42 protein-coding genes and 2 pseudogenes (1 of these 44 running past the window's edge) are annotated in these 57,671 nt (G+C 68.7%); 29 read left to right on the top strand and 15 right to left on the bottom strand.

Annotation, left to right across the window (positions count from 1 at the left end; translation table 11 throughout):
* The 4 genes in view from Acor_RS25825 to Acor_RS25810 are tightly spaced (at most 16 nt apart) and all read left to right on the top strand, a layout consistent with a single transcriptional unit that may run on beyond the window.
* Positions 1 to 367: the 3' end of an MFS transporter gene (locus tag Acor_RS25825; RefSeq protein WP_170317079.1), read on the top strand. The gene continues 1,178 nt to the left of window position 1, outside the view; the window shows 367 of its 1,545 coding nt (coding positions 1,179-1,545); the start codon falls outside the window, past its left edge; it ends in the stop codon at positions 365 to 367.
* Positions 364 to 1,812, top strand: a complete 1,449-nt coding sequence (locus Acor_RS25820; RefSeq protein ID WP_155339331.1) for an aldehyde dehydrogenase family protein — start codon at positions 364 to 366, stop codon at positions 1,810 to 1,812. Before Acor_RS25825 ends, Acor_RS25820 begins: the two co-directional genes overlap by 4 nt.
* A gap of 16 nt (positions 1,813 to 1,828) precedes the next feature.
* Positions 1,829 to 2,365 (top strand): nuclear transport factor 2 family protein, encoded by a 537-nt coding sequence (locus Acor_RS25815; RefSeq protein ID WP_155339330.1) that lies wholly within the window; start codon positions 1,829 to 1,831, stop codon positions 2,363 to 2,365.
* Positions 2,366 to 2,368: 3 nt separating this feature from the next.
* Entirely contained in the window at positions 2,369 to 3,196 is an 828-nt protein-coding gene (locus Acor_RS25810; RefSeq protein ID WP_155339329.1) for a fumarylacetoacetate hydrolase family protein, read from the top strand.
* Positions 3,197 to 3,252: 56 nt separating this feature from the next.
* Here Acor_RS25810 and Acor_RS25805 read toward each other — a convergent pair whose 3' ends face one another.
* Positions 3,253 to 6,027, bottom strand: coding sequence for a helix-turn-helix transcriptional regulator (locus Acor_RS25805; RefSeq protein ID WP_155339328.1), 2,775 nt, complete (start codon positions 6,025 to 6,027; stop codon positions 3,253 to 3,255).
* A 101-nt stretch (positions 6,028 to 6,128) separates the two neighbouring features.
* Here Acor_RS25805 and Acor_RS25800 point away from each other — a divergent pair, with 101 nt between their 5' ends.
* The 3 genes from Acor_RS25800 to Acor_RS25790 all read left to right on the top strand — a co-directional run bounded on the left by Acor_RS25800 (position 6,129) and on the right by Acor_RS25790 (position 10,534).
* Complete coding sequence (locus Acor_RS25800) at positions 6,129 to 8,852, top strand: AAA family ATPase (protein WP_155339327.1); 2,724 nt, start codon at positions 6,129 to 6,131, stop codon at positions 8,850 to 8,852.
* Between the two features lie 88 nt (positions 8,853 to 8,940).
* A complete protein-coding gene (locus Acor_RS25795) occupies positions 8,941 to 9,735 on the top strand; it encodes an alpha/beta hydrolase (protein WP_155339326.1) in 795 nt (264 codons plus the stop codon).
* A 10-nt stretch (positions 9,736 to 9,745) separates the two neighbouring features.
* A complete protein-coding gene (locus Acor_RS25790; RefSeq protein WP_155339325.1) occupies positions 9,746 to 10,534 on the top strand; it encodes an oxidoreductase in 789 nt (262 codons plus the stop codon).
* Here Acor_RS25790 and Acor_RS25785 read toward each other — a convergent pair whose 3' ends face one another.
* A complete protein-coding gene (locus tag Acor_RS25785; protein WP_155339324.1) occupies positions 10,535 to 11,248 on the bottom strand; it encodes a hypothetical protein in 714 nt (237 codons plus the stop codon).
* Between the two features lie 703 nt (positions 11,249 to 11,951).
* Between Acor_RS25785 and Acor_RS25780 the strand changes: the two genes are divergently transcribed.
* The 4 genes from Acor_RS25780 to tnpC all read left to right on the top strand — a co-directional run bounded on the left by Acor_RS25780 (position 11,952) and on the right by tnpC (position 24,021).
* On the top strand, positions 11,952 to 21,317 hold the full coding sequence (locus Acor_RS25780) for a LamG-like jellyroll fold domain-containing protein (protein ID WP_155339323.1): 9,366 nt from the start codon (positions 11,952 to 11,954) through the stop codon (positions 21,315 to 21,317).
* A 58-nt stretch (positions 21,318 to 21,375) separates the two neighbouring features.
* Entirely contained in the window at positions 21,376 to 22,011 is a 636-nt protein-coding gene (locus Acor_RS25775) for a hypothetical protein (RefSeq protein ID WP_155339322.1), read from the top strand.
* Complete coding sequence (locus tag Acor_RS25770; RefSeq protein ID WP_155339321.1) at positions 22,008 to 22,427, top strand: hypothetical protein; 420 nt, start codon at positions 22,008 to 22,010, stop codon at positions 22,425 to 22,427. Before Acor_RS25775 ends, Acor_RS25770 begins: the two co-directional genes overlap by 4 nt.
* A gap of 127 nt (positions 22,428 to 22,554) precedes the next feature.
* Positions 22,555 to 24,021, top strand: coding sequence for an IS66 family transposase (gene tnpC, locus Acor_RS25765; RefSeq protein ID WP_218034484.1), 1,467 nt, complete (start codon positions 22,555 to 22,557; stop codon positions 24,019 to 24,021).
* Positions 24,022 to 24,040: 19 nt separating this feature from the next.
* Here the strand turns inward: tnpC and Acor_RS25760 are convergent, their stop codons facing one another.
* Positions 24,041 to 24,712 (bottom strand): hypothetical protein, encoded by a 672-nt coding sequence (locus Acor_RS25760; RefSeq protein WP_155339320.1) that lies wholly within the window; start codon positions 24,710 to 24,712, stop codon positions 24,041 to 24,043.
* Between the two features lie 21 nt (positions 24,713 to 24,733).
* On the opposite strand from Acor_RS25760, the gene Acor_RS25755 reads away from it, so the two are divergent.
* From Acor_RS25755 to Acor_RS25740, 4 genes and pseudogenes are all read left to right on the top strand, one after another.
* Positions 24,734 to 25,072: a hypothetical protein gene (locus Acor_RS25755; RefSeq protein WP_155339319.1), complete on the top strand. Its 339-nt coding sequence runs from the start codon at positions 24,734 to 24,736 to the stop codon at positions 25,070 to 25,072.
* A gap of 265 nt (positions 25,073 to 25,337) precedes the next feature.
* The gene (locus Acor_RS25750; RefSeq protein ID WP_155339318.1) at positions 25,338 to 26,831 is read left to right on the top strand and encodes an aldehyde dehydrogenase family protein; all 1,494 of its coding nucleotides are present in this window, start codon (positions 25,338 to 25,340) and stop codon (positions 26,829 to 26,831) included.
* Positions 26,832 to 26,953: 122 nt separating this feature from the next.
* Positions 26,954 to 27,547, top strand: a pseudogene (locus tag Acor_RS46390) (FAD/NAD(P)-binding protein); the annotation flags it as partial.
* Between the two features lie 760 nt (positions 27,548 to 28,307).
* The gene (locus tag Acor_RS25740) at positions 28,308 to 30,623 is read left to right on the top strand and encodes an ATP-binding protein (RefSeq protein WP_155339317.1); all 2,316 of its coding nucleotides are present in this window, start codon (positions 28,308 to 28,310) and stop codon (positions 30,621 to 30,623) included.
* Here the strand turns inward: Acor_RS25740 and Acor_RS25735 are convergent.
* Positions 30,613 to 31,995 carry an adenylosuccinate synthetase gene (locus Acor_RS25735; protein ID WP_155339316.1) on the bottom strand — a complete coding sequence of 461 codons (1,383 nt, stop codon included), beginning with the start codon at positions 31,993 to 31,995 and terminating at the stop codon, positions 30,613 to 30,615. The genes Acor_RS25740 and Acor_RS25735 overlap by 11 nt on opposite strands.
* Positions 31,996 to 32,313: 318 nt before the next feature.
* On the opposite strand from Acor_RS25735, the gene Acor_RS25730 reads away from it, so the two are divergent.
* From Acor_RS25730 to Acor_RS25710, 5 genes are all read left to right on the top strand, one after another.
* Complete coding sequence (locus tag Acor_RS25730) at positions 32,314 to 32,814, top strand: SigE family RNA polymerase sigma factor (protein ID WP_155339315.1); 501 nt, start codon at positions 32,314 to 32,316, stop codon at positions 32,812 to 32,814.
* Entirely contained in the window at positions 32,801 to 34,219 is a 1,419-nt protein-coding gene (locus Acor_RS25725; protein ID WP_155339314.1) for a hypothetical protein, read from the top strand. Before Acor_RS25730 ends, Acor_RS25725 begins: the two co-directional genes overlap by 14 nt.
* 235 nt (positions 34,220 to 34,454) lie before the next feature.
* Positions 34,455 to 35,126 carry a FadR/GntR family transcriptional regulator gene (locus Acor_RS25720; protein ID WP_155339313.1) on the top strand — a complete coding sequence of 224 codons (672 nt, stop codon included), beginning with the start codon at positions 34,455 to 34,457 and terminating at the stop codon, positions 35,124 to 35,126.
* Positions 35,123 to 35,938 carry an ABC transporter ATP-binding protein gene (locus tag Acor_RS25715; RefSeq protein WP_246239109.1) on the top strand — a complete coding sequence of 272 codons (816 nt, stop codon included), beginning with the start codon at positions 35,123 to 35,125 and terminating at the stop codon, positions 35,936 to 35,938. The genes Acor_RS25720 and Acor_RS25715 overlap by 4 nt, the downstream gene beginning before the upstream one ends.
* 90 nt (positions 35,939 to 36,028) lie before the next feature.
* A complete protein-coding gene (locus Acor_RS25710) occupies positions 36,029 to 36,916 on the top strand; it encodes an aldo/keto reductase (RefSeq protein WP_155339312.1) in 888 nt (295 codons plus the stop codon).
* Between the two features lie 100 nt (positions 36,917 to 37,016).
* Here the strand turns inward: Acor_RS25710 and Acor_RS25705 are convergent, their stop codons facing one another.
* From Acor_RS25705 to Acor_RS25680, 6 genes are all read right to left on the bottom strand, one after another.
* Positions 37,017 to 38,408 carry an ABC transporter substrate-binding protein gene (locus tag Acor_RS25705; protein WP_155339311.1) on the bottom strand — a complete coding sequence of 464 codons (1,392 nt, stop codon included), beginning with the start codon at positions 38,406 to 38,408 and terminating at the stop codon, positions 37,017 to 37,019.
* Positions 38,409 to 38,429: 21 nt separating this feature from the next.
* Positions 38,430 to 39,431, bottom strand: a complete 1,002-nt coding sequence (locus Acor_RS25700) for a Gfo/Idh/MocA family protein (protein ID WP_155339310.1) — start codon at positions 39,429 to 39,431, stop codon at positions 38,430 to 38,432.
* Positions 39,428 to 40,381 carry an NAD(P)-dependent oxidoreductase gene (locus Acor_RS25695; RefSeq protein ID WP_155339309.1) on the bottom strand — a complete coding sequence of 318 codons (954 nt, stop codon included), beginning with the start codon at positions 40,379 to 40,381 and terminating at the stop codon, positions 39,428 to 39,430. The genes Acor_RS25700 and Acor_RS25695 overlap by 4 nt, the downstream gene beginning before the upstream one ends.
* An 8-nt stretch (positions 40,382 to 40,389) precedes the next feature.
* A complete protein-coding gene (locus tag Acor_RS25690; protein ID WP_155339308.1) occupies positions 40,390 to 41,487 on the bottom strand; it encodes a Gfo/Idh/MocA family protein in 1,098 nt (365 codons plus the stop codon).
* A gap of 118 nt (positions 41,488 to 41,605) precedes the next feature.
* Positions 41,606 to 42,445, bottom strand: a complete 840-nt coding sequence (locus tag Acor_RS25685) for a carbohydrate ABC transporter permease (protein WP_155339307.1) — start codon at positions 42,443 to 42,445, stop codon at positions 41,606 to 41,608.
* A complete protein-coding gene (locus Acor_RS25680) occupies positions 42,442 to 43,350 on the bottom strand; it encodes a carbohydrate ABC transporter permease (protein ID WP_218034483.1) in 909 nt (302 codons plus the stop codon). Before Acor_RS25680 ends, Acor_RS25685 begins: the two co-directional genes overlap by 4 nt.
* Before the next feature lie 328 nt (positions 43,351 to 43,678).
* On the opposite strand from Acor_RS25680, the gene Acor_RS25675 reads away from it, so the two are divergent.
* The 5 genes from Acor_RS25675 (at position 43,679) to Acor_RS25655 (ending at position 48,570) form a co-directional block, all read left to right on the top strand.
* Positions 43,679 to 44,038 carry an MmcQ/YjbR family DNA-binding protein gene (locus Acor_RS25675; protein WP_155339306.1) on the top strand — a complete coding sequence of 120 codons (360 nt, stop codon included), beginning with the start codon at positions 43,679 to 43,681 and terminating at the stop codon, positions 44,036 to 44,038.
* 198 nt (positions 44,039 to 44,236) lie between these two features.
* Positions 44,237 to 45,106, top strand: a complete 870-nt coding sequence (locus tag Acor_RS25670) for a decaprenyl-phosphate phosphoribosyltransferase (protein ID WP_218034482.1) — start codon at positions 44,237 to 44,239, stop codon at positions 45,104 to 45,106.
* Positions 45,099 to 46,385, top strand: coding sequence for an FAD-binding oxidoreductase (locus Acor_RS25665; RefSeq protein WP_155339304.1), 1,287 nt, complete (start codon positions 45,099 to 45,101; stop codon positions 46,383 to 46,385). The genes Acor_RS25670 and Acor_RS25665 overlap by 8 nt, the downstream gene beginning before the upstream one ends.
* A complete protein-coding gene (locus Acor_RS25660) occupies positions 46,382 to 47,128 on the top strand; it encodes a decaprenylphospho-beta-D-erythro-pentofuranosid-2-ulose 2-reductase (protein WP_155339303.1) in 747 nt (248 codons plus the stop codon). The genes Acor_RS25665 and Acor_RS25660 overlap by 4 nt, the downstream gene beginning before the upstream one ends.
* The gene (locus tag Acor_RS25655; RefSeq protein ID WP_246239107.1) at positions 47,125 to 48,570 is read left to right on the top strand and encodes a DUF2079 domain-containing protein; all 1,446 of its coding nucleotides are present in this window, start codon (positions 47,125 to 47,127) and stop codon (positions 48,568 to 48,570) included. The genes Acor_RS25660 and Acor_RS25655 overlap by 4 nt, the downstream gene beginning before the upstream one ends.
* A 508-nt stretch (positions 48,571 to 49,078) precedes the next feature.
* Here the strand turns inward: Acor_RS25655 and Acor_RS43430 are convergent.
* Together Acor_RS43430 and Acor_RS25645 are read right to left on the bottom strand one after the other, a co-directional pair.
* Positions 49,079 to 49,552, bottom strand: coding sequence for a peptidoglycan-binding domain-containing protein (locus tag Acor_RS43430; protein ID WP_218034481.1), 474 nt, complete (start codon positions 49,550 to 49,552; stop codon positions 49,079 to 49,081).
* 30 nt (positions 49,553 to 49,582) lie between these two features.
* Positions 49,583 to 50,137 carry a fascin domain-containing protein gene (locus tag Acor_RS25645; protein WP_170317078.1) on the bottom strand — a complete coding sequence of 185 codons (555 nt, stop codon included), beginning with the start codon at positions 50,135 to 50,137 and terminating at the stop codon, positions 49,583 to 49,585.
* Positions 50,138 to 50,373: 236 nt separating this feature from the next.
* Between Acor_RS25645 and Acor_RS25640 the strand changes: the two genes are divergently transcribed.
* The 3 genes from Acor_RS25640 (at position 50,374) to Acor_RS42355 (ending at position 55,758) form a co-directional block, all read left to right on the top strand.
* Entirely contained in the window at positions 50,374 to 54,459 is a 4,086-nt protein-coding gene (locus Acor_RS25640; RefSeq protein WP_170317077.1) for an nSTAND1 domain-containing NTPase, read from the top strand.
* 61 nt (positions 54,460 to 54,520) lie between these two features.
* A complete protein-coding gene (locus Acor_RS25635) occupies positions 54,521 to 55,240 on the top strand; it encodes an RNA polymerase sigma factor (protein WP_155339300.1) in 720 nt (239 codons plus the stop codon).
* 176 nt (positions 55,241 to 55,416) lie between these two features.
* The gene (locus Acor_RS42355) at positions 55,417 to 55,758 is read left to right on the top strand and encodes a hypothetical protein (protein WP_170317076.1); all 342 of its coding nucleotides are present in this window, start codon (positions 55,417 to 55,419) and stop codon (positions 55,756 to 55,758) included.
* On the opposite strand, the gene Acor_RS46385 is transcribed toward Acor_RS42355, so the two are convergent.
* The gene (locus Acor_RS46385; RefSeq protein WP_218034480.1) at positions 55,664 to 56,080 is read right to left on the bottom strand and encodes an SRPBCC family protein; all 417 of its coding nucleotides are present in this window, start codon (positions 56,078 to 56,080) and stop codon (positions 55,664 to 55,666) included. The genes Acor_RS42355 and Acor_RS46385 overlap by 95 nt on opposite strands.
* A complete protein-coding gene (locus Acor_RS46380; protein WP_155339299.1) occupies positions 56,077 to 56,424 on the bottom strand; it encodes an ArsR/SmtB family transcription factor in 348 nt (115 codons plus the stop codon). The genes Acor_RS46385 and Acor_RS46380 overlap by 4 nt, the downstream gene beginning before the upstream one ends.
* A 238-nt stretch (positions 56,425 to 56,662) precedes the next feature.
* On the opposite strand from Acor_RS46380, the gene Acor_RS25620 reads away from it, so the two are divergent.
* Entirely contained in the window at positions 56,663 to 57,310 is a 648-nt protein-coding gene (locus tag Acor_RS25620) for a DNA alkylation repair protein (protein WP_155339298.1), read from the top strand.
* Positions 57,311 to 57,476: 166 nt separating this feature from the next.
* Here the strand turns inward: Acor_RS25620 and Acor_RS25615 are convergent.
* Positions 57,477 to 57,671 (bottom strand): annotated as a pseudogene (locus Acor_RS25615) (hypothetical protein); the annotation flags it as partial.

The following is a 57,671-nucleotide window of genomic DNA, read 5'->3' as shown; positions in this document are numbered from 1 at the left end:
GCACACCGAGGTCTGGCACTACATGCTCGGCTACGCGCTCGGCGGCGCCGGCCTGCTGGTGCTCGCGGCCCGGCCCAACCTGATCCTGCTCGCCGTGCCCGAGGACCAGCGGGCCGTCGCCACCGGAATCGTCGGCACGGGTGACGGCATCCTCGGCGGGATGATGCAGCAGATCTCCTACGTGGTGCTGGCGGGCGCGGTCGCCATGGAGATCGCCCCGGGCGTCAACCTCTACCAGGAGAGCGGTTTCGTGACCGCGCTGCTGATCGGCGCCGTGGTGTCGGCCGTGGGCGGTCTGCTCGCCCTGGCGATCCCACAGGGGCGGCGCGTCGTGACCGCTCGACCGGTTGTCTCCGCGCGGCCATGACGAGTGGGCGCACCCTGATGCTGATCGACGGCCTCGACACCGAGGCCGTCGACGGCGACTGGCTCCCCGTGTACGCGCCGGCGACGGGGGAGCTCCTCGCGGAGGTCCCTCGCGGCGGTCGCGCCGACATCGCGGCGGCGACCGGGGCCGCGCTGGCCGCCTTCGACGGCTGGCGGCGCACCTCCCCGGCGGCGCGGGGCCGGCTGCTGACCCAGATCGGCGACGGTCTCCGCGCGGTCAAGGAGGAGATCGCGGTCGAACTCGCGCGGGAGACCGGCAACGCCATCCGGTTGCAGTCCCGCCCGGAGGTCCAGAGCGCGATCGACCTCCTGCACTACTTCGGCGGCACCGCGACGGAGTTGAAGGGGGAGACCGTCCCGCTCGGGGCGGGCCTCCTCAACTTCACCACGCGCGAGCCGTTCGGGGTCGTGGGGGCGATGACCCCGTGGAACGCCCCGGTCCAGCTCTCCGTGGTCAAGGTGGCCGCGGCGCTCGCGACCGGCAACACCGTGGTCATCAAGGTATCGGAAGAAGCCCCGCTGGCGGTCCTCGCCGTCGCCCGCATCTTCAACCGGCATCTTCCGCCGGGCGTACTCAACGTCGTCACCGGCCTGGGCGACGAGGCGGGCGCGGCACTTCTGGCCGAACCCCGGATCGCCAAGCTGTCGTTCACCGGCTCCACCGCGATCGGCAGGATGGTGATGGCCTCAGCCGCCGACCGCGTCGTGCCGGTCTCGCTGGAACTCGGCGGCAAGAGCCCCTCGATCGTCTTCCCCGACGCCGACACCGACGCGACCGCCGACGGCGTCATCGCGAGCATGCGCTTCCCCCGCCAGGGCCAGTCCTGTACGGCGGGTTCGCGGCTGTTCGTCCATGAATCGATCTACGACTCCTTCCTCGCCCGCGTCACCGCGAAAGCCGCCCTGCTGGTCGTCGGCGACCCACTCGACGAGAAGACCGACATCGGATCGATCATCAACGCGCGCCAGTTCGCCCGCGTCGACCGTTACGTCCGCGGCGCGATCGAACTCGGCGCGGAAGCGCTGACCGGCGGCAGCCGCTGGCCCGGCTCCGACCAGGGCTTCTTCTACACCCCGACAGTGCTCACCGGCGTCGACCCCGGCTGGGCCGCCGCCCGCGAGGAGATCTTCGGCCCCGTCCAGGTCGCCATCCCCTGGCACACCGAGGACGAGGTCGTCGCCCTGGCCAACGACTCCCCGTACGGGCTGGCCGGCTACGTCTGGAGCCACGACATCGACGCCGCCCTCCGTACGGCGGCCAGGATCGACGCCGGCTGGGTCCAGGTCAACCGCGGCCTGGGCCAGCTCCCCGGCCTCAGCTACGGCGGGATCAAGGCCAGCGGAATCGGCCAGGAGTTCTCCATCGAGGGCGCTCTAGACGCCTTCACCCACAGAAAGACCACCACAGTCGCTTTCCGCGCATGAAGAGAAAGAGAAACCCATGTCGGATGACACCCCCGTCGGCCCCGTCGACACCTCGAACATGACCGACGACGAGGTAGCGGCTCTCAACCTCCGAGTAGTCGAAGCCCACTTTCACAACGAGACCCCCGACTCAGTCGACAAAGCCATCGCCCTGTACGCGGACGACATCGTCTGGGAGGCCCCCAACCGCGGCCTGGTCTACACCGACACCAACGAGGTCAAGCAGGGCTACCTGGGCATCTTCGAAACCCTGCACTACAACCGCACGACGTCGCTCCGCCGCTACGCGACCCGCGACTACGTGTTCGACGACCAGATCGCCGACCTGTCGGTCGTCGGCGACCAGATGCCGAACCTGGGCTTCAAGGTCGGCGACCGCGTCAGCATGCGCCTGATCCACATCTTCGAGATGCGCGACGGCCAGATCACCCGCGAGATCGCCTACGAGATGTCACGCCCGTGGGGCGGCGCGTCCGACCACGACTGGATCGGGCCGGACGCCGCCGTCGTGGACTACCCGGATGGCCCGCACTTCGGACAGTGGGAGAAATAACCGATGAGACTCACCGGACTTGTCCTCGACGGCGTCCGCCACATCGGCCGCATCGAGGGTGACGTCGTCGTCGACCTCGGCACGGCGGACGCGTTCTACGCCGACACGGCCGCCGGCCTGGAAGGGCCGGGCACTGATCGGATCAGCTTGGCGGAGGCGGTGCTCGCGCCGCCCGTGCCGGTCACCGCACGCATCTTCTGCGTCGGCATCAACTACCGCAGCCACGCGGGAGAGGCCAAGGACCTGGCCGGACTCAACGAGCCCGCCTACCCGATGATCTTCGGCCGCTGGCAGCAGTCGCTGATCGTCGAAGGCGAGTCGGCGCCCGTGCCCCCGCACGAGAAGGGCCTGGACTGGGAGGTCGAACTGGCCGTCGTGATCGGCTCGGTGGTGTGGCGGGCGAGCCGCGAAACCGCGCTGGACCAGGTGCTGGGCTACGCCGCGTTCAACGATCTCAGCGCCCGCGCCAAGCAGCTGGCCACCCCGCAGTTCACGCTCGGCAAGAACGCCGACAGATCCGGCCCGATCAGCCCCCTCGTCACCAGAGACGAGGTCGGCGACCCGGCACTCGGACTCCAGGTCCGGACCTTCGTGAACGGCGAGCTGATGCAGGACGGCAACACTCGCGACCTGATCCACGACATCCCCGCGATCATCTCCTACATCACCGACACCGTGACGCTGCTCCCCGGCGACGTGGTCGCCACGGGCACCCCTGGCGGTGTCGGGGCCGGACGCACCCCGCCGATCTTCCTCCAGCCCGGCGACGAGGTGGTCGTCGAGGTGGAGAAGGTTGGCAGCGTCCGTACCCCGATCGTGGGCCGCGACTAACGGACGGCGGTGACGATGAAGGCGGCCGTCGCCCTCGCGTCAGTCATGTGACTACGTCACCGATCGGCCGGGCCTGAGGAAATCAGCGCGTGCCTCAGCTCGGACCGGGATGTTATCCCCAGCTTGGGGAAAATCCGGTACAGGTGGGCGCCGATGGTCCGGTGTGAGAGGTAGAGCCGCTGGCCGATCTCCCGGTTGGTCATGCCTTCGGCCGCCAGCTGGATGATCTGGAACTCCTGCGGGGTGAGCTTGTCGCGCACCTCGCGGGGCCGCCGCCGGCTCCGTTCACCCGACGCGCGGAGTTCCTGACGGGCCCGCTCGTTCCAGGGGGTCACCCCGAGCGCGTCGAAGGCTTCTCTGGCGGCCCGCAGGAGTGGCCGCGCTCTGGCGACGTGCCGCCGGCGTCGCAACCACTCGCCGTAGGCGAACTGGGCGTGGGCGCGGACGAACGGCCAGCGCACGCTGTCGGAGGCGAGCGCCTCCTCGAACAGCGCCGGCGCCTCCTCCTCCCCGGCCAGGAACGCCCTGGCCAGGAGGAGGCCCGAGTGCAGCGCGGAGGACGGCGTTCTGCGCGCCACCGCCTCCATCTCCGCCATGATGCCGCGCGCCCGCGCCACGTTGTCCGCGCCGCTGTGCGCGGCGGCGTCCGCGAGCACGCCCAGGGTGTAGCAGCGCAGCGCGTGGTGGTAGCTCAGGTCCGCGGGGTCGTGCATCCGCGCGAACTGGTCGTACGCCTCCGCGAAGTGCCCTTCCGCCAGCGCCGCCAGCCCACGCGCCGCCTGTACGGTCGCCAGGACCGGACGCACCCCCGCGGTCAGGCTCAGTTTCTCGGCCTCGGTCGCCAGGGCGCGGGCGCGATCGAGTTCGCCGCGCAGGGCGGCCAGCATCGCGTCCGTGGCCAGGGCCGTGCCGTACATGAGGGGCTGGCCGGTCTCCCTGGCCAGCATGGTCGCCTCGTGCACAGCGGGAATGGCCACGTCCAGGTTGACCAGCAGGACCGCGCTCCAGGCCCGCGCGCTCAGCGCCCGCGCCAGCAGCTGCAGCCTGCCCTGGGAGCGCAGACCGCTCAGGGCCGCCGCGGAGAGGCGTTCGGCCAGGTCCAGCTCTCCCACCAGGACCGCCGCGGTGCCCAGCAGCCTGGCGGTCTGCGGGTCGACGACCGGCTGCGCGGTCACCTGGCGCAGCCCGTCGATGACCACGGCGCCACGCTCGATCGGCGCCGTGTAGGCCAGGATCGCCAGCAGTTGCGGGTTGAACCGGTCAACCGGCAGGTTCTCGGCCACCGCGACGACCCGCTGCCGGGTTTCCTGCCCCGGCTCGACCCAGAAGCAGCGCAGCGCCGCGCTCCACAGGATCCGCAGCGCCCGTTCCTGGTCCCCACCGGCGGCCACCGATTCGGCGAGTTCGGCCAGCGCAGACGGCTCGACCGCCCGGTCGCCCGTCCCATCGTCGAAGGCGCCCCTGATCCAGAGCACCCGGGTGTGCTGCTCCGGGGACAGCTCCAACGGCTCGGTCTGGCGCAGCAGGCGGCCCACCACGTCGTTGTTGCCCAGCTCGACGGCGACGTCGGCCCCGCGCAGCAGCCGCTCCGCGCGGAGGTACGGATCGTGGCTGAGCCTGGCGGCCTGCTCCAGCGCGGTCACCGCCATGGCCGCCGCGCCCCGGTGCCTGGCTCGGGCGGCCATCGTGTCGAGCGCGGCGGCGACGCCCTCGTCGGGGCGGGGACTCGACGCGGCCCGATGCCAGATCACCCGATCGGCGAGATCCCCCGGGCTCTCCCCGGACAGCTCGGCCAGGGTGTCGGCGACCGCGGCGTGGGCGGCGTGCCGCTGCGCCAGGCTCGCCGCCTGGTAGACGGCCGAACGCATGAGCGGGTGGCGGAACACGATCGCCTTGGTCACCGTGATCAGCCGCGCGGCGACGGCCGGGGCGAGGTCCTGGTCGCCGAGGCCGGGGCTCAGGCGGGCCGCCGCCGGCAGCGTCTCGGCGAGCGCGCTGCCGTCGTTGACCGCGGCGACGAGCAGCAGCGTACGGGTGGCGGCGGGCAGCCTCGCGGCCTGGGAGCTGAACGCCTTCTCCAGCCGCGTGGTCAGCGGCAGCCACGACGTGCGGAGCATGGCGTCACCCTGGAGCTCCCGCCAGGAGCGCGGCAGCTCCATCAGGGCCAGCGGATTGCCGGTCGCCTCGCGCAGCACCCGCCCCCGGACGTTCGGCGCCAGATCGGGGGCGACGGCGTCCAGCAGCCGCTCGGCGTCCGCGTCCGGCAGACCTTCCAGCGCCAGTTCCGGCAGGCCAGCGTCGCTCAGCGTGGAGGGGAAGCCGTCCCGGACCCCGGCGAGCAGCACCGCCGCCTCCGACCCCAGCCGCCGGGCCAGGAAGGTGAGCACCTGGGCGCTGGCCTGGTCGAGCCAGTGCGCGTCGTCCACCACGAGGAGCGCGGGCGTCCGCGCCGTGACCTCGGCGAGCAGGTTCAGCGTCGCCAGCGCGACCAGGTAGAGGTCGGGCACGGTCGCGTCCGTCATGCCGAAGGCGGCGCGCAGCGAGTCCCGCTGGGGTGGCGGCAGCGTGCCGTCGTGAATGGTGAGCGGGTGCAGCAGCTGGTGCAGTCCCGCGTACGGCAGGGGAGCCTCGGACTGCACGCCCGACGCGGTGAAGACCTGGAATCCCCGAGCGTTCGCGGCGGCGACCGCGGCCCCGAGCAAGGCGGACTTCCCGATGCCCGCCGCACCCCGCACCACCAGGGCTCCGCCCGAGCCGCGCATCCGGTCGATCAGGTCGGTGAGGCGGCTAACCTCGGTTTCCCGGCCGATGAGGGACGTGTCGTACGACATGGCAGAAATGGTCCTCTTATTCGACGGCTCCCACATTCGACCAGAAGCATGGTGGTATCACGTCAGGAGCTCGACAACACCCCCGGCCAAAGGGGCCACGCATGTCCGTCAACAACGAGGTCCCGCCGTTGCTGGGCAGGGACGAGGAGCGCCGGGCGCTGGAGCGATTCTCCAGCAGGCTACGCGATGGCCTGAGCGACCGCCTCGTCCTGGTGGGAGAGGTCGGCGTCGGCAAGACCCGGCTCCTGGACCTCGCCGCCGACCTGGCGGCGGACCTGCGGGTTGTCAGGGTCTCTGGCATGGAATCCGAACAGCTGCTCGGGTTCGCGGCGCTGCACCGGGTGCTCGAACCCTTCCTCGGCCGGCTCGACCAGCTCCCGGAACCCCAGCGTGACGCGCTGCGCACGGCGTTCGGCCTGATCTCGGGCCGTCCCCCGGATCGTTTCCTGGTCGGACTGGCGACGCTCGGCCTGCTGGCCGCTGCTGATCGGCCGCTCCTGTGCCTGATCGACGACGCGCAGTGGCTGGATCGCGAGTCTGCGGAAGCGCTGGCTTTCGTGGCCCGGCGGCTGCGAACCGAGGGCGTCGGAATGATCCTCGCCCTGCGCGAGCCCGACGCGGTCTTCGAGGGCGTCCCGGTGCGGACAGTGCCCGGCCTGGCCGCCGCGGAGTCCTACCGGCTGCTGGCCGCCGTCGTCAGCGGCCCGCTCAACGCCAACGTGGCCAGGCAACTCGCCGCCGCGACGAAGGGCAACCCGCTCGCCCTGATCACGCTGGCCGCCGGGCTGTCACCGGAAGAACTGGCCGGCCACTCGCCCCTGCCATCACCCCTCCCCTTGGGAGCGCAGCTGCAGACCCACCTCCTCCAGCGAATCCGTTCTCTGCCCCTGGACACCCAGGCACTCCTGCTGATCGCCTCGATCAGCCCGCCCCAGGACCAGGCGCTGCTGTGGCGGGCCGCCGCACTGCTCGGCCTGTCACCGGTGGACGCCGACCCGGCCGTCGAGGAGGGCATTCTCCAGCTCAGCGACCTGCTGGGCGGCAGCGTCGCCTTCCACCACCCGCTGACCCGGTCAGCCGTGTACGGCACCGCGCACCCGGCCGACCGCCGCCGGGCCCACCGGGCACTCGCCTCGGCCAGCGACCCCGACCAGGATCCCGACACCCGCGCGTGGCACCTGGCGGCGGCGACCGCGGGCGTCGACGAAAGCGTGGCCGGTGACCTTGAAGCCTCCGCCGGGCGGGCCAGGGCACGCGGCGGATACACCGCGCAGGCTACCTTCCTGGCCCGCGCCGCCGAGCTGAGCCCAGAGCCCGCGACCAGGGACGGCAGGCTGCTCGCCGCAGGTCAGGCGCTCCTGATCGCCGGCGACCGCGAGGCGGCGCAGCGGCTGCTCGGCCGGGCCACGGCTGCGCCTGGCTCGCCGCTGCTGCGGGCTCGGGCACAGCGGCTGCGGGCCGCCATCGCGGCTCATCTCGGACGGCCTTCGCAGGCGCCGGCGCTCCTGCTCGACGCCGCCGCCGGCGTGGCCGGGGAACTGGCCCGGCTGATGCTGCGCGAAGCGCTGGAGGCCGCGGTGGTCGCCCGCCAGCACACGGTCGGCACCACGCTGGAGGCGGTGGCCCGCGCCGTGCTCGCCGCACCGGCGCAGGAGCCCGCTTCGGAGGCAGACCTGCTGGTACGGGCCACCGCGACGCGGGTCGCCGTGGGATATCTGCCCGCCGTACCGGAGATGAGGGCGGCGCTGGGGTTCGCCGAGGAGAGCATGCCATCGGCCGTCCTGGGCGGCTTCGCGGCCGAGGACCTGTGGGACGAGCAGGCCCGGCTGTCTCTTCTGGCGCGGCTGGCGGCCTTCGACCGGGAGAACGGCGCGCTGGGAGCGCTCAAGGTCACGCTCACCAGCCTGGCCGACAACGAACTGTGGGCCGGGCGTCCGCACGCGGCGGAAGCGCACCACGCGGAGATCGCCGACCTTGACGCGATGACCGGAGAGCCGCCCAGGGGGCTGGTCTGGCAGATCGAGCTGCTCGTCTGGCAGGGCAGGGAGGCCGAAGCACGCGAGACGGCGGCCACGATCACCGAAGTGCTCGGCAAACAGCACGGCGTCGCGGCCCTGGCGAACCTGGCCGCCCTGTCCATGACGGTGCTGGAACTGAGCCTGGGCAACTATCGCCAGGCTTTCGACTGGGCCCGCCCGCTGTTCGACGACGATCCGCTCGGCCACGGCAACCGCGCCCTGGGCGACATGATCGAGGCGGCCGTACGGGCGGGCGAGCCCGACGCCGCGCAGGATGCGATCGACCGGCTGGCCGTACGGGCCCCGGCCAGCGGGACACCCTGGGCGATGGGACTGCTGGCCCGATCCAGGGCGCTGCTGTCGGCCGACGACGCGGAACCGTCCTACCGGGAGGCGCTCGACCTGCTGGGACGCACCCAGATGGTCACCGAACTCGCCAGGACGCACCTGCTCTACGGCGAATGGCTGCGCCGACGCCGGCGCCGCGCCGAGGCCCGCGCCCAGCTGCGCACCGCCTACGAGATGTTCACCGCGATGGGCGCCGCGCTCTTCGCCAACCGCGCCCGCATCGAACTGGCCGCCACCGGCGAGCACGTCAGCCCGCGGCTCACGCCGTCCACCAAGGCTCTCACCCCCCAGGAAGCTCAGATCGCGGCGCTGGCCGCGGGTGGCGCGACGAACGCGGAGATCGCCACCAGGCTCTGCGTCACCGCCTCGACGGTCGAATACCACCTCACCAAGATCTTCAGGAAGCTCCAGCTGACCTCCCGCCGGCAGCTGCACGAGCTACTGGCAGAGGACGCCTGACCCGCGACTGGGGGGTTTCCCTGATGCGACCGAGCCGCGCCACGCGGTCCCATCGAACCGAGTCCCCCATCGAGCGAAGGAACCCGCCATGACTACGTCCCCGGTCGTCTTCATCCACGGATTGTGGCTGCACGCGAGTTCGTGGGAGCCCTGGCTCTCGCTGTTCCGGGAGCGGGGCTACGAGGCCCTCGCGCCCGGCTGGCCCGGCGACCCCGGCACCGTCAAGGAATCCCGCGAGCACCCGGAGAGCATCGCCGACCGGGGGATCGACGACGTGGTCGAGCACTACGCCGCCATCATCGCCGAGCTGCCGGGACGGCCGATCCTGATCGGGCACTCCTTCGGCGGCATGATCGCGCAGAAGCTGCTGGGGATGGACCTGGCCGTCGCGGCGGTCGCCATCGACGCCGCCCAGATCAAGGGAGTCCTGCCGGTGCCGCTGTCGGCGCTGCGCGCGGCTCTGCCCGTGTTCAAGAACCCGGCCAACGCGCACCGGGCCGTGTCGCTCACCCCGGAGCAGTTCAGGTACGCCTTCGGCAACGCCATCTCCGAGGAGGAATCCAACGCCCTCCACGAGCGCTGGAGCATCCCGGCGCCGGGCAAGCCGCTCTTCGAGGCGGCCTCGGCCAACTTCAACCCGCACTCGCCCGCCAAGGTCAACACCAGCAACCAGGGCCGTGGGCCGCTGCTGCTCATGACCGGCGGCCAGGACCACACCGTCCCCGAATCGGTCACCCGAGCCACGCTGAAGCAATACCGGCACTCCACGGCCGTCACCGACATCATGGAGTTCCCCGACCGGGCGCACTCGCTGACCATCGACAGTGGGTGGCAGGAGATCGCCGAGGCGGCCCTGGCCTGGTTGAAGAATCAGTCACTCTGAAGGGTTCGCCATGGAACTGCACCTGTCGGGCAAGAGCGCGGTCGTCACCGGCGCCAGTAAGGGCATCGGACTGGCGGTCACGCGGGCGCTGGCCGCCGAAGGCGTCAGCGTGGCCGCCGGTGCCCGCCACATCAGCGCCGAGCTGGCCGAACTCGTGGGGGAGGGCCGGGTTCGCGCCTTCGAGGTTGATCTCGCGGGCCCGGACGGTCCGGGGGAGCTGGTCGAGGCCGCTGTCGCCGCGTTCGGCGGTCTCGACATCCTGGTCAACAACGTCGGCGCGGTCCGCCCGCGCACCGGCGGTTTTCTGTCCGTCACGGACGAGGACTGGGACACCACGCTGACGATCAATTTCCTGGCCGCGGTCCGGGTCACGCGGGCGGCGCTGCCGCACCTGCTCGATCGGGGTGCGGGTGCGATCGTGACCGTCAACTCGGTCAACGCCACTCTGCCCGACCCGCTGGTCATCGACTACAGCGCCGCCAAGGCGGCGCTGGCCAACTTCAGCAAGTCGCTGTCCAAGGAGGTCGGCGCGCGCGGGGTGCGGGTCAACACCGTCAGCCCCGGGCCGGTCGCCACGGCGCTCTGGCTCGGCGAGGACGGCGTGGCCGCGGCGGTGGCCCGCGCCAGCGGCGTCGACCCCGAAGCCGTGGCCGAAGGGGCAGCCGGCCAGTCGGTGACCGGCCGGTTCACCCGGCCGGAGGAGGTCGCCGATCTTGTTCTCCTGCTGGCCAGTGACAGGGCGGGAAACGTGACCGGCGCGGATTTCGTCATCGACGGAGGACTGATCAGCACATTGTGATCAATTGGTCGACTTGACGGGCAGGTGCGGCCCCAAATAGCCGATGTAGATCTTTCCGGTTCCTCGGGCGTCATCGTAGAAGTGCAGCCTGGGGGCGCTCATTCCGGCACCGCCGCCGATCCGGATATGCGCCCCCATGAAAACCGTCCCGGCAGGCGCCACGTCTGCCGGAACGGGAAGTTCGCGGAGACGCCTCATCTTGGCATTCGTCTTGACGCTGTCGGACTCGTCCAGCTTCACTTTCCCGGCGGAGACGGCGGCGGCGCCCGAGGGGGGCGTTGAACACCAGCGATAGAAATCGCCGTGAAACCCGTCGGTGGCCACGGCCTCGGCATAATCCTGGAAGGCCAAGGCGACCTGCCAGGTCGTCTGCGCCCAGGCGGACGACTGAGCCTTTTCCTCTAGTTTCCAGGCGAAGTCGATCTCGCCCGTGAAACGCACCCGGGTCAGCATCCCATCGTCGAGATGGGTGAGGACGTCAGGGAGTTGGGTCGGCAGGATCGTCGGCACATCCGTCGGCTGATATGCCTCGGCGGCGCGCCCGGCCAGTTCCAGCCGACGGCGGAGCACCCGGACCCAGTCGGTGAGTTCGGCGATCTTCTGATTGGCGGTTTCCAGGTCCGCGGCGGCATCGAGGAGTTCGTTCTGCAGATTGGCGGTGTCGTCCCGCAGCTTACGATCCTCAAAGTCCGCGAGTTCGAGTAGCTCGTGCAACTCCTCGACTTCACTGCGCAGGCTATGTGACGGATATAAGCGGAAAAGCGGGCGTTGTCATTACCGGTTTTCTCGTTTACGGTCTGAACAGATGTGAAGATCACGCTCTGAACTACGGGTGGTCCGATCAGACCTCGGGGACAGAGCGGCGCGGAGGCCCGCCCTCCGCGCCGGACGTTCGGAGTGTGACAGTCGCATGGTTCAACGTGGTTTCCGCCTGCCTGGCGTCAAGGTGTCATCCAAGCTCGGGGTCAAGAGCGTAGTGGCCTTGACGGTCGCGATGTTCCCCGGGTTGATTGGATTGCTGGCGGGTCCGTCGCTTGCGGTGTCCTCGTCCCATCCGGCGGCTCTGGGGCTTCCGCCGCAGGCGGTTTCGCCTGCGCAGCTGGAAGAGCTTGAGGTTCCGGTTCAGTTGTCGGGCGACGCCGCCGGGTTGCCGCATTTGGTCGATGCCAGTGCGACCCGGTCGCTGGAGTTGCCGGCGGGGGCGCGTTTGCGGCAGGAGGGCGGGCGGCCTGAAGGGGCGTTGCCGCCGGAGACTCGGCATCGGCGGGCGAATGTCCCGGCGAGCGGGGGTCTGAAGTCTTCCCCGCCGCTACCCAATGAGCCAGGTGCGGCCGATACCTCCGGTGCGGATATTCCCGCTGCCGACCCGGTATGGGAGGCGGCATTGGCCCAAGCACAGCAGAGTGGTACCCGGCAGTTGATTGGCAATGCGACCACGGAGACATCGCTGACCTACGCCAACCCGGACGGAACCCTTACCACCGCGATGAGCGGTCAGGTCGCCCGGATCAACCGGGACGGCGCGTGGGTGCCGGTGGACCTCACCTTGGCCGAGGTGGGCGGGATATTACGGCCGGAGGCAGCCAAGGCGGATGTGTCGTTTTCGTCCGGCGGCGCGGGGCCCGCCGTGCGGCTGACCAAGGACGCCGACGAATGGTTCGCGCTGACCTGGCCGACGGCGCTGCCGGAGCCGCTGGTGGAGGGCAACACAGCCCGATACGTGGACGCGGCGGGTCCGGGTGCGGACCTGGTGTTGACCATGTTGCCGACCGGGTTTTCGCAGGACGTGGTGTTGCGGGAACGCCCGGAGGGACCGGTGGAGATCAGGATGGGAGCGGAGGGGGAAGGTCTGTCATTGTCAAAGACTTCCTCCGGGGGCCTGCAGGTGACCTCGGGATCGGGTGGGGTGGTCGCCTCCGCTCCTGAGCCGGTGATGTACGACTCGTCGGTATCGGCTGCGATAGCCGCCGCGGCCACTCCCTCTCCTTCGGCCACTCCCGATCCCTCGGCTGCGGCTTCGGTTGCTGCGGTCGTTTCCAGGGTGGCGGAGATCGACACGCATGTGGAGACCGAGGGCGGCCGGCAGACGCTGGTGCTGGTGCCGGACGCTGATTTCCTGGCGGATCCGGACACCGCGTATCCGGTGACCGTCGATCCCACCATCACGCTCATTCCCAGTACCGACCTGTACGTCGACAGTTCGGCGCCGAACTCATCCTTCGCCAGCGAGCCCTGGCTGCCGGTGGGCAGTTTCGGCGGTGACAGCTATCGGGCTTTCCTGAGCTTCAATGTCCCCTCCCTGGTGGGCGCCTCCGTCTCGTCGGCGTCGCTGGAGGTGGAGATGGACAATGACGGGAATTGCGTATCGGTGACGGCCAGCCGGGTCACCTCGTCGTGGGGTGCCGGCACGACGTGGAACACCAGGCCGTCGACAAGCTCGACAGGCTCGGCAACGGGGACGACGTCAGGATTCGACCAGGCCCTGATGAACGTGACGGCGATCGCCCAGGCGTGGGCCTCCGGACAGCCCAATTACGGTTTCGCCCTCAATGGAAGTTCTTTCTGCCTGCTGGCTTCCTCCGAGACCACGCATGACCCGATGTTGTCGATCACCTACACGTCGGCTCCGCAGGCGGCAACGCCGACGATCTCGCCGAATATGACCGGCGAGGACGGGGTCAAGATCACCACTCTCACCCCGCAACTGTCCACTGTCGTGACCGGGTCCGGGTCGCTCCGGGGCGAGTTCCAGGTCCAGGTCGGCGGGGTCGAAGTGTGGTCCGGCCTGTCGAATGCGGTGTCTTCCGGCTCGACCGCGACCGTCACCGTCCCCTCCGGTGAACTGTCGGATGGGCAGTCCATCCAGTACCGCGTCCGTGCCACCGCCGGATCGGCCTTCTCGGCGTGGTCGGCGTGGCAGGACGCCCGGGTGTCCTCCTCCCCGCTGACATCGGTGGTCTTCAAGGTGTACGAACCGATCGACAACACTCAGGTCGGCACGCTCACCCCGTCGTTGTCGACGTATGCGGAAACGCCCGGGGAGGCGGCCACCAACTACTGGTACCAGGTGTGTTCCGGAACACCCGGCGCCTGGGCGTGGTGTGAGTCCTCCGCCTGGGTGAAGGGCGCTTGGACGGTCCCGGCCGGCAAGCTGGAGTGGGGCAAGACCTACTACTGGTATGCCCAGGCCGCGACCAGCGCGGCGACCTCGACCTCGCCGTGGCGAGCGTTCATGCCCGCCCCCGAGCAGGCGTCGATCAACGCGCTGCTCGCCGACGGTACTGACGGCCGCGAGTTCGACCATGTGACGGGCAACTACGCCACCTCAGCCACCGACATATCGGTGGCGACGGTCGGGCCGCCGCTGTCGGTGGTCAGGACGTACAACAGTTTGGATCCGCGGACCGACGGCGCGTTCGGGGCTGGCTGGACGACCCGCTGGGACACCCACCTGGTCAACGAGCCGGCCACTAAAACCGTTCTGATTACCTACCCGGACGGCAGACAGTGGCGGTTCGCCCGCCGCGCCGACGGCGGCTTCGCGGCACCTGATGGCACCTATGCCACGCTGGCCAGCCAGCCGGGCGGCGGCTGGCGGCTGATGGACAAGGAGTCCACCTCCTACTGGTTCGACGCAGGCGGTCGGCTGACCCAGGTGACCGACCGGCGGGGACGGAGCCAGACGCTGACGTACAACGGCAGCGGCAAGCTGGCGACCGCGACCGCCACCGGCGGGCGTACGCTCACCTTCTCCTGGACGGGCGCGCATGTGACCAGTGTGTCCACCGACGCCATCAGCGGGTCGCCGCTGACGTGGACCTACCAGTACACCGGGGATCTGCTGACCAAGGCGTGCGCCCCCGCCTCGGCGGGGGCGTGCACTGAGTACGACTACAGCAACGACTCCCGCTACCGCAGCGCCGTTTTGGACAGCAACCCGGCGGGGTACTGGCGGCTGAACGAGGGCTCGGCCGGGCTGAATGCCACCGTCGGTAATCAGACCGGCGCGATCACCCGCGTGCCCGGTGGCAAGATCAAGGGCGGGACGGCGGACGCGACTGCCGGCGTGACGGCTGGATTCGAGGAGTCCACCGACGCGGCGATGCGGTTCAGCGGAACGCTCAACTCGGCGTATGTGTCGCTGCCGTCCGGAGTAGTGAACGGCAAGGGCGATCAGCTGGCGGTGGAGGCGTGGTTCAAGACCACCGGGTCTGGCACGATCATCGGTTACCAGAACTCGGCCACCAACACGCCCACCGTCTACACCCCGGCCGTGTACGTGGGTGCGGACGGGAAACTTCGCGGTCAGTTCTGGACCGGCGCGGTCGCCCCGATCACCACCACGGGAACGGTCAATGACGGCATCTGGCACCATGTGGTGCTCTCTGGGGCGACCAACACGCAGACCATGTATCTGGACGGGCAGCAGGTCGGCACTCTGGCGGGCCAGATCACGCATCTCGGCCAGTGGGATACTCGCATCGGTTACGGGTTCGGTTCGCCGAGTTGGCCTTCCACGGTCAGTCCGAGCAAGGCGTTCCCGTTCGCGGGTGACATCGACGAGGTCTCGGTCTACAGGAAGCCGTTGAGCATCGAACAGGTACGTACCCACCACGGCACCCAGACCAAGCGCCGTCAGATCACCGAGATCACGCTGCCGTCGGGTCGGGTGTGGGCGCACAATACGTACTCGGCCGAAGGTGGCCGCCTGCTCACCCACACCGACCAAAACGGCGGCGTGTGGGAGCTGTCGGCCCCCACCCACACCGAGGTCTCCGACACCGAGACCACCACGACCGTCACCGTGACCGACCCTTACGACGAAACCCTCACCTACGTCAATGACGCCTGGCGGGGGTTCCGGCTGATCTCCAAGACTGACCAGCTGAACAAGGTCACCACCTTCGAGTACGACACGGGCGGTTTCCCCACCAAGGTGACCGACCCCAATGGCAACATCACCCGGTACGCCTACAGCGCCCGCGGCAACATGGTGGGCCGCAACCGGTGCCGCACCCCCACTGTCTGCTTCTGGGAATGGCTGGAGTACGAGGAACACGAGGACCCATTCGACCCCCGCAACGACAATCTGTCGGCGCACCGCGACGCCCGCTCCTCCAGCGCCACCGACAACACCTACATCCGCCGCTGGACCTATAACGAGCACGGCGAAGCGATCAGCGAGAAATGGCCGGCCCCCGGCATCAGCCCAGCTCCTGCCCCTTCACCTTCGCCCTCCCCATCGCCCTCCCCATCGCCGAGCCCATCGGCTCCGGCTGGGCTGGTGGCCGCCTACGGCATGAACGAAGGCTCCGGCACCGCAGTCCAGGACTTGTCCGGCAACGGCAACAACGGCACCGCCAGCGACGCCGCCTGGGTCATCGGCAAGTACGGGCAGGGCCTGTCCTTCGACGGCGACGGGGACGGCACCGACAGTTGGATCACCGTCCCGGACTCGGCCTCCCTGGACCTGACCACCGGCATGACCATCGAAGCCTGGGTCAATTCGACCAACAACGTCGGCTACCGGACCGTCCTGCAGAAGGAGAACGGCAGCGACCTCGTGTATGGCATGTTCTCCAGCACCTTCAGCGACCCGCCCAGCGCCTGGATCGTCAACGGCGGCGCCACCACCGGCTCGGCCGCCACCAGCAACCTGCCCACCGGCCAATGGCGCCACCTGGCCGCCGCCTTCGACGGCGACAGCCTCGACTTCTACGTCGGTGGCGCCCTGGTCCACTCCGAACCGGCCGTCAGCTCCACGATCGGCGCCAGCAACGGCCCGCTGCGCATCGGCGGCAGCGGCATCTGGGGCGAGTTCTTCATCGGCACCCTGGACGAAGTCCGCATCTACAACCGCGCCCTGACCGCCACCGAAATCCAGACTGACATGAACACCGCCGTCACGGCGGGCGGGCCGCCACCATCACCGAGTCCATCCCCCTCACCGTCGCCGACCCCGCCCGGCGAGGATCCCGACCTAGTGGGCTTCACCTGGACGTACACAGACGGGACCGAGGCGGCGGTTGGTGGTGGGACGGTTCCGGCCGGTCTGGTGGAGACCAAGACCGATCCGCGCGAGAACGCGTGGAGCTATGAGTACACCGCCTCCGGTGATCTGGCGGAGGAGACTGGTCCGACCGGCCTGATCACCACCTACGTGCACGACGGCATCGGCCGGGAAATCTCCCGCACCCAGACCACCCCGGCGTACCCGGGCGGCTTGACCACCACGCTCACCTACAACTCACGCGGTCTGCTGGCCTCTAGGACAGGTCCGGCCGTGGAGAACGAGGTCACCGACCTCACCCACACCCGCCGCACCGCTTACACCTATGACGCCGACGGCCGCACATCGACCGAGACCGTCACTGACCTGACCGGCGGCGACCCGCAACGCCAGACCACCTACACGTACAACACCCACGGCCACTTCGAGACGATCACCGACCCCGAGGGCGGGGAACGGGAGTTCACCTGGAATCTGCGCGGTGACACCGCCAGCGCCACTAACGAGGTCGGCACGCGAATCGACTACGCCTACACCGACCGCGGCGAGCTGGCGACTGAAACCTTGCAGGACTGGACGGGCAGTCCCATCGACCCCCAGTCCGCCGACGACGTCGTCCTGACCTCCCACGCCTACGACCCGGCCGGCCGCCTGGCTTCCACCACCGATGCGATGGGCCGCGCCACCCGCTATACCTACGGCAACGACGACACCCTCGCCCAGAAGATCGCTGACGACGCCCGCCTCAACGGCTCGAACACGCCACGCGACGTCGTCTTGGAGGACTACCTCTACGACCCGGCGGGCAACATCGAACGCCTGGTCACCGGTGGTGGCAAGGCGAGGGCCGACTATGTCTACGACGCCGCCGGGCGCCTGCTGTCCCGCACGATCGATCCGGCGAATCTGGCCCGCAAGACCACCTACACCCACGACGCCGGCGACAACGTTCTGACAGCCACCGCCGCCAGCGCGGGCGGCCCGGCCGCCGAGCTCGCCACCTACGAGTACGATCTGCTCAACCGGGTGACCAAGAAGACCGTCGAGAACGGCGCCACCGACCTGGTCAGCACCTGGACCTACGGCGACCGCGACCAGCCCACCGAAGTTACCTCTCCGCGCGGTAACGCCTCCGGAGCCACTCGCCTGGACTACACCACCCTGTTCCGGTACGACCCGGCCGGACGTCCGGTCGAGGTCAAGCAGCCCCCGGTCAGCGTCGAACGCGCGGGCGGCAGCGCCACCACCCAGCGTCCCACCACCTTGCACGGCTACAACACCGCAGGCGAGAAGACCCACACTACCGACGCCGAAGGCCGCACAATCGTCGAGTCCTACGACAAGACGGGTCACGTGACCTCCACGTCCACGCCTTCCTACACCCGGCCGGGCGGCAGCGCCGTCACCCCGACCACCACCATCGCCTACGACGACGCCGGGCGGCCCATCACGGTCTCCGATCCGCGTGGCAACACCAAGACGATGGTCTACGACGCGCTCAGCCGTACCGTGCGGATCATCGACTCGCCCGCCGCCACCGGGGCCACGCCCGGACAATGGAATCTCACCTACACCCTGGTCGGCCAGCCGCTGTCGGCGACTGACCCGACAGGCGTGCGCAAGGAGGCGACCTACGACGACCTCGGCCGGAAGATCACCTCCACCGTGATCGAACGCAAGCCGACGCTGAGCACGCTCACCACCCACGCCACCTACGACGACGCCGGGAACCAGCTCTCCGAACAACGTCCCGCCGGTGACATCATCGAAGCCGTGGTCAACTCCTTCGGCGAGATCACCCAGATGACCGACGCGCTAGAGGCCACCACCACGTTCGGTTACGACCTGGCCGGGCGGGCGACCACGGTCACCGATCCGCTGGGTAACGTCACCGTCACCGGTTACGATCCGGCTGGCCGGGCGACCACGGTCACCGAAAAGGACGACAGCGGAACCACCCTGCGTACCCGATCCGTCGGCTACGACCTGGACGGCAACCCGACCACGGCAGTCGACGGCGAGGGACACACCACGACCTCCACCGTCGACCCCCTCGGCCGGATCACCCAAGTGGTCGAGCCCGTATCGGCATCTGCCTCGATCACCACATCCTTCGGCTATGATGCCGTCGGCGCGCGGACCCGTCACACCGACGGCCGTGGCAACGCCACCATCACCACCTACAACAGTCTCGGTCTGGTCGAATCGGTGATCGAACCGTCCACCGCCCAGCATCCGGCCTTGGCAGACCGGACCTGGACCACCGGCTACGATGCCGCTGGCAATCCCATCGCCGATGCCGAACCCGGTGGCGTCACCATCAGCCGCGTCTTCGACAACCTCGGCAGGCTGACCGAGCAGAGCGGCACTGGCGGCGGCTCGGCCACCACCACGACTAAGACCTTCGGCTACGACCTGGCCGGACGCGCCACCTCGGCCGGGGATCTCACCTTCACCTTGAACGACCGAGGCAACCTGCTGAAGACCGCCAAGGCAGGGGTGGACCAGGCCACCTTCGCCTACGACGCCAACGGCCGCCTCGCCCAGCGCGGCGACGCCGCCGGAGCCACCACCTTCACCTGGGACGGCGACGACCGCCTCACCACGGTCGCCGACCCGCTGACCGGCGTGACCCTCGGCTACGACTATGACGACGCCGACCGCCTGACCACGGCCACCTACGGCAGCGGCGGCCCGCAACGCACCTACACCTACGACGACCTCAACCGCATAGTCACCGACACGCTCAAGACCGGTGCGGGCGCGAATCTGGCCTCCATCGCCTACGGCTACGACCACGAGGACCGCCTGACCTCCAAGGCCACCACTGGTACTGCGGGCGCGGGCGCCAACACCTACACCTACGACCATGCCGGTCGGCTGACCTCCTGGACCGACCCGGCCTCCACCACCAACTACGCCTGGGACGCATCCGGCAACCGCACCCAGGTCGGCGCCAACACCTACACCTACGACCAGCGCAGCCGCCTGACCTCCGGCGCGGGGACCGACTACACGTACACGGCTCGCGGCACCCTGGCGACCGCCACGACCTCCGGCGGCACCATTGCCCTCACCTTCGACGCCTTCAACCGCATGATCACCGACGGTGGCCTCACCTACGCCTACGACGCGCTGGACCGCATGACCACCCGCACCAAGTCCGCCGTCACCACCAAGTACGTCTACGCCGACACCACCAACAACCTCTCCGCCGTCACCGACGGCGCCGGGGTGGCCCAGGAGATCTACAGCCGCGCTCCCGGCGGCACGCTCCTTTCCAGCAAGGCCGGCGCTGGGGCTGCCCGCTTCCAGATGGCCGACCGCCACGGCGACGTGGTCGCCGGCTTCGCCCCGGCTGCCACCACGCTCTCCGGATCCATCGCCTACAACCCGTTCGGTGAGGTCATCACCCAATCCGGCACCGTGGATCAGCTCGGCTACCAGGGCGGCTACACCGACCCGGAGACCGGCAAGGTGAACATGGCCGCCCGCTGGTACCAGCCCGGCACCGGGACGTTCGCCTCCCGCGACAGCTGGACCCTCGTTCCGGCGCCCTCCGGGAGGGCCAATCGCTACGCATATGGGCTGGCGTCACCCTTGAGCATGATCGACCCCACCGGCCATGCGGCCACACCGAGCATCGGCGCGGACGGCGTCTGCCATGGAACTGTCGGTCAGTGCGACGCCTACTTCAATCCTCCGGTGCCGGTGAAAACCTTCGGGCCGGGAGAGTATTACGTCGATGACAGCGGCACGTGCCATGGCGACTTCAACGCATGTGTGAATTACTTTGAGCCGGGGGAGCCTGGGGCGCCGGCACTGCCCGGTTCGCGCATGAACGTGCCGCCTCCGCCGAAGGCCTGCTCGGGGTTGACGGGCAAGGCCAAAGAGGAGTGCGCTACCAAAGCGGAAAGGAAGGCGGCCCACAAGGCATGCGTTTCGGCGTTCGGCAAGGCAGAATGCAAGAGACTTGAGAATTCGGCGAAGGAGTGCGCCGGAGACGGGGCCTTCAAGCCGGGCGATCTGCTTCTCCCAGGGAACTGCCAGCGGACATATGCGCAGATCTGCGGGAAGGCGCCGGGATCCCGCGGCTGTAGCGCCTGGCTGGATGTGCTCGCGGCGCAAAGACCGGACTGGGGCCGCGATCTTTCCCATGACTTCCTGAAGGCTACGCTCTTCATTCTCTACGACATCTCCTACAACATTCAGGGCGCAGATTTCCGACGAGTCAAGAAGCTACTGGACAGCGGAAACAGTGATGACTTCTGGAGGGCCATAGGTGAATTGACGCCACTGTTCAAAACGAATGGCAGATGGGATCACAAACAGTATCTTCGGACGCTGCTCAATATGGGTAGCGCAGCTTCACCGAAGAACGGCGGTTATATTTGCGTCAGCCGGGAGTGCGAGCTACGGGGGTGGGGAGAGCAGGTCTACTACGATGTGTTCTCCAACGTGCACTACGGATACCTCATGGGGGCGTTGGGGTTTGATTCCGATGCCACCAATATGGCTCCCAAGGCGTACGCCTGGCTGAGTAGCACGGGCGATGACGTCGGGGATACGATCTCCGTGTCCGCCGGATGGCTGTTGTTCCAGAGGTTGGGAAATAGTTCCGGGTCCAGCTCCGGTTTCGGCGGCGTAAGCGACATTGAGGCTTCGTCGAGCTCTAGGGTGGCGCCTTTTGAGCTCCTGTTCCAATTGCAGAAAGTCATGATTCCAAATCTGTGGAAGGAACATGCGCAACAAATTCGCAACAGTGGGGTGTAGCGCCCCTCTGTCTAGTGCTCAGAAGGGGGTGGGTTCGGTCTACATCATCATTCGTCGGGTGCGGGCGTTCTTCAAGTTTCTCTCCGTCGCCGCTATTCTGACGTGCATACTCACTGGGTGCGCCCAGCGGCCTGCCGATGTCGCGCGAGCTGAACAGACTGTTGATTCCATCGATGGCCTGGCCTTGACGGAAGCCGATTTCGGACCGGAGTTGGTCGGCCTCTTCCGAGGTTCGCCGCCATCCGACAGGGCCGAACCGCCCATGCCGTCCTATCTCGGGGCGGCCGCCTACAGGTCCCGGGCCTGGGGGGATACGGAGAACGCTCCTCTGCTGTATGAGCAGATTTTCGAATTCCCGGACGCCGGCCATGCACAGGCGGAGTTTAAAGCGGCGCCTCATGGTCGGAACTATCATCTGGTTGATGGCTATCGTGCGCACGAGGTGGATATCCGGGGAGAAATCAATCTCGCCGCTGTCGATTATACGATATTCTGTGCGGCGAGAGGGAGTTTATCTCCCTCCGAACCTTCTTGTCCGGGTTGGGGATTCAGGGGGAGGTATGGGAGGTATATTGTCGACCTTGTCCTGAGGGGGAGCAGATTCGAGCCCATTGATTCAACCACCCGCTTCGGCCGGGACATGTTCTTCAAAGTGGTCGAAGCAGTGGACGCGAAAGGCGTGGGCGTCTCATGACGGAAGAAGTGGATGATTCATCAGAATTGACGGAGGATGACGACCCCGTCCATGGATCGTCCATGGAGGGGTGCGGAACGGCTGCGCTCATATTTCTCCTCTGTGCGCTGGGCGGTCCGATTCTGGATGCACAAATCGTCGGCGGAATCCGGGCCGACTGCCTCGGCGATCTGAGTTCAGGTGAAAATTTTTCCGGATTCGCCTGGCTGTTAGGACGGTTCGCGCTGTTCGGCGTGTTCGCGATTGTCTGGCCCGTAATCGCCGTGATTGCCGAGCGTATGGCTGAGCACATGGGGTGGATACGTTTAACGCCACGCAGGATATTTCTTTCGGTCTTGTTCCTCGCGATGTTGTCCGTTGCCGCGCTGATCGCCTACGACGTCCAAGCGCTTGACTGCCTCCCGGTCGCTGGATAGTCATGTTTCGTGGTAAGTATTCACGTCGTGTGCACGGCGTAAGGATTTGGCCGGATGTGTAACTGTCCGTCACTTTGATCTATCGGCTTGCTGATGATGTGATCTTCGGGCGTCCGGCCTGGAGGAGTTGTCCCGCGAGGAGCTGATCGCTCTGACGCGTGCCCTCATGGCCGAGAACGCCGCGCTGAAGGCGGAGGTCGCTCAGCTGCGGGAACGGGTGGCCAAGCTGGAGCGGCTGGTCTCGCGCAACAGCGGCAACTCCGGGATGCCGCCCTCGGCTGACGACCTTCCCGGCCGGAAGAAGCCGAAGGACCGCACGACCGGCAGCGCCGGGCGGCGGCGGCCGGGTAAGCAGCCCGGCGCCGAGGGCAGGGCGCTGGCCTGGTCGGACGACGTCGATGAGCGCGATGTCATCGATCACTACCCGCAGGGGCCGTGCGGGTGCGGGGCCGATCTCACCTCGGCGGCCGATCTGGGAGTGACCGCCGCTCACCAGCAGATCGAGGTCCCGCTGGTGGTGGCCCGGCGGTTCCAGCACAACCTGCACACGGTGGCCTGCCGGTGCGGCGCCGTGCACACCGCGCCGCGTCCGGCGGGAGTGAGCTCCGCGCCGGTCGGTCTCGGGGTCAATCTGCAGGCCTGGTGCGTGTATCTGCTGGTCGTTCACGCGGTCCCGGTGCATCGGTGCGCCGAGTTGGTGGCCTCGCCGACCGGCGCGCAGCCTTCGCCCGGGTTCGTGCACGGCTTGATCGGCCGGGCTGCCGCCGCGGTCGCGGCGGCCAACGCGCGGATCCGGATGCTGCTCACCCTCGCCTACGTCGTGTCCTGCGACGAAACGCCGCTCCGGGTAGGACCGAAGAAGGCCAAAAGGTATCTGCTGGTGGCCTGCACCGAGCTGCTGGCCTGCACCGAGCTGCTGACCTGGTACATGCTCGGTGGACGCGACCTGGAGACCTTCAAAAGGTTCGTGCTGGCCGACCTGACCGGTGTGGTGGTGCACGACCGCTACCAGAACTACGACGCCGCCGACCTCGGCGAGCGGGACCATCAACTCTGCGTGGCGCACCTGATCCGCGATCTCGAAGACTGCGCCGAGACCTACCCCTGCGCCCACTGGCCCCGGCAGCTCCAGATGGCGCTACGCGGCCTGATCCACGCCGCCAATCTTGCCCGCCGACAGGGCAAGGACGCCATCCCATCAGGCACGCTGGCGATGTTCACCAAGATGTTCCGAGGCGGGGTCGCCGTCGGCTTGTCGGAGGTCAAGCGCATCCCGGGACCGGCCAGGACCGTCACCCAGCCGGTCGGCCGCGTTCTGCTGGAGGTGCTGCGCGACCGCGCCGGCGACGTCCTGCGCTTCGCCCACGACCTGCGGATCCCGCCCACCAGCAACCAGGCCGAGCGCGACCTGCGATCGGCCAAGACCCAGCAGAAGATCTCCGGACGGCTCCGCTCCGAGCGGCACACCCGGCATCGGTACGCCGTCCGCGGCTACCTGTCCACCGCGATCAAGCACGGCCTGGACGTCATGACCGTCCTGCGCGACGCGCTCCTCGGCAAGCTCTGGATCCCACCCGACCCGGCTACCGCCTGACAGTCCGGACCAGCCGTACTCACGCACGCCTCGCGACGATCACACAGCGCGACCAGCGCAATCCGAAATGCGCTGGACGTGAATGCTTACTGCGCAGGTTGCGGTTTTCGCTGTGCAGAGTGGATTCGACGGCCTTCTGGGATGAGGCGCCGAAAGTGACCGTCGTCCGGGTCAGTTTGTTCAGCGGGTCGGGGAGACGACCGTCGGCGGCCAGTCGGCGGGGGAGTGCGGTGAGCAGGTGGGCCGAGCGCGGCAGGTCCGACTGGAGCCGCGCCTCCGACAGGACCCGGTGCCGACCGGCGTCCTCGTCTATCGCCAGGTCAAGGTCAGGAAGGTACGTCCGAACCGAACCGTTTCTGATCTCGTAGGAGGGCCCGACCGCGTCGTTGAACTCTCTCGCGGCCAGCGGATCGAGGATGTAGAGGCTGGCGAGGCCCGGGAGATATCTGGTCGCCTTCGCAATTGTCTGTTTCCACGAATCGAATGGAATCTCGCCGTGCGCCGAGGCGACCACGGCGGGAAGGCGACGCTGTTCGTCGGTCAGGACGCATAAGAGATCTTCGATTCCGTGGGAGCGAATCAATTCAGGGGCCGGCCTGAGGTAAGCCCAATGATCGCGCGCGTCCACCGCCGCCAGCAGTTGCCGGGCGATGCCCGGAAGAGCCGCCCTTGTCGGCCGCCGGTCGTCCACCTCGCCACTCGCGGTCCGGACGTGTTCCACGTCGAGCCAGAACCAGGTTCGTTCCTCGTCGGAGGCGTGCCTGCCGGGAGAATGGACGACCAGGGAACTGAGCCAGTAGCCGCCGTCTTTCTGCTGGCGGAGCTGCCACTTGCTGGTCTGGGTTCCGTCTCCGCTGGATTTCGTGTCACGGAGAAGAACGATCCCCTCGCCGAGGCGGGGCTGTCCGGCGTCGTAGGCGTCAATGTCGATCTTTTCGTGCCGGCTTTTGGCGACGAGCCAGATCCGCAGTTCGCGGGTCGCGGTGACGACGGCATCCGCTGGGTGGAGCGCCGTGTGGAATACGGCTCGATATCGACCAGAAGACAATGACCCTCCGACTCGGGGACCGCGCCTCGTGACCGAGAGCCGTCAGCCAGGGGCGCAGAGTTCTCTTATCTCACAAATCGCGACGAGTCGTCACGTACTCGGCGAGGGTTCGCGTGGCGGGTGAATTCGTATCCGGCGATCCGCTGACTGACCTGGCGCGGGGCCGCATTCCGGCGGCCGGTCGCCGGTTGGGCGCCCTTGCTTTCTCACACCTGCGGTAGTCAGATTGTTACTACTGGAGCTGTCTACCGGAAGGGAACCGACGCTGATGACGGTCACCCTGGAAAAGAGCGTCGAGGACTTCATCGCCACCCCACGCCAGCTGTTCATCGGTGGACGCTGGGTGCACGCCGCCTCGGGCAAGACCTTCGCCACACCCAACCCCGCCACCGGTGAGACCCTGGCGAACATCGCCGAGGCCGACGCCGAGGACGTCGACCGTGCGGTCCGCGCGGCCCGCGCCGCGTTCGACGGGCCCTGGTCGCGGCTGACCGCCTCCGAGCGGGGCCGGATCATCTGGCGGATCGGCGATCTCATCGACGAGCACGCCGACGAACTCGCCCAGCTGGAATCGCTCGACAACGGCAAGCCGCTGGCGGTCGCGCGGGCCGCCGACATCCCGCTGGCCGCCGAACTGTTCCGCTACATGGCGGGCTGGGCCACCAAGCTCGAAGGAAACACGATCGCGCTGTCGGTGCCGTACATGCCGGGAGCGGAATTCCACGCCTACACGCTGCGGGAGCCGATCGGCGTGGTCGCGCAGATCATCCCGTGGAACTTCCCGCTGCTCATGGCGGCCTGGAAGCTCGGGCCCGCGCTGGCCACCGGGAACACCGTGATCCTCAAGCCCGCCGAGCAGACGCCGCTGTCGGCGCTGCGGCTGGCCGAGATCATGGCCGAGGCCGGCCTGCCCGACGGCGTCGTCAATGTCCTGCCCGGATACGGCGAGACGGCCGGCGCCGCGCTGGCCGCCCACGACGGCGTCGACAAGGTCGCCTTCACCGGCTCCACCGAAGTCGGCAAGCTGATCGTGCAGGCGGCGGCGGGCAACCTGAAGAAGGTCAGCCTGGAGCTGGGCGGCAAGAGCCCCAACATCGTCTTCGACGACGTCGACCCCGCGCTGGCCATCCCCGGCGCGGCCAACGCGATCTTCTTCAACCACGGCCAGTGCTGCGTGGCCGGATCCCGGCTGTTCGTGCAGGAGAGCAGGTTCGACGAGGTCGTCGAGGGTGTCGCCACGATCGCGCGCGGCATCAAACTCGGGTCAGGGCTGGACCCCGACACCCAGATGGGGCCGCTGGTCTCCGACGAGCAGCTGCGCCGGGTGACCGGTTTCCTGGACTCCGGCCGCACCGACGGCGCCCGTACGGTCGCGGGCGGTAACCGGCACGGCGAGCGCGGCTACTTCGTCGAGCCCACCGTCATCACCGACACCAGCCCCGACATGGCCGTGGTCCGTGAGGAGATCTTCGGTCCGGTCGTGGTCGCCTCGCCGTTCTCGACCCTGGACGAGATCGCCGACCAGGCCAACGCGACCACCTTCGGCCTGGGCGCCGGCATCTGGACCCGCGACGTCTCCAAGGCGCACGCCCTGGCCAAGCGGATCCGGGCCGGCACGGTCTGGATCAACTGCTACAACGTGTTCGACGCGGCCCTGCCGTTCGGCGGATACAAGCAGTCCGGCTGGGGCCGGGAGATGGGCCACGAGGTGCTGGAGGCGTACACGGAGGTCAAGGCGATCTGCACGCAGCTGCACATCTGATCGGCGGGTTGGAGGGCGCGGCTTCGTGGATGAGGCCGCGCCCTGTGCCGTGACAGGGCGTTTGCCGACGCTTCATCGAATTACCCATACAACCTGTAGGTAAAGTCGCTTAGCCTGGAAGGGTGTCTCGTAGCCAGGTCATCGTGGTCGTGGGCGGCGGTGCCAGCGGCACACTGGCCGCTGTTCACTTGGTGCACCGCGCGCGGGCGCGGGGCGTTCCGCTGCAGGTGGTGCTGATCGACCGGGATGAGCGTCATGGGCTCGGGCAGGCGTACTCCACCACCGACCCGCACCACCTGCTGAACAGTCGCGCCGAGAAGATGAGCGCGCTGGAACATGATCCCCACCACTTCGTGAAGTGGGCGGATGCGGACGGAGCCGACTTCCTGCCCCGGCGCATGTACGGCCGCTACCTGCGCGAGATGCTGGACGACACCGGAACGACCCGCCTGGCGGGAGACGTGGTGGCCCTCACGCGCTCGCCGCTCCGTGTCCACCTGTCGGACGGAACCGTGCTCGACGCCGACGCCGTCGTCCTGGCCACCGGAAACCCCGCTTCGGCGACCCCGATGCCCCCGCCGGAAGACCGCTACATCGCGGATCCGTGGGCGGAAGGAGCACTGGACCGCGTCGGCGTCGGTGACGTTCTGATCATGGGTACGGGCCTGACCATGGTCGACGTGGCCGTGACCCTCACCCGTACCGCGACCAGGACTGTGTACGCCGTCTCCCGGCACGGTCTGCTGCCACAGGCGCACAGTCAGCCCACACCACCCTGCGCACCCGTGCCTATTCCTGATGGTCCGTTAAAGCTTCGGAACCTGCTGAGCGCGGTCCGCGTCGCCATCCGCCACAACGGGGGCGACTGGCGCGCGGTGGTGGACGGCCTGCGGCCCCGGGTTCCGGAGCTGTGGACCCGGCTGCCAGCCGACGAGAAGCGCAGATTCCTCACGGTTCTGGCCCGCTACTGGGAGGTGCACCGCCATCGCATCCCACCCGAGACCGCTTCCCGGGTCGACCGCCTGCTCGCCGCCGGGCGGCTGCGGGTGCTCCGCGGCCGGGTGGACCGGGCGCCGCCCGACCCGGCGGGGCTGACCGTGCGCGTCAGCACAGACGGTGTCACCCGCGATCTCCGGGTCGCCTGGCTGGTCAACGCCACCGGACCGGCCTGCGCGCTTTCCGGCGGGGGAATGCTCGCGCGCCTCCTGGCCGACGGGCTGGCCCGCCCCGGCCCGCTGGGCCTCGGCCTGGACGCCGACGCGTGCGGACGGGTGTTCGACGGCGCCGGGCGTCCGAACGAGCGGATCGTCACGCTGGGGCCGACGCTCCGCGGAAAACTGTACGACCACCGCGATTGCGGAGATCCGCGCCCGGGCGGCGACCTTGGCGGCATACCTGATCGACCACTTTGGAGAGGGGAACCGGACAAGATAGACTTATTTGGTATATTTGCGACATGTAGGGAGGAAGCGGTCCATGGTGGCTGTCGATGGAGAGATCATCGCCGCCCTCGCCGCTGCCCGAGAGCGTTTCTTCGCCGGCGAAGACGTCGAAAGCGGTGTCCGCGAACGAGTGCTGACCTCCTGGCGGCGGTCCAAGGACGTCGGCGTCGCACCCGACCGCATTCCCACGATCTACCACCCGGACATCGACCTGGACAGCAGGCTCGTCCATGCCGCCAAGCCCGTCCTCGATCGCCTCAAGTGCCAGATCTCCAGCATCAACGTCAGTTCGATGCTCTGCGACGGCGAGGTGACGGTCCTGCAGCGCATCGTCGGGGAACCGGCACTCGAAAGCTGGCTGGACAGCCTGCCGGTGATGCCCGGCATGGCGTTCTCCGAGCAGGTCGTCGGCACCAACGCCATCGGCACCGCCCTCGTCGAGCGGCGTCCCGTCGGTATCTGGGGCCGGGAACACTTCGCGGAGGCCATGCGCATGCTCGCCTGCGTGGCCGCCCCGATCCGCGACCCGATCAGCGGCCGCATCCAGGGCCTGCTGAATCTGGTCTGCCTGGACCGGTACGCCGACGCGGCCATGCTCGAACTCGTCACGGACACGGTCAGCTGCATCGAGCAACGCCTGTTCGAACAGACCCGCGAACGCGAGCAGGCACTGTTCCGGACGTTTCTCGACGCCAGAAGCCGCGCTCAGCGCCTGGGCGCGAACGACGACGAGCTGTTCCGCCTGCTGTCCACCCAGGACCGGCTCCGCCTGCTGGAGAAGGCCACCGAACTCATCTCCGCCGATCATGTGGGCGTCACGATCGTCCCCCTGTCGGGAGATCGCATCGCCACGCTGCACAGCCGCCCGGTCGACAATCCCGCCGGCACGCACGGCATCGCGGTGGAAGCCGTACTGACCGGCGGCACGTCCTGGTCCGTGGCCACCTCGATCGTCCCGGGATCACTCCTCGACGTGCCCCTAATAGGCACCAACGCTCCCGCATCGCCGCCCGCCGATCCGCCGCCGCCTCCCGCCGAGGGCTGGCTACTGGCCGTGAGCGAGCCCGGCATCGGGCAGCTGGCGGTGCGGGCCCGCGAACGGCTCAGCCTGCTGTGCGAGGTCGGCGCCCGGCTCGGCACCACCCTCGACGTGACCAGGACCGCCGAAGAGCTGGCCGAGATCTCCGTGCCGAGGTTCGCCGACTACGTGGCCGTGGACGTGCCCGAATGCGTGCTACGCGGTCAGGAGCCGTCCACCATGGACGTCGGGCTCCGCCGCATCGCCCTGTCCGCGATCAAGGAGGGGTCGTGCCTGCACCACGTCGGCCTGCTCATCCAGCTGCTGCCGTCCACGCCGCAGGCGCGCAGCCTGGCCTCCGGGCAGCCGGTGCTCGAACCGCGCCTGGGCTCCACGCTGGGGTGGGCCGCGCAGGACCCGGAAAGAGCGCAGAAGGTCTGGGCGCAGGGCATTCGCTCGCTGGTCACGGTGCCGATGCGGGCCCGGGGCGTGACCCTCGGGGTGGTGTCCTTCTACCGCTCACGCCACCGCAGCGTGTTCGAGGAAGATGACGTGTGCCTGGCCGAGGAACTGGTCGGCCGGGCGGCGGTCTGCATCGACAACGCCCGCCGGTACACCAACGAGCACAACATCTCGGCGGAACTCGAACAGGCCACGGAATCCCTGAAGCAGTCGCTCGACCGGCAGCAGCGTTTCACCACCGACGCCTCCCACGAGCTGCGCACGCCGCTGGCCGGGCTGCGTACCCAGCTGGAGGAGGCTCAGCTGCACCCCGGCGAGACCGACCTGCTGGATCTGCTCGACCACGCGCTGGCGGATGTGGACCGGCTCCAGGCCATCATCACCGACCTGCTCCTGCTGGCCAGGATCGAAGCCTCGCCCGGCGCCACGATGCGGGTCGACCTGGCCGAACTGGCCGAGGCCGAAGCCGCCCGCCGGACTGCGGACCGGCTGCCGATCCAGCTGGACCTCACCGGCGGCGTGTCGGCCGACGTCGTCCCCATGCAGATCTCCCGGGTGCTGCACAACCTGCTCGACAACGCGCAGCGGCACGCCGCCGGCAGCGTCGTGATCGGGGTACGCCGTGACGGGGACTGGGCAGAGCTCAGCGTCACCGACGACGGCCCCGGCGTCCCCGAGGCCGAACGCGACCGCGTATTCCAGCGTTTCGCCCGCCTGGACAGCGCCCGGAGCCGCAACCAGGGCGGCACCGGACTGGGGCTGGCCATCGCCCGCGACATCGCCTGCACCCACCACGGCACCGTTGACGTCGAGGACGTCGCACCGCACGGGGCACGCTTCGTCCTGCGCCTCCCGCTCGCTACGCGGTGACCTTCCGGCGCTCCTGGTCTCCGCCCAGCTGGAAGAACTGGAGGGTCTTGTCCCGCTCCGGCCCGAGACCCACCCCGATGATCGGGACACCGAGTTCCCGCTCGACGAACGTCCTGAGCTCGCGCAGCCCGTCCTGGGTGAGGTCGTCCAGGTCGATCGGGGGCAGGACTTCGATCCGGGTGGCGGCGACCTGGACCGGGATGCCACGGTAGAGGCTGTCCTTGTACAGGCTGAGGCAGTCGACCTTGTTGAGGTAGACCACGTCCACGCCGAACGAGGTGACCATGTCCCGCAGCTGGTTCAGGTCGAGCATCCCGATCCGGCGGGGGCGGCCGGTGCCGGAGCCGTACTCGTGGGTCAGCATGCGCAGGGCGATGCCCAGTTCCATGGGGTCGGCGGAGGACAGCAGGGCCCGCGCGTCGTAGTCGGCCCGCTCTTCGGCCTTGCCCCGGCTGCTCCGGCACGCCTCCGTGAAGTACGCCTCCGACCGTTCGGCCCCCAGCTCCGACGGGAACGGCCCGTTGCCGACCCGGGAGACCACGGCCTTGGCCACGCCGATCGTGTAGCGGTGATACTGGGGCGGCAGGTCGCCGCCCACGTAGGCGTGGCCGGGGACGGTGTGGCTGGCGGTGACGAACGGCTGGTCGCCCTGCACGACGTCCAGCATCAGGGACTGGGCGCCCTCGAAGAGCACCCGGGCGCCGGCGGCCACGCGCTGCCCGAGGTAGCTCCGGTCGGTGGTGACGAACTCGCGGATCCCGTCGAGGCAGTCGGTGAGAGAGTCGAGGTGGTCCAGCTGGGTTCGGCGCAGGCTGGTGGCGCCCGCGCCGTAGCGGTCGAGTTCGGCTTCTGCGGCGGCGAGCATGGCGGCCTTGGCCTGTTCCGGGTCGGCCAGGACGTCACGGAGCTGGAGGTTGGTTCGGGCGCCGTTGCGTACCCGGAAGGCGCGGTCGGCGTACGCGGGGCCGATGCCGTTCTTCGTTGTGCCGATGTCTCCGCCGTTGAGTTCGTCCACGATGAAGTGGGCGGGCTGGACGACGGCGCATCGGTCGCTGATCACCAGGCGGCCGGAGAGGTCTACTCCGGTGGATCGGATCAGCTGGAGTTCGTTTCTGAGTTTCCACAGGTTCAGTGCGCAGCCCGAGCCGATGTACAGCTGGCAGTGCGGGTGGAACACGCCGGAGGGAACCTGCTGGAGGACCACGCGTCCGGCGGGTGAGTCGATGGTGTGGCCGGCGTTGGCGCCGCCGTTGAAGCGGGCGATGACGTCGTAGTCGGCGGCGAGCAGGTCGATGATCTTCGCCTTGCCCTCGTCCCCGTACTGGAGTCCGACCAGGACATCGGCGTAACCGCGGTCGCTGTTGTCGTGCATTTCTTTTGGCACCTCTCTGCTTGTGCGCGGATATATACGCCTTTTATTGAAACCCTGTGACAAATGGACGCTAACAATCTGGGATTGAGCTGTCAACGATCAATGCGGCGATTCCCGTCAAATGGTTTCGGAGAATATGAGCTGCTGGGAACGAGTATGCAGATGCGACATGATGGTGTTTAGTAGTTTGACGGTGTATTTGTCCGTCACATACTTCTTGGGGCGTCGGTTGCCAGGCCGTACAGAAACAGTGGGGATCCGGGGCAACCAACCCCGGCGGCCAGGCGTACATAGGGGCATGAGACTGGATGGGGGCGCGTGAGCGCCCCGGAGGGGTTCGCCGAGTTCGTCGCGGCTCGGGGCACCAGCCTGTTGCGTACGGCGCACCTGACCTGTGGCTCCGCCCAGGAGGCGGAGGACGTGCTGCAGAGCGCGCTGGAGCGGGCCTGCCGGAGTTGGCACCGGCTGCGCCAGGACACGAACCCCGAACCTTACCTACGCCGGATCATCGTGAACCTCGCCATCAGCCGGGCCAGGCGTCGCGCGCTGCTCCGCATCATTCCCACGCACTCTCCGCCCGAGACGCCGGCCAGGAGGGACGACGTCGAGCTGCGGCAGGTGCTGATGAACGGGCTGCGCGCGCTGCCGCCCCGCCAGCGGGCTGTCGTCGTCCTCCGCTACTGGGAGGACATGTCGGAAGCGCAGACCGCGAAGGTGCTCGGCTGTTCGGCCGGCACGGTGAAGAGCCAGGCCGCCAAGGCGCTCGTACGGCTGCGCGCGCTGCTGGGAGAGGAGGTGGCCAGCAATGTCGGAGCTTGAGGTCGAACTGCGCAGGGCGATGGCGGAGGAGACGGCCGAGCTGAGGATCTCCCCCGATCTGGTGGACCGGGTCGTACGAGGCTCGCAATGGCGGCGCAGGGCGCGGGCGAAACTGGTGGCGGCGGCGCTGGCACTGTTCGTTGCTGCGGGCGCCGGGCCGGCGTACCTCGTCGCCACCCGAGGCGACGACGTGGTCGTGGAGGACGTCCACGCTGAGATCAACGGTGTTGAGATCCGCTACCTGCCGGAGGGGCTCGGCAGGCCGGAGCGGGCCGAGAGCACACTGGGCGGCCTGCCCGGTGCGGCGCTGCGCTGGTCGGACGGCGATCGGTGGGCCGAGATCAGCGTGTACCGGACCGGTCGCCGGATGCAGGACGGTTTGGACCTCCTCGCACTGAACGCCATGACCGAATCCAGGACGTCGGCCGATGCCGTCATCTCGACCGACGGCACCGACAGGATGTGGGTCCCGCAGGCCGGGATGCTGCTCCGGGTCACGACCTCCCCGTCGATCAAGGACGAACTCGACCGGATCGCCAGTGGAATGCGCGTCTGGTGGAAGGGGGACATCGGAGACGTACGGGTGACGTACATGCCGGACGGCTGGCGGTCCCCCGACGAGATCGTGCCGGTCAACGACGGCCTCGCCCGGAGGTGGACGTTCGACGGAGCCGGCGAAGTCACAGTGGAGGTGGTGTACGGCCTGCGTGCGAAGGACCTGAAATCGCTGCAAGAGGTCTCCTGGCCGACGAACGAGCAACTCGTCGACCTGCGCCGGGCCTCCGTCAGGGGAGCGGAAGCTGTCGAAGGCCGGGTCGTGGGGGCGGAGCGCGGGCCGGACAAGGGCCGGATGCGGCTGTGGGTCGTGCGGCCCGGTCTGGGCGTACGGATCTGGGCGTCGGGGAGCACGTCCGCCGACTTGCCGCGGATCTCGGAGGGGATCGAGACGATCGCCACCACCTTCTCGGACTCGGTGGACGGGATGCCGCTGCCCGCCCTCCCTCTGGAGCTCCGAATAGGCGAGGAGACGCAGGAGCTGGGTCAGGATTGGCGAGGCAGCACCCGCTACTGGGGAAGTAGGCCGGGGCAAGGCGCCCATGTGGCCATGTCGGTGTATCGAGGGCAGGCGATTCGGTCCGAGCCCTGGTTGAGGGACATTCCGGCTGCGGAGAAAGAGCCGGCTGCCGTCGGGGGAGTCGCTGGCACTCTGCTTACCTGGAGTGAGACCAGGCGCGTGAACGGGGGGCCGAGGCTGCTGATGGGCCGCCGGTTCGTCTGGACCACGGAGACCGGCCTGGCCATCGTGATCACGACCGTGGTCGATTCCTTGAGCTCGACGGCGTACGCGAGTACGGACTTGGACTCGGTTGTCCGCAGCGTCCACGAGCGGATGAGCGTTCCCTGATATTCGGAGTGGACCCGCGCTGACTACATGATCACGAGGCGCGTGCGGTCGCACCCGCTGGCCCGAAGCAGCGCTGGGGCCAGCGGTTGGTTCTTCATATGCGGTACGAGCCCTTTGTTTTCGCGCGGGGGACGTCCTCCTGCCTGCCCGCAAAGGCAGGAGGACCCAAGTCTGCGGTAAACTCCTCAGACAAGTCGACAACTCCTGTCGAATTCTGCCAGGTAGGGAGGGCCGGATGACCGCACCAGTGCAGCGGCATCCACTGGCGGCGCAGACCGCGGATGTCCTGCTGGAGCGCGTCCGTTCCGGTGAGTGGCCGTTGGGGCACCGGCTTCCCGGTGAGACCACGCTGGCGGCGCTGCTGGGCGTCGGGCGGTCGACGCTGCGTGAAGCCATCAGGGAACTCGCCGGAAAGGGCGTGCTCGACTCCCGGCAGGGGGCCGGAGTCTTCGTCACCGCGCTCGACGTCGGCGAAGACTGGAACGCGATCCTCAGGCGTGCCTCGGTGATCTCCGTACTTGAGGCCAGGATCGCCATCGAGGCGGAGGCCGCCGCACTGGCGGCCGAGCGCCGTACCCCCGCCGACCTGCGGGCGATCCGGCGAGCGCTCGCCGGGCGCGCGGAGACCGGGCGGGACGTCGAGGAACACGTCGATGCGGACATGGCCTTCCACCGCGCCGTGATCGTCGCGGCCCACAACGAGGTGCTCACCGAAATGTTCGACGGCTTCGTGCCCAGAGTCCGCCGGGCGATGATCGACATGCTCAAGATACGTCCGCTCGCCTTACCGGAAGCCGACCACTCCGCGCACGAGGATCTGGTGACCGCGATCGCGGACCGCGACCCCCGCGCCGCCGGCGAGTCCAGCCGATCGCACCTCACGGCCCTGAAACGAGCGTTCGCGTGAACACCCCCGTGCTGGCACTGGCGGACGTGACCTACCGCCGCGAGCGCAAAATGATCCTGCACGGCGTCAGCTTCACCGTGCACCAGGGCGAACACTGGGCGCTGCTCGGCCCGAACGGCTCCGGCAAGAGCACCGTGCTCGGGTTCTGCGGCGCGGTGACCCACCCGACGTCCGGGACCGTACACGTGCTCGGAGAACAACTCGGCCGGGTAGAACTCCAAGCGCTGCGCCGCTCGATCGGCCACGTCAACCCGCGCCACCCACTGACCTCACCCCTAACGATCCGCGAGATCGTCCTCACCGGTATCACCGGCACCATCGAAACACCACTGCGCTGGCAACCCCAGCCCGACGAAGCAGACCGAGTCGACGCACTCCTCGACACCCTCGGCCTACTCCGGATAGCCGAAGACCGCTGGCCCACCCTCTCCCAGGGCGAACGCGGCCGAACCCTCATCGCCCGCGCCCTGGCCTGCGCCCCCCGCCTCCTGCTCCTGGACGAGCCGTCCACCGGCCTGGACCTCGCCGCCCGCGAATACCTCCTCGAAACCATCGACCTCCTAGACGAGACCCACTCCGAGATCACCTCAGTCCTGGTAACCCACCACCTGGAGGAACTCCCCCGCACAACCACCCACGCCGTACTCCTCGCCAAAGGCCGCGTAGTCGCAGCCGGCCCCGCCGAAACCGTCATCACCACCGACAACGTCTCCACCGCCTTCGCCCACCCAATCGAGGTCCACCGCCACGACGCCCGCTGGACCGCCCGCACCCGCCGAGCTACGCGGCCCGACCCTGCGGCCACTCACTAGCTGTCGAGAGCACGCGAAGTCCTTTGCCGCATTGTGCGAAAGCGGATGCGGGCGAGCTTGCGGGGATGTGCTGAGTGGCAGAATCCGTCCATGGCGACTACAGCGGAGGCCGCGGGCATCTGGAAGATCGGCGACCTGACGGTCAATCGGCTTGGCTTTGGCGCGATGCGTCTGACCCAGTACGGTGCGGCTTTCGGTGACGGTATTCCGAGTGATCGGGACCGGGCGATAGCCGTCCTCCGTCGTGCGGTGGACCTTGGGGTGAACCACATCGACACGGCCGCGTTCTACTTTTCTGCCCTGCGTTCCGCCAACGAGCTGATCAACCGAGCATTGGCGCCGTACCCGGATGACCTGGTCATCACCACGAAGGTCTGGCCTGGTCGGAATCCCTCGGGGGAATGGTGGTGGGCCACGCCGGAACAGTTGCGTGGCCAGGTGGAGGAGAACCTGCGCCAGCTTGGCCGCGACCACCTTGACGTGGTGAACCTCCGCATCCCGCCAAGCAGGAAAACCGGCTCGATCGCCGAACACTTCGGTGCCCTGTCCGCTCTGCGAGACGCCGGTCTCATTCGCCATCTAGGCATCTCCAACGCCACTCCGGACCACCTCGCCGAAGCTCAGGCCATCGCTTCCGTGGTCTGCGTACAGAACCCCTACGGCGTTGGCGCTCCCCCCGACAGCCATGCCTTTCTCCGTACCTGCGGAGAGCAGCAAGTCGCCTTCGTCCCGTTCTTCGCGATCGCCGGCACCGGCCGCGAATCAGGCAGCAACGCTTCCGACCACGAGACCGTGCTCTCCATCGCCCGTGCCCACGACGCGACACCCGCTCAGATCCGCCTGGCCTGGACCCTGCAACGCGGGCCACACGTCCTGGCCATCCCCGGCACCGGCAACCCGGATCACCTGGACGCCAACATAGCCGCAGGCTCCCTGCGCCTCTCTGACGACGAAATGATCCGCCTGGAGTCTCTGTGAAAGTCCCGAAACCAGTGGGCACGAGAACCTACGTGCCGCTTGAACCGCATGGATGAGGGATGGGCTGTCGGTCCCCGCGGGGACCGACAGCCCATCGGTGTTAGCCCGTTGCGGAGGTGGAGTAGACCGGTGGGATGAGGCCGGCGGTGACGTCGGCCTTGAAGGCCTTGTCGAGGCCGGCGCAGAAGTCCGCCGCCGACATGTCGCCGTTCACTACCTTGTCGATGTTCTCCAGGATGTTCTGTTCGGCCTTGCCGCCGAAGGAGGTCCAGCTGGTGTAGCCGACGGCGCCCTTCGCCGAGGCGTCGTTGATCCTCAGGTAGTGGTCGACCACTCGCTGGTCCACGCCCGGGGGCACGTCGGCCTGGGTGAAGGTGATCGGGAGTGGCACTCGCAGGCCCAGTGAGGTGGCCTCCCACATGGTCGTGACGTCGGACAGCATCCAGCTCAGGTAGGCGGCCGCGGCGGGGAGGTTCTTGGAGCTCGCGTTGATCGACATGGTGCCGCCGACCGAGAGCGGGTAGATGTCGGCGGGCACGCCGGGTGCGAGCGGGGGCAGCGGCGCCTCGGCCCACTCCGAGCCGGCCTCCTTGAAGTAGTCGTCCAGTGCGGCGAACTCCCAGCTCCCGGAGATGTACATGCCCGCCTTGCCCTCGGCGAGCATGGCGTACTTCTGCGGGTCCTGGAGGGAGAAGTACTGCTTGGCGCCGCCCGCGAAGTAGCCCTTGCCGAAGTAGTCGGCCAGGAGCTGGATCGAGTCGACGAACGCCTGGTCGGTGAAGGGCAGTTTGCCGGTGAGCGCCTGGTTGATCTTGGCTGGTCCGGCCACGCCGTTCATGAAGGAGCTGACCAGCCAGTCGGTGGCGCCCTGGTAGGTGGCGTTGGCGTTGACGAACGGCACGATGTCCTTGGCCTGCATCTCGCCCGCGAGCTTCTCCAGCGAGGCGCGGTCGGTCGGTGGGGTCCAGCCGTTCTGGGTGAACAGGGTCTTGTTGTAGAACAGGACGAGGGTCTCGTAGTAGAGCGGGACGGCCAGGAACTTCCCGTCGATGACGCCCATGTCATAGGCCCACGGCAGGATGCGCTCCTTCCAGCCCTCCTTCTCGGCCAGCGGGCCGAGGTCGGCGAGGTAGCCCGCATCGGCGTAGGGAACGGCGGTGGAGGAGCCGGGGGTCTCGATGAAGTCGGGGCCGCGTCCGGCCGCGAGGGCGGTCTTGACCTTCTGGCCGAGGGTGCCGCCGGTGCTGGGGATCGCGTCGACCGTGACCTTCGGATACATCTTCTTGTACGGCTCGATATACCACTTCTCGAATTCCTTGACCGACTTCTCGTCGTTGGAATCGAGGTCGTACCACATCGTGACCTTGCCGCCGATCTCCGTGGCGGCGGTGGGCACGGTGGTGTTGTTCTTGACCGCGGGGGGCTCTGCGGCGCAGCCGCCGAGCAGGGTGACCGCGGCCACCAACGCGAGCGTGCGGTGACGTCTGACCATGTCTGGCTCCTTTGTTGCCGGTCAGAAGGGGGGTACCGCGACGGGCGCGCCGCCGCGTTGGGCCGAGGCGTGGGCGGCGATGCCGAGCGCCGTCCAGTTCGCGGCCCGGGTGTGGTCGATCGCGGGCGGGCGGCCCTCGACGACGGCGGACACGAATTCGTGCACGAGATGCGGATGCGAACCGTCGTGGCCGCCGCTCGTGTACCCGCGGATCTCCTCGGGCAGCAGGTCGGGCCGGTCCGGCGGGATCACCGGTTCGGTCGTGACCTGACGGCCCCTGGTCTCCGTCGGGGGCTGGAGGGTGTGGAGGACCGTGTCGCGGTCCCATTCGAAACCGAGCCGGTCGCCATAGATGGAGAAGGTCTCGGCGTAGGGGCGGGCGACCTGGTAGAGCGAGCGGGTCAATTCGACGACGGTGTCCCGGCCGGTCAGCCGTACCAGCGCGGACTCGACGGCGAAGTCGTTGTCGTAGTCGCCCCGGTTCTCCGGTTTGAGCAGGCCACCTCCGAGGGCGACGACCTCCAGGGCGGGGGCGTCGAGCAGGTGCAGGATGGGGGCGATCGCGTGGGTGGCGTAGTACATGGGCGGCAGGCCGCGCCAGTAGCCGGGCCAGCCGGTCATGTCCTGGGTGTGCACGCCCCGGGCGTAGTTGATCTCTCCGAAGTCGAGGGCGGCGGCGTACAGAAAGGCCCGCGTGTAGACCGCGGTCTCCATCATCATGTACGTCGTCCCGGCCAGCTTCCGGGCGTCGAGCACTCGCTCGATGTCGGGGAGCGACAGGGCCATCGGCACCGTGCTGGCCACGTGCTTGCCCGCCTCCAGGGCGGCCACGATGTGGTCGGCCCGGTCGGTCAGCCCGGTGACGATGTGCACCGCGTCGACCGTGGGGTCGGCCAGCACGTCGTCGAGGGAGGAACCCTCGATCGGATCGGCCACCACCACCGACGACACCAGGGGATGGTCGCGGTAGATCGGGACGAACTGCCGTCCGAACCCCAGTCCCGCCACCGCGACCTTGATCATCTTCCTGACTCCGGGAACAGCGCGGCCAGCGCCTCGGCGAGCCGGAGGTTGGACTCGCGGGTGCGTCCCGCGTTGTGCGGGGTGTGCACGACGTTGTGCCGTCCGAGCAGCGGGTCGTCCAGCGGCACCGGTTCGACGTCGAACACGTCGGCGGCCAGGCTGAGCTCGTCGGCGAGCACCCGCCGGCGCAGTTCCGGCATGTCGACGACGGTCGCCCGGGTCACCAGCACGACCAGGCAGCCCTTGGGCAGGGCTCGGACGTGCTCGGCGGTGATCAGCCCTTCGGTGCTCGGCAGCAGCGGCACCATCGGGGCGAAGATCTCCGCGTCGGCGAGCAGGTTCTCCAGGTGGTGGACCCGGCGCGCGCCCGACCGGTGGAAGGACGGTTCGGCGGCGAACGGGTCCCAGGCGGCGACGTCCGCGCCCAGCATGTGGGTGAATGAGGCGTACCGGCTGGCGATGTTGCCCGCGCCGACGATCCGCACCCGGGTGCCCGCCACGGTGCCCGCGGTGAAGTCGGGGTCGTCGGAGTACTGGCCGTAGGAGTAGTTCCATGGGTCGAGGCTCTGGATGATCTCGTGGTGCGTCTGCGGGATACGCCGCAGCGCGCCGATCGTCAGGCCGAGGGCGAATTCGGAGACCGACTGGCCCCAGTAGCCCTCCGACGGCAGTTTGAGCTGGCGGATCCCGCGCGACTTGAGCAGCTCGTCCGTCTCGGCCGGCGCGCGGTAGCCGGAGCTGGCGTACATCTCGGTCAGGGCGGGGAACCGGTCGAGGTCCTCCTCGGTGGGCAGCGCGCCCAGGGAGATCAGCCGCTCGGTGTCCTTGGGGAGGTCCGCCAGGGTGGCCTGGCGGGTCAGGGTGGCTCCGGGCAGCAGAGTGAGCAGGTGGTCGGCCGTGAAGGGCCAGTGCCACTCGAATTCCGGGGTGGCGACGATCGCCGTCTTCATCGTGGTCCTCACTTGTACGTCGGGATCTCTAGTTCGATGCCCTGCAGAGCTGACTGGTGGGCGCAGATGCCGGCGCTGGTCCAGTTGGCGGAGGCGTACACGTCGGGGAAGGGGCGGCGGTTCTCCAGGACCGCCGTCAGGAACTCGTGCGCCAGGTGGGGGTGGGAGCCGCCGTGGCCGCCGCCCTGGGTGAAGGACAGGTGCTGGTTGTCGTCGGCGTCGTAGACGCCCTTGGTGGTGAAGCGGCGGATCTCCTCGGGGAGGAGACGGGCGAAGTCGGGCACCTCGGTCCGCTCGCCGTCCTCCCCGGCGAAGACCACCGGGTGCTCCCGTTCGAGCTGCTGCCACTCGTAGCTCTTCAGGGAGCCGTACACGTCGAAGCTCTCCACGTATTCGCGGGCGACGTCGTACAGGGACCGGGTGACTTCCATCGCCAGGTCGGAGTCGCGCAGTGAGAACACCGCGCTCTCCACGGCGAAGTGCAGGCCGGACTCGGGATCGCGACCGCCGACCAGTCCAGATCCCACGCAGCGGACCGAGGCGGCGTGCGCTCCGGCCAGCGCCAGCAGCGGCGCCACCGCGTGGGTGGCGTAGTGCATCGGCGCCATGCTCTGCCAGTAGTCCGGCCAGCCCGCCATCTCCTGCATGTGGGCGCCGCGCAAGAACTGGATGCGGCCCAGCGCACCGCTGTCCAGCAGTTCCTTCGCGTAGAGGAACTCCCGCGTGTAGACCGCGGTCTCCATCATCATGTACGCCTTGCCCGACGCCTCCTGGGCGGCGACCACCCGGGCGCAGTCCTCCAGCGAGACCGCCATCGGCACCGTGCACGCCACGTGTTTGCCCGCGTTCAGCGCGGCCACCGACTGCTCGGCGTGGGCGCCGATCGGGGTGTTGATGTGCACCGCGTCGATGTTCGGGTCTTCCAGCATCGCGTCGTAGTCGGTGTACCGGCCCTCGATGCCGAACTGGTCGGCGATCTGGTGGAGGGAGTCCGGCGACCGCTGGCACACGGCGACCAGTTCGGCGTTCGGATGGGCCTGGTAAATCGGAATGAACTCGGCCCCGAATCCGAGGCCCACGATGGCGACCCGTACCTTGTCTGTCATGGCGTCAAAGGTACGAACGACGCTGAACTGCAACCATGCACTTTCCCGCAGCCTTCCTTCGATTTCCTACATTCCGAAAACGCCGCAAATCGGGCGTGTACGCCAAAGGACCGCCGCGTCACCCCTTCACGCCGCCGCTGGCCAGGCCCGCGATGAACTTGCGCTGCATGAACAGGAACAGCAACACGGCGGGCAGCGTCATGATCACCGCCGCCGCGTTGACCAGCCCGAACAGCTGGGTGTGCCCCTGGCTGTACTGGAGCAGCGCCGTGGCCATCGGCAACTTCTCCGGCGTGGTCACGAAGATGACCGCGAACAGCAGTTCCGAGTACGCCCCCAGGCCCGCCACCAGCCCCACGGTCAGCAGCCCCGGCCTGGCCAGCGGCAGGATGATGCGCCAGGCGATCTGCCATTCGTTGGCCCCGTCGATCCTGGCCGCCTCGTCCAGCTCCTTGGGGATGCCGACCAGGAACGTGCGCAGCAGCAGCACCGAGAACGGCGTGTTCAGCGCCACGTAGATGATGATCAGGCCGAACAGGGTGTCGATCAGGGCCAGGTTGGACCAGAGGAAGAACAGCGGCACGATGAACATCTGCACCGGCAGCGAGATCACCACGAACAGGTAGTTCTCCACGCCCCGCTTGAACGGCATGTCGAGCCGCGCCAGCGAGTACGCGCAGGCGCCCGCGCACAGGCAGGTGCCGATCACGGTGCCGCCCACCAGGACGACGCTGTTCCACATGCCCCGGCCGATGCTGCCCCGCGACCAGGCCTCCGCGTAGTTGTCGAAGTCCAGGGCCGAGGGCAGGCCCAGCGGGTTCTGGCCGAGTTCCAGGTTCGACTTGAACGAGTTGAACACCAGGATCAGCAGGGGCACCCCGGCGAACAGCGCCAGCAGGATCAGCACGAAGTAGGAGATGGGGGTCCGCCGGACCCCGCCCGACGTCCTGGCCGTCACCGCGACTCCTCATTTCTGCGGATGTAGTGGAAGATCACCAGGAACACGCCGCCGAGCAGCGAGATCGCCAGCGCCATGAACGAGGCGTAGCCGGGTTCGAGCCCGGTGAACGCGGTCCGGTTGACCAGCAGCGACACCAGGTCGCTCGATCCGGCCGGGCCGCCGCCGGTGATCGCGAAGGCGTAGTCGAAGGCCAGCAGCGAGCCGATCGAGATGATCATGATGGCGAACATCAGGGTGGCCCGGATGCCGGGCAGCGTCACGTGCCAGAACTCACGGAACGGACCGGCCCCGTCGATCCGGGCCGCCTCGAACAACGACGGATCGACACCCCCCATGGCGGCCAGAAACAGCACCACCAGGAAGCCCCAGAAGTGCCAGTTGTCGACGAACGCGACGCTGTAGAGCGACAGGTTCGAGTCGCCGAAGAAGTAGACGTCGTTGAGCCAGGTGATGCCCATCTTGTCGAGCTGGGCGGCGATCCCGGTGGCCGGGTCGAGCAGGCTCTTCCAGATCTGCGCGTTGACGACGCTGGCGATCACGTACGGGATGAAGAAGACCACCCGGAACAGGGAGGCGCCGCGGCGGACGCGCGACAGCATGAACGCCCCGACCAGGCCCATGGCCATCGGCACGGTCAGGAACAGCACCAGCCAGATGAAGTTGTGGCCGAGCGCGTTCCAGAAGGTCGGGTCCCCGAGCAGGCGTTTGGCGTTCTCCAGGCCGGTGAAGTTGGGGGCGGAGAAACCGTCCCAGTCGGTCCAGGCGTAGTAGAGGCTGCTCACCGCAGGGCCGGCGATGACCAGCAGGTTGATGGCCAGCGCGGGGGTGGAGAAGGCGAGGGCCACCAGTCGGCGCTTGCGCCGCCGCCGGCGGCCTTCGTCCGAGAGAGTCGTCGTGGTCACTCGCGACCACCCGCGTCGGTTTCGAACAGCGGCTTGTCCGTGGGGCAGGCGGTCAGCCCGTTGGCCGGCCGTGTTTTCCGTGGGGACCGATGGATCATCGCCGGCTCCCTTCTGCTTGTAGCATTTCAGCTGTGTTGCGCCATATTTACCTTTGCTCCCGTTAGGTACGGGAAAGGCGCACAAACGGTTACGGTGCCGTATCAACAGCGTGTACTTTGTTGGAGCAACGTACGAAATCCGCACCCGCCAGGGCCATGCAGTATCCCGCTGGCATCATTCGATTTTTTACACGGCGCCCGGTGCCACCGGCCGTTGGAATACTGGGCGCATGATTGACGATGAGGTGGCGGCTCGGCTGCGGGAGATCTGTCTGGCGCTGCCGGAGGCGGTTGAGAAACCGTTCGGGGGGCACAGCGCGCCCTCGTTCCGCGTCAGGGAGAAACTGTTCCTGATGACCGGCGAAGACGGGCTGACCATGACGTTCAAGGCCGGACCCGGCGCGCAGGAGGCCCTGGTGGGGTCCGATCCTGAGCGCTTCTTCGTGCCGCGGTATGTGGGCACGAAGGGCTGGGTCGGTGTCCGGCTCGACGTCGAGATGGACTGGGACGAGATCGACGAGCTGATCAGAGACAGCTACCGGCTGATCGCGCCCAAACGGCTGGCCGCCCTCGTGGACCGGGAGCCGTAGCCGCTCACGGACCGACGTTTTTCCTTCCAGAGCGTAACCTCGCACACGTTCTTCACGATGCGCTCACCCGCCGGACATTCCCTCCTCCGATGGTCACAGTAGGTCGGCCCACCCTTCACCCGTCGTTCCCCCTTTGGTAGCGGACCACTGGATATTGTCCCAGCGGCTGGAGGCCAGCGACCGCAGGGGGAACCGCCCGTGAGCATCACCAGCACCGCCCTCGTGGCTCTGCCCACCAGGGTCGGCGGTCTGGTCCGCACCGCGAGGCCCCGCCAGTGGGTGAAGAATGTGCTGGTAGCCGCCGCGCCGCTGGCCGCCGCACGGGCCGACGGCGCCACTCTGGCCGCCACAGGGGTGGCCTTCGTCGCGTTCAGCTGCGCCGCCTCCGCTGTGTACTTCCTCAACGACGTGCTCGACGCGAGCGAGGACCGAGCCCACCCGGACAAACGCCTGCGCCCGGTCGCCGCCGGAATCGTGCCGGAGCGCGCGGCGCTGGCAGCCGCGGCGGCGCTCGCGGTGACCGCGCTGGCGCTCAGCCTGGCCTGGCAGCCGGCGGGCGCCGTGGTACTGGCCGGATATCTGCTGGTCAACGCGTGTTACTGCCGGTGGCTGAAGCATGTGCTCATCGTCGACATGGCGGTGGTGTCGTCCGGTTTCCTGCTCAGGGCCGCGTACGGCGGAGCGATGGCCGCGGTCCCGCTGACCCGCTGGTTCCTGATCGTGATCGGCGCGGCGGCGCTGTTCGCGGTGGCCGGCAAGCGCTTCTCCGAGCTGGCCCGGCTGCACGCGGACGGGCTGACCCCCCGGCCGCCGCTCGACCAGTATTCGATGAGTTACCTCCGCTTCGTCTGGCAGGCGGCGGGAACTGTCGCGATGACCGTCTACTGCCTGTGGGCGTTCCCCGCGCACAGTCTCACGATCATCCCGTTCGGCCTGGCTTTCCTGCGGTATGCCTGGCACATCGACCGGGCCGAGGCGGGCGCGCCGGAGAGCGTCGTGTTCGGGGATCGCTGGCTGCTGGCGGTCAGCGGTGCGTGGGTGGCGCTGTTCCTGGCCCCGAATGTCTGACGCGCTGCTCGCCGGCTGGGGGCGCACCTCCCCTTCGCGGGCTCGGGTGCTCCGGCCGGGTTCGGTGGCCGAGCTCGCGGCAGCCGTACAGGCGGCGGGCGGGCGGGGTGTGATCGCGCGCGGGCTCGGCCGCAGTTACGGCGATCCGGCGCAGAACGGCGGCGGGGTCGTGGTCGATCTGACCCGGTTGCGGAAGTTCGAACTGACCGGTGAGCGGATCGTCGCCGAGGGAGGCGCCAGTCTGGGCGAGCTGATCCGCGCGCTGGTGCCGCGCGGGCGGTTCCTCCCGGTCGTCCCCGGCACCCGGCATGTCACGGTCGGCGGCGCGGTGGCAGCCGACGTGCACGGCAAGAACCATCCGGCCGACGGCTCGTTCGCGGCGCACGTCGAGGAGTTCGACCTGCTCACCGCCGACGGCTCGGTCCGCACGGTACGGCCGGGCGACCAGGCCTTCCACGCCACCACCGGCGGCATGGGCCTGACCGGCGTGGTGACCCGCGCGGTCCTGCGCCCGATTCCGATCCCCTCGCCGCTGCTCCGGGTCGAGACCCGCCGCTGCCGCGACCTGGACGACGTCCTGACCCGCCTGTCCGGCAGCACGGCCCGATACGCGGTGGCCTGGCTCGACTGCCTGTCCGAACGCGGCCGCGGCATCGTCGACGAGGCCACCCACACCGAGGGCCCCGCCGCCACGGCGGCACTCAAAGGACCACTACTCAGCGTCCCGCCGCATATCCCCGGCGGATTGCTGAACCGCCACACGGCCACCCTTTTCAACCACCTCTGGTACTGCAAAGCCCCCCGAACGAGCGTGCGCTCAATGCCACTCGGCGCCTACTTCCATCCCTTGGACCGAATTCGCGACTGGAATCGGATCTACGGGCCACCCGGATTCGTGCAGTACCAGTTCGCAGTGCCGTACGGCGAAGGTCTGAAAAATGTGGTCCGCCGGATCGGCCGATCCGGTGTGCCGTCGTTCCTGGCGGTGCTCAAACGGCTGGGACCCGCGGGGGAGGGGCTGCTGTCGTTCCCGATCGAGGGCTGGACGCTCGCCCTCGACTTCCCGGCCACCGCGCCCGGGCTGCCCGAACTGCTGGACGCCTGCGACCAGGCCGTGATCGACGCCGGCGGGCGGGTCTACCTGGCCAAGGACGCCCGGCTCGCACCCGAGTCGCTGCCCGTGATGTATCCGGGTCTGGCACGGTTCCGCGAGATACGCGCCCAACTGGATCCCGCCGGGGTGTTCCAGTCCGACCTGGCCAGGAGGCTGCGCCTGTGAACAACGCTTTCCGCGATCCGCAGTCGCTGCTGATCGTCGGCGGCACGTCCGACATCGCGCTGGCCACGGCCCGGCTGCTGGTCCGGCGGCGGGCCCGCCGGGTGGTGCTCGCCGCCCGCCCGTCGGAGGCGCTGACCAGGGCGGCCGACGGACTGCGCGGCCTGGGCGCGGCCGTGGAGACCGTGGCCTTCGAGGCGACGGCGGTGGGCGATCACGAGAAGACGTTCGGCGAGGTGTTCGCCGAAGGCGACATCGACGTCGTGCTCGTGGCATGCGGGGTGCTCGGCACGAACGCCCTCGACCCGGTGAAAGCCGCCGAGATCGCCTCCGTCACCTACGTCGGGGCCATGTCGGCCACGCTGGCCTGCGCCAACGCGCTCCGCGAACAGGGCCACGGCACGCTCGTCGTGCTCTCCTCCGTCGCCGCGGAACGCCCCCGCCGCGCCAATTTCGTGTACGCCTCGGCAAAGGCCGGCCTGGACTCGTTCGCCCAAGGACTTTCCGACGTGCTGCACGGCTCCGGGGTCCAGGTCCTGGTGGTGCGCCCCGGATTCGTACACACCAAGATGACGAAGGGCCTGCCCCCCGCACCCTTCGCCTCCACCCCCGACGCGGTCGCCGTCGCGATCCACGCCGGATTGCGGTCCCAGGCGGGAACGATCTGGGTTCCAGGCGTACTGCGCCTGGTCATGGCGGTGCTCCGGCGACTGCCGCGAGCGATCTTCCGCAGGCTCCCCGGTTGATCGCCATCCGGGCCGCACGGACAGCCCTTCCCCGGCTGACCGGAGGCGATCGGGACGTCGTGGCCGTCACGGCGATCACGATCGCGGCCATGGGGATCTACACCCTGCTCGGGCTGGTACGGCACACCCTGTTCCGGACGACGAGCCTCGATCTCACGCTTTTCGATCAGGCGGTCCGGGGCATGGCCGGGTTCGGCGCGCCGACCAGTCCGCTCCGCGGCATGAATCTCGGCCAGGGGATGGACTTCAACCAGCTCAGCGAGCACTTCTCGCCGATCCTGGCGCTGCTCGCCCCGCTCTACTGGGTGCACGACGGCCCCGAGACGCTGATCGTCGCGCAGGCCGCGCTGTTCGCGCTGGCGATCGTGCCGATCTGGCGGTACACCCGGCGCGTGCTCGGCTCGACTCCCGCCTACCTGGTGGCCATCGCGTACGCACTGTCGTGGCCGGTCGCGCGAGCGGTGAACTTCGACTTCCACGAGGTGGCGTTCGCGCCGGTGCTGATCTCGCTGATGATCGAGCGGTTCCACGCGGGACGGCACGGGCACGTCGCGCTGGCCGTCCTCGGGCTGGCGCTGGTCAAAGAGGACATGGGCCTCATGGTCCTGGGTTTCGGCGTGTTCGCCCTGATCAAGGGCCGGCGCTTCGACGGACTCATGTACGCCGGATTCGGGCTCGCCTACACGTTGCTCGCGCTCGGCGTGTTCATCCCCGCCCTCGGCGGAGATTCCCACATGTACTGGGCGTACGACCATCTCGGCGCCGACATTCCGGCGGTGGCCGGGAAGGTGATCACGGACCCGCTCGGCACGCTGGACCTCCTCGTCAGCCCCATGGCGAAGATCGACACACTGGTGTTCCTGCTCTGGCCCGCGTTGCTGAGCTGCCTGTTCTCGCCGATCATCCTGCTGGCGGCGCCGCCGTACCTGGAACGCATGCTGTCGGACCGGCCGATCTGGTGGAACACCGAATTCCACCACAGCGCGTTCATCGTGGCCGTGGTGATCTGCGCCGGGGTGGACGGCGCGGCGCGGCTCATCCGGTGGACCGGGCGCGACGGGCTCGGCCTCGCCTGGGCGGCCGGGGCCTGCGCCGTCGCGCTGTCGCTGGTGCCGAGGTTCCCGTTCGACCAGCTCATCCGGCCCGAGTTCTACCAGTCACAGCCCGACGTGGCGGCGGCGGAGGCGGCCGTGCGCGTCATACCCGACGGGGTCGTGGTGGAAGCGATCAACCACGTCGGCCCGCACCTGTCCGGCCGCGACACCGTCCTGCTGTGGGAGGACCGCCCCGCTGTCGCGCCATGGATCATCGCCGACGTGGCCCGGATCTCCTACCCCTGGGGATCACCCGACCGCCAGCGCGAACGGGTGGAAGAACTCAAACGCGACGGCTACCAGGTCCTCTTCGACCAGGAGGGCTACGTCGTCCTGCACCGCCCGTGATTCCGGTGTCAGGGCATCGGGATCGAGTTGCACAGCAGGCTGATCGTGACCACCTGGGCATGGTGTTCTCGCTGCGGAACTGTCCCATGATCCTGGTGGGGGCCCGTCCGATGCCGCCCACGATGCCCTCATCCTGCGGGTTCCAGTTCACTATCGTGGCGAGGTACCCCGGCGGGCATTCCATGATCACGACCTTGGTTTCGCCCGGCTGCAGGATTTCTTCCCTGAGGATGTTGAAGGGAATATCCGCGGTGCGCGTGTTCTCGCAGGACCAGCTGAGTTCGCCGAGAAGCTGTTTGCGCTCCTCCGAGTTCTCGATCCGCAGGTACACCCTCGTGTGGTCGGCCGACCAGTCAGCCTTTTTGATGGGGAGGCCATGCGACGCATTTGACCAGAACCGGCATCCCACGACTGTGGGTTCCTCGGCGGGGGAGCCCCCTCAACTGAGGGGGGTGCGGAAAGCCCTGAAGGCCGGTTCCGGGAGCAACCGGCCTTCAGGGGCGTGGGATCAGCCGGTGCCGGCCACCCAACCGATCTGGATGGGGCGGATGGGGAAACCGCAGCTCGGTGGGATTTCTCCGGTGTGGTGGGCCATCCGGCTGCGGGTGTCGGGGCCGGCCCAGCCGTCGACGCTGATGCCGAGGTGGCGCTGGACCGCCCGGACCGCGCCAGTGGTTGCCGCATCGTAGGAGTTGTTGACCGTCAGGGCCGGGAAGAGCGGGCGTACCAGGCCAGAAGGCCCGTAGCACTGGTTGAGGGTCCGCTGGAAGCGGCCGACCATGCCGTTGCTGTTGCCGGGCTTCAGTTCGCACTGGGTGCCGCCGTCGGGCGCGAACTCGTAGTACACGTACCTGTTGTCGGTGGTCACGACCACGCCGTAGCGCGTGCAGGTGGGGTAGGCGGCCGCCGCGGGGGTGGCCAGTGCGGTGAGGCCACCGGCCACGGCGGCCAGAACGAGGGCGGTGCTGAGGTAACGCCTCAAGGAATGGTTCCTTTCGCTGGGGTGGGCGGGTCAGCAGCCGCCGATGCGGCGGAAGTGGAAGTTCTCCCAGGTTCCGACCGAGGTGGAGCGGGCGCGGAGCATGTCCCAGTTGTCGCCGGTGAAGCCCTCCTCGTTGGCGACGTAGCGGCTGGCCGAGTTGGACCGGAACCACTCCCAGGAGTCGTCGCTGCGCGGGCCCGGTCTGCCGCTCGGCCAGGAGAACATGGTGTTGACCGAGGAGTTGCTGGTGGCGGAGGCGCGGAGCACGCCCGAGTTGCCGCCGACCGTCCCGACCGTCACGTACTTACCGTTGAGTGCCTGGATCGACGTGCTCCAGGCGCCGGATGTGCCGTGCTCGTAAATGCGGAACTTCTCCCAGTTGCCGACACCGGTGGAGATCGCCCGGATCATGCCCGGATAGGAGGGGTGATCCTCATCCGTCTGCACGTAGTAGCCGTTCGCCGCCTGGATCGTGTAGGTGCCCTTGCAGAACGCCGCGTGCGCCGGCGTGCTCGCCACTCCCACCGTCGCGACCGCTGCTACGGCCAGCGCGATGCCCGCCAGCGTCTTCTTGCCGAGACTCATTACATCTCCCTTGTTGGGTTTCGCCATGCGGCAAGAGGTACCCGAGCTGGGCTATATGCGGCCTATATCCGCTGCTCAGCTCCCGTTTCCGGCTATTCGGCCCAGCTGTGTTTCGGGCATACTTGGCCTGTTCCCGAATTGTGTCCGTGAGTCAAAGGCCGCGAATTTGTGCGGACGAGGGCATTGGAATTCGGTCAGCACACCTCCATATCCGGCGGCGGGGGTTGGGGAGAGCGTTGGATTTTCAGGTGCTCGGGTCGCTACAGGTGCTTAGGGAAGGGCAGGTTGTCGCATTAGGCAACGCGCCCAAGGTCAAACTGGTGCTGGCGCTGCTGCTGTCGCAGGCGGGCCAGGAAGTGTCGGCCGACTGGCTGGTCGAGGCGGTCTGGGGCGACCGCGCGCCGGCCTCGGCCCGGCAGAACCTCTATCTGTACGTGCACCGCCTGCGCCGGGCACTGGGCCCCGAGCTGATCCACCGGTCCGGCACCGGCTACCGGGTCCGGCCCGAGGACAAGCTCGATGTCGTACGGTTCCGAAGTCTCCTCGCGGAAGGCCGGGACGCGCTGGCGGCGGACGACATCCCCGGCGCCGGACGCACCCTGCGGCAGTCCCTCGATCTGTGGCGCGGCTCGGCGTACGAGGAGTTCGGGGACTGCTTGCCGCTGGCGGAGGAATCCGAGCACCTGGCGCGGCTGCGCCTCAGCGCGTACGAGCACTGGGCTGACGCGGAGCTGCGGCTGGGGCGGGCGGCGGAACTCGCCGGTGAACTGACCGGTCTGGTGCGTACCCACCCGTTCCGCGAGAAACTCGTCGGGCAGTGCATGCTCGCGCTGTACCGCAGCGGCAGGCAGGCCGAGGCGCTGGAGATGTACCGCGAGGTCATGGCCAGCTTCGTCGACCAGCTGGGCATCGAGCCAGGACTGGACCTGCGGCAGTTGCACGAGTCCATGCTGCGGGCCGAACCGAGCTTGCTTGTGCGTCCGAGCGCGAATGTGGCAGGGCGGGTGGTGCGGGCCGGGAGCCCGTACCAGGGGCTGGCCGCTTTTCAGCAGGAGGACGCCGCGCTGTTCTTCGGGCGGGACACGGTGCTCAATCGCCTGGCCGAGCTGACCGCGCAGCGGTCGATGATCGCGGTGGTGGGCGCGTCAGGGTCGGGGAAATCGTCGCTGCTCCGCGCGGGGCTGCTCGGCTCGGCCGTGCCGGCGGGGGCGCTGATCACGCCGACCGCGCATCCGCTCCAGTCCCTCGCCAAGATCACGGGCCAGCCGGGTGTGACCGTCGTCGACCAGTTCGAGGAGGTTTTCACGCTCTGCTCGGACGAGGCCGAACGGCGGGAATTCGTCGAGGCCCTGATCGAGGCGAGCCGCGAACCCGAGGCCGTCGTGGTGCTCGGAATCCGCGCCGACATGCTCGGCCGGGTCAGCCGATACAGCGAGCTGGTCGAGGCGATCGCCGGCGAGGGCACGCTGCTGCTCGGCCCGCCGTCCAGCTACGAACTCACGGAAATGGTGACCCGACCGGCGGCGGCGGTGGGGCTCGTCGTGGAACCCGGGTTGCTGGCCGCCGCGCTGACCGACACCGGCTCGGAACCGGGCGCCCTGCCGCTGCTGTCGCACGCGCTGCGCGAGACCTGGCGGCGCAGCGCCGACGGGGAGCTGACGCTGGCCGGCTACCGGGCCATCGGCGGGGTACGCGGGGCGATCGCCCAGTCGGCCGAGCAGCTCTACCACGGCCTCACCGAGCCGGAACGGCGTACCGTCCGGCGGATCTTCCTGCGGCTGACCGCGCTCGGCGACGGCGGGGAGGACTCACGGCGACCGGTCGCCCGCGCCGAACTGGACGGTATCGGCGACACCGGCGTGGTCGAGCGGGTGCTGGACCGGCTGGCCGCCGCGCGGCTGGTCGTCCTGGACACGCGGACCGTCGAGGTGGCGCACGAGGTGCTGATCCGGTCCTGGCCCCGGCTGCACGGCTGGCTGACCGCCGACCGCGCCGACCTGGTCGTGCACCACCGGCTCACCCAGGCCGCGCAGCACTGGCTGGCCCTGCAGCGCGACGCCGGCGCGCTCTACCGGGACGCGCCGCTGCAGACCACGCTGAGCTGGGCGAACGAGCACCCCAACGAGCTCAACCGGCTGGAGCGGCAGTTCCTGCTGGCCGGCGAGGCCCGGCAGCGCGCCGAGCGGACCGTCGAGCGCCACCGGATCCGGCAACTGCGGCGGATGCTCGCCGCGCTGACCGTCCTGGTGCTCCTGGCGGCGAGCGTAACCGTCATCGCGCTGGACCAGAGCCGGGCGGCGGAACTGGCCAGGTCGGTCGCGCAGGCCCGGCAGCTCGCGCTGACCGCCCAGTCCATGGTCGGCACCGACCCCGACCTGGCCGGCCTGCTGGCGGTCGCCGCCTATCAGAAGAGCCCCGACCCGCAGACCTTCAGCGCGCTGGTCAGCACGGCCGCCTCCGCGCGATGGCACCAGGTGCTCAAACCCGACGCACGGCAGGTCTTCGCGATGCGGTTCAGCCCGGCCGGAGACCTCCTCGTCACCGGCGACGACCAGGGCTTCGTGTCGCTGTGGCAGGCGGACACCGGCAAACTGCTGGCCCAGTACGGCGAGCACCGGCAACTGGAGCCCTCGAACCTGCCGCCCACCGTGCTGCAGGCCGCGTTCGACGCCGGCGGCCGGACGCTGGCAACGCTTGCGGTGGGCATGAGCGCCACCAGCACCCTGATCGTCCGGGACATGCCGGGCGGCGCCGTACGGGTCCAGCGCGAGGTCGGCCAGCGGGCGCGGACCATGGCGCTGTCCTCGGACGGCACCAAGGTCGCGGTCGGCGACAGCGAAGGCACGGTCCGGCTGGTCGACCTTCGCGGCGGTCCGGACCTGACCTTCCGGCACGGCGGCGGGCGGGTCGCCGCGGTGGCCTTCAGCCCGGACGGCGCGCACCTGTTCGCCGCCATCCGGGGCACCGGCGTCGTCTCCTGGGACCTCGGCACCAAGTCCCGCCGGTTGGCGATCGACGACGACCAGGTCGGCGCCGCCGCCTTCGACGACACCGGCCGCTTGCTGGTGGTCGTCAGGCGCCACGACGTCGAGCTCTGGTCGGTGTCGGGAGATCGGGTGCGCAGGGCCAAGGCGTTGCCGTACCAGGAGCCTTGGGCCTGGTCGATGTCCACGCTGGCCGCCGGTCGGCTCGCGGTCGCGGACGAGAACGGGCTGATCACGATCTGGGACACCGAGCGGGGCATGCCGTTGGAGACCTACCAGGATCGCCGCCGCGCTGAGGCGCTCGTCGTGGCGCTCAGCCCTGACGGCCGTACCCTGGCCTCGTCGGGGCTGAACGGGCCGATCGTCGTACGGGATCTGGGTGACGCCTTCGCTGGGCATACTGGGCGGGTCAACGATCTGGACGTCTCGCCCGACAGGCGTACCGTCGCCACCGCGAGCGGCGATGGGTCAGTCCGGCTCTGGGACATCGGCGGCAGGCTGATCCGCCTGTTCGACGGGCACGCGGACTCGGTTGAGGCGGTCGCCTTCAGCCCCGACGGGCGGTCGCTCGCGGCGGTGACCCGCGACCACGAGGTCACCGTGTGGGATCTGGCCGACGGTGGCCGGGACGCGCTGATCCGCTACGACGCGCTGGGTTCCTCCACGGACGTCGCCATCCGGCCAGGTTCGCCGAACGATGTGGTGACCGCGGCCCTCGGCCGGTTCCGGATGGACCTGGGGAAACCGGGCAAGCCGACCGCTGGCGTGTTCGGCGGCGAGATCCAGCTCGCCACCTCGCTGGATTTCAGCCCGGACGGCCGCTTCCTGTACTCCGCCAGCGCCGACGACGTGGTCATCCGCCACGACATGCGCACCGGCGAGGACGAGCGGCTGCTGCGAACCGGGCAGGGCGGCCTCACCGACATCGCGGTCAGTTCGGACGGCAGGACGATCGCGACCGCGGGCGGCACCACCGTGCGGCTGTGGGACGCGGCCACGGGCGCCCACCGCGCGACCTTCACCGGCCACACCGCGCCGGTTCTCAGCGTGGCCTTCAGCCCTGACGACCGCACCGTCGCGGCCGGCGGCGAAAGCAAGACGATCATCGTGTGGGACGCCCGTTCCACCCGGGAGATCGTCACGTTGACCGGCCACGACACCCGGGTCCAGGCGCTGGCCTTCGCCTCCCCGGACACGCTGCTCTCGGGCGCGAACGAGAACCGGGTGCTGACCTGGCGACTCGACGCGGCGACCGCCGTCGACCGCATCTGCGCGAGCACGCCCAGACGGCTCACCGCCGAGGAGATCCGCCGCTATTCGGCCACGGAAGTCTGCTGAGAACTCAATCCCTGGTATCGGGTGAAAGGGGGTGACCAGCCCTAAGGGACGGAGCTCAAGCTTGATCATCCATACCCCGGATGACGCGGAGGTGATCGATCGTGCCCGGCGTGATCCCGCCGCCTTCTCCGTGCTGTTCGACCGGCACGCCCCCGCGCTCCACCGGTACGTGACTCGCCGACTGGGCGACTCGCCGGCTGACGACGTCGTGGCCGAGACGTTCCTGGCGGCTTTCCGTCGGCTCAGGCACTACGACACCGCCCACCGCGATGCCCCCCCGTGGCTGTACGGCATCGCCGCCAACCTCATCGGCAAACACCGCCGTGCCGAGGTCAGGGCGTACCTGGCGCTGGCCAGAACGGGGACGGACGAGGTGGCGGGAAGCTACGCCGACCGGGTGGAGGCCCGGGTGTCGGCCTCGGCGGTGCATCGGGAACTGGCGGAGGCGCTCGCGGTGCTGTCGCCCGAGGACCGCGAGGTACTGCTGATGATCGCCTGGGCCGACTTCTGTTACGCGGAGGTGGCGCAGGCGCTCGGCATCCCCGTCGGCACGGTGCGTTCCCGCCTGCACCGAGCCCGGCGGAAGACCCGTGCGGCCCTGGGTGGAGCCGACCCGTCCGCCATACAAGAGGAGGAGTCATGGTCAAGCAACCAAGCGATGCGACGGCCCTCGTCGAGGAGTACTGGACCCGCTATGACGGTACACACCAGGCTATGCGCCGTGGGCAGGGGGCGATGGAGCAGCACGAGTACGTGCCGGACCCGGACGACGACGACCTGACCCGCGCGAGTTCACGGCCAAGCTGGCCGAACTGCCCACCGACCGGACCGGCTGCTGGCGCACGTCAAGGACGATCGGTTCTGGGCGAACAAGTCGGAGGAAGAGGCGGGCCGAGAGGAGCATCCGGATGCGCGGGCCTTCCGGGTGCTGTCGTTTACCTATATCAGGAGGTTCCTGTGCCGCCCAGGCTGCGGGGGGCGATCTTCCGGGCCCTCGCCGAGATCCCGGGTGTACGGGTGGACTCTGGCGTACGTGATGCGGCGGGCAGGGCAGGCATTGGCGTCGCCCACGAGGGGGGCGCTTCGGACGCCGGCCTTCGGCGTGACGCGGACGGCCAGGTGACGTCCAGGTCCTATCTTGTGTTCGACGCCACGACTTACGAGTTCCTTGGTAGGAGAGTGGACTATTTGCGGGACTACGTCTTCAACGGCCGAATCGGCACCCCTGCGGGGAGCTTTTTCGCCAGTGCCGTAGTCGCGGCGGGCGTCGTGGACAAGCCAGGCGAGATTCCCGAGTAGCCCGGTCAGTCGACCATGAATGAGCCGGTGGCCGCAGGCACCGAGTAACTGCGTACATCGTGGACAAGGTCACAAAATATCGGCGTCCTCTCAACCCTCCGGGCTGGAAGTGCATCGAGTTCGCGTGGGTGTCGAGCGCGAACTCTCCACCGGGACGCAGGTCGACGATCACGGACTCAGGCGGCACGGTGGCGTGTGAACCGCCCCAGAACGCCGCGATGTTTGCCGGCGAGGTGAAGGCGGCCCAGACGCGTTCGGGTTCCGCCGCGAGGTGGCGCTCAGCGATCAGTTCGTCGTCGCGGAGCTCTGCGCCGGCGGTCAACGGACCGCTCGGTCGTCGGTGATGTGCTGCTCAAGGGCGTCGAGCCGGTCGGCCCAGACGCGGCGCTGGTCGGCGATCCACGTGCCGAGCAGCGAAAGCTGATCGACCTTCAGCTGGCAGGGGCGCCTGGTGCCCTCGCGCCGCTGCTCGACCAGGCCGCATCGCCGCAGGACACCAATGTGGTGAGAGATCGCCTGTGGGGTCAGGTCGAACGGTTCGGCGAGTTCTCCCACCGTGGCGTCACCCCGCGCGAGACGACTCACCAAGGCGCGACGGACGGGGTCGCCAAGAGCGGCGAAGGCTGAATCGAGGTCTGGCCCGAAGGCCACGGGCGGAGGAGACATGGGTGCACCCTAATGCAAATAGGTGTTTGTGCAAACCATCGTTTGCGAATGTGCGCCTACGGGAGCGTACATCCTCGTATTGCCAGGCAAGTAGCTGCTTGCCTGTTGTCTCCGCATGGGCGATGTCTTCAAGGCCCTCGCAAGGCACCTTCGTCAACCCGCAGCAGCGCCACGATCGCCGACACCGGACCGGCTCACTCGGTCGGGTCAGGCCGAGTGGCTCTGTTATGGTACGGCGATGGAGCTCACCGCCGAGGCGTTCGTGGCCCGGCTGGGCGCGCTGGCGACACCGGTGCGGATGGGCGACATCTTCGCGCTGGCCCGCGAGTTCACCGACCTGCCGATCGACGGGATCGACCGCCTCCTGCGCAGCCCCGAGCATCATCAGCGGGTCGGCGCGCTCAGCATCATGGGGAAGCAGTTCACCCACCGGGCGACCACCGAGGCCCGCAGGACCGAGCTGTTCGAGCTCTACCTGCGGCGTACCGACTACATCAACACCTGGGACCTGGTCGACCTGAGCGGCCACCACGTCGTCGGTGGCTACCTGTTCGACAAGTCGCGCGACGTCCTCTACAAGCTCGCTCGCTCGGGCGACTGGTGGGAGCGGCGGCTGGCCATCTTCGCGACGCTGCACTTCGTCCGCAAGGGACAGGCGGACGACACGTTCGCCATCGCGGACCTTCTCATCAATGACGACGAGGATTACGTGAACAAGGCGGTCGGCGGACTGCTGCGCGAGGCCGGCAAGGTTGACCGGTCGCGGCTGATCGCGTTTCTCGACCGCCACGCCGCGACCGCTCCCCGGGTCACGCTGCGCGCCGCGATCGAGCACCTCGACCCCCCGCTGCGCCAGCATTATCTCGGCCTCGCCCGCACCCACTGAAATCTTCTGCAGTGAACGATTGTCCGGTCGGTCGGCCGTTTCATCGACGACTGCTGAGTCGGCGCTGCTTCTGGGCCACGATGGTCCGGGCGAAGTGGGCCTCGGAGGTGTGCACGGCCCCAGGGCGGCTTCGGCGATGGGTGCAGTTCCTCTTGAGTGAGCATGTTCACGCTGCCAGCCGTAGATCGTTTTGGTGGCGCTGGTAGCGGCTCTGATGGACGCGATCGTGTTCTTGCTGCAGGTGGAAGGCGTAGTACTCGTCGAAGTCCCTGCAGCCGATCAGGGCGCGGAGCAGCAGGATGGCCTCTGCGCCGTCCAAGCCCCAGCGGGCGCCGGTGAGATCCATTCGGTCCTTGACCAG

This window comes from Acrocarpospora corrugata (assembly GCF_009687845.1).
Classification (GTDB): domain Bacteria; phylum Actinomycetota; class Actinomycetes; order Streptosporangiales; family Streptosporangiaceae; genus Acrocarpospora; species Acrocarpospora corrugata.
This window is presented reverse-complemented; position numbering and strand designations above follow the sequence as displayed.

Excerpts from the sequence above, each read along its gene's own strand:
- Acor_RS25820 (WP_155339331.1), top strand. The coding sequence starts at position 364 with ATGACGAGTGGGCGCACCCTGATGCTGATCGACGGCCTCGACACCGAG.
- Acor_RS25815 (WP_155339330.1), top strand. The coding sequence starts at position 1,829 with ATGTCGGATGACACCCCCGTCGGCCCCGTCGACACCTCGAACATGACC.
- Acor_RS25810 (WP_155339329.1), top strand. The coding sequence starts at position 2,369 with ATGAGACTCACCGGACTTGTCCTCGACGGCGTCCGCCACATCGGCCGC.
- Acor_RS25805 (WP_155339328.1), bottom strand. The coding sequence starts at position 6,027 with ATGTCGTACGACACGTCCCTCATCGGCCGGGAAACCGAGGTTAGCCGC.
- Acor_RS25800 (WP_155339327.1), top strand. The coding sequence starts at position 6,129 with ATGTCCGTCAACAACGAGGTCCCGCCGTTGCTGGGCAGGGACGAGGAG.
- Acor_RS25795 (WP_155339326.1), top strand. The coding sequence starts at position 8,941 with ATGACTACGTCCCCGGTCGTCTTCATCCACGGATTGTGGCTGCACGCG.
- Acor_RS25790 (WP_155339325.1), top strand. The coding sequence starts at position 9,746 with ATGGAACTGCACCTGTCGGGCAAGAGCGCGGTCGTCACCGGCGCCAGT.
- Acor_RS25770 (WP_155339321.1), top strand. The coding sequence starts at position 22,008 with ATGACGGAAGAAGTGGATGATTCATCAGAATTGACGGAGGATGACGAC.
- Acor_RS25750 (WP_155339318.1), top strand. The coding sequence starts at position 25,338 with ATGACGGTCACCCTGGAAAAGAGCGTCGAGGACTTCATCGCCACCCCA.
- Acor_RS25740 (WP_155339317.1), top strand. The coding sequence starts at position 28,308 with ATGGTGGCTGTCGATGGAGAGATCATCGCCGCCCTCGCCGCTGCCCGA.
- Acor_RS25735 (WP_155339316.1), bottom strand. The coding sequence starts at position 31,995 with ATGCACGACAACAGCGACCGCGGTTACGCCGATGTCCTGGTCGGACTC.
- Acor_RS25725 (WP_155339314.1), top strand. The coding sequence starts at position 32,801 with ATGTCGGAGCTTGAGGTCGAACTGCGCAGGGCGATGGCGGAGGAGACG.
- Acor_RS25720 (WP_155339313.1), top strand. The coding sequence starts at position 34,455 with ATGACCGCACCAGTGCAGCGGCATCCACTGGCGGCGCAGACCGCGGAT.
- Acor_RS25710 (WP_155339312.1), top strand. The coding sequence starts at position 36,029 with ATGGCGACTACAGCGGAGGCCGCGGGCATCTGGAAGATCGGCGACCTG.
- Acor_RS25705 (WP_155339311.1), bottom strand. The coding sequence starts at position 38,408 with ATGGTCAGACGTCACCGCACGCTCGCGTTGGTGGCCGCGGTCACCCTG.
- Acor_RS25700 (WP_155339310.1), bottom strand. The coding sequence starts at position 39,431 with ATGATCAAGGTCGCGGTGGCGGGACTGGGGTTCGGACGGCAGTTCGTC.
- Acor_RS25695 (WP_155339309.1), bottom strand. The coding sequence starts at position 40,381 with ATGAAGACGGCGATCGTCGCCACCCCGGAATTCGAGTGGCACTGGCCC.
- Acor_RS25690 (WP_155339308.1), bottom strand. The coding sequence starts at position 41,487 with ATGACAGACAAGGTACGGGTCGCCATCGTGGGCCTCGGATTCGGGGCC.
- Acor_RS25675 (WP_155339306.1), top strand. The coding sequence starts at position 43,679 with ATGATTGACGATGAGGTGGCGGCTCGGCTGCGGGAGATCTGTCTGGCG.
- Acor_RS25665 (WP_155339304.1), top strand. The coding sequence starts at position 45,099 with ATGTCTGACGCGCTGCTCGCCGGCTGGGGGCGCACCTCCCCTTCGCGG.
- Acor_RS25645 (WP_170317078.1), bottom strand. The coding sequence starts at position 50,137 with ATGAGTCTCGGCAAGAAGACGCTGGCGGGCATCGCGCTGGCCGTAGCA.
- Acor_RS46380 (WP_155339299.1), bottom strand. The coding sequence starts at position 56,424 with ATGTCTCCTCCGCCCGTGGCCTTCGGGCCAGACCTCGATTCAGCCTTC.
- Acor_RS25620 (WP_155339298.1), top strand. The coding sequence starts at position 56,663 with ATGGAGCTCACCGCCGAGGCGTTCGTGGCCCGGCTGGGCGCGCTGGCG.